This window comes from Streptomyces sp. NPDC058307 (genome assembly GCF_042880295.1).
GTDB lineage: Bacteria > Actinomycetota > Actinomycetes > Streptomycetales > Streptomycetaceae > Streptomyces.
In genome coordinates this window covers 226,425-278,315 of the sequence record NZ_JBHVYZ010000002.1, presented here as the reverse complement: position 1 = coordinate 278,315, position 51,891 = coordinate 226,425, and the positions used below count along the sequence as shown (strand labels likewise).

The window sequence follows — 51,891 nt, the reverse complement described above, 5'->3', positions numbered from 1 at the left end:
CGCCGGCGCCCTGGGCTGACCGGTCAGAACCGCCGGACGTACCGCCGCTGCCAGGGTGTCTCCACGGCTCGGCGGTCGTAGTGCTCGCGCACGTACGCGACGGCCTCCCGCGGGGGCACGCCGTCCAGAACCGCCAGACAGGCCAGGGCCGTTCCCGTGCGGCCCCGGCCGCCCCCGCAGGCGATCTCGACCCGCTCGGCGGCCGACCGTTCCCAGGCGTCGATGAGGACCCGTCGGGCCTCCCCGTGGTCCGCCGGCAGACGGAAGTCCGGCCAGCGGACCCAGCGGGAGGCCCAGGGGACCTCCGGCGGAGTGCCGCCGAGCAGATACACGCCGTACGACGGTGTCGGCGCGGCCGGATCCAGCGGGTACCTCAGGCCGCGGCCCCGCACCAGACGCCCGGACGGCAGCCGCAGGACGCCCGGGTCGTGTTCGTCCCACGCCTGGTCCAACTTCTTGTCCCACCCCTTCATGCCCCCATTCGAACCCGTCATCGAGGCCCGGGCAACCGAATCCGCCTCCTTCGTGGTCTGGTGGGCGAGGGAGGGTGTCAGAAGATGCAGGCCGAACAAGAGGACCGGTTCCAGGAATTCGTCAGAGCCAGGTGGTCGCACCTCGTGCGGACCGCCTATCTGCTCACCGGCGACGCCCATCACGCCGAGGACCTGACGCAGACGGCGCTGGCGAAGGCGTACCGCTCCTGGCGGCGCGTGGCCGGCAGCGACAACCCGGAGGCGTACGTCCGTCGGATGCTCGTCACCTGCAACAGTGACCGCTTCCGCAAGCGGCGCGTGAAGGAGTCGCTGACCGACGAGCCACCGGAGCTGGCGGGCCGCGACGAGGCCGTGGCCCGGGTCGACGAACGCGGGGTACTGATGGCCGCCCTGGCCCAACTGCCGCCCAGGCAGCGGGCCGTGGTCGTGATGCGCTACTGGGAGGACCTGTCGGAGGCGGAGGCCGCCGAGGTGCTCGGCTGCTCACAGGGCACCGTCAAGAGCCAGGCGTCCAAGGGACTGGCGAAGTTGCGTACGTATCCGGGGCTCGCGCAGGTCATGGACCGCGCACCGCAGGGAGGCAGCAAATGAGCGAAGAGGAGCGGGACTTCGAGGAGCGGGACTTCGAGGAGCGACTGCGGGAGCTGCTCTCCGAGGACGCGTACACCATCCGGCCCTCGCCGGTGCCGTATCCGCGGATCCGCCGCCAGGGCGTGGTCGAGCGACGGCGCGGGGTGGCGGTGACCGGGGCGGCCCTGATGGCCCTGGCCGCGGTACCGGTGGGGGCGTTCGCGGTGGGCGGTGGAGGGCCGGGGACGGCCGACACGGCGACGGCACCCACGGTGTCGGCGAGCGCCACACCGACACCGACCCCCTCCCCCACGCCCAGTGGGCCGGCGGGACCGGCCACCGCCGGGCAGCTCCGGGACGGGATCACGCTGGAGCGGGCAGCGTCGGGGCTCGACAAGTGCCTCGTCTATGGCCGGGACCGCGTGGCCGACGGTGGCTTCGCCTCCTCGGACCTGGGCAAGGCCGACGAGTACCGGATCATCCTGGCGCTGAACAGCACCGGTGACTCCAACTCCCCCGGTGGCGGCATGTTCGTGGTCGCGGTGAAGGAGAAGCCGAAGGAGACCCGGCTGATCTGCAACATCAAGGACGGCGAGGTCTCGAGCCTCGGCACCAGTGTCGGCGGCGACCGGCAGCCGGACTCCCCGCCCGTGCTGGCCGACATCAACGGCGGCAAGCTCTACCAGCAGTCGTTCCTGAACAAGGGGAACTGGAAGCTGCCGTTCGGCTGGGGCTTCATCGGCACGGTCGAACCGTCGGTGGCCAGGGTGACCGTCTCCTATGGAGGCGCCAGTAGCGAAGCCGTCCTCGACCACGGCTGGTTCGTCGCCTCCGGCACCCTGACCGAACAGGTCACCCGGAACCCGCGCATCAAGGGCTACGACAAGGGCGGCAAGCTGATCTACGACTCGGACGAGGACACGACGTACCAGCACGTGCAGTAGCGGATCGTGGGCGCCGTACAGGGGTCGGCGCCCCCTCCGTCCGTGGGTCTACATGGCCCCCGGAGTCACCACGCCCGACTCGTACGCCACGATGACCAGTTGGGCCCGGTCCCGCGCCCCCAGCTTCCCCATGATCCGGCTGACGTGGGTCTTGGCGGTGAGGGGGCTGAGGCCCAGTGCGCCCGCGATCTCGGTGTTGTTCAGGCCCCGCGCGACCAGGGCCAGCACCTCGCGCTCCCGGTCGGAGAGGCACTCGGGCCCACCGCCCGGTACCGGCATCGGCAGCGACGGGCTACGCAGGAAACGCTCGATCAGCCGGGCCGTCGGCCCCGGGGACAGCAGCGCCTCGCCTGCCGCCACCGTGCGGATGGCGTCGAGGAGTTCGGCGGGCCGGGTGTCCTTCACCAGGAAGCCGGAGGCCCCCGCGCGCAGTGCCTCGACGATGTTCTCGTCGGTGTCGTAGGTGGTCAGGACGAGCACCCGCACGCCGGCCAGCTCCTCGTCGGCCGCGATGAGCCGGGTCGCCTCGATGCCGTCGAGGTCGGGCATGCGGATGTCCATGACCACCAGGTCGGGCCGTACCGCGCGGGCCGCCCGCACCGCCTCCCGTCCGCTGCCCGCCTCTCCTACGACCTCCATGTCCCGCGCCGACTCGACGAGCATGGCGAACGCGGCCCGCACCAGGGTCTGGTCGTCGGCGAGCAGCACGCGGATGGTCATACGGTTCCCTCCCCCACGGTGAGCGGCAGCGCCGCCGTCACCTCGAACCCGCCGTCACGGCGTGGTCCGGCGTCGAGTGTGCCACCGACGCTGCGGGCCCGCTCCCGCATGCCGACCAGTCCGAAACCGGGGCTGCCGCCGGGGACGGGCCCGGTGCCGTCGTCGGTCACCGACACCCGCAGGGCGCCCGGTTCGTCGTACATCCTCAGGCGTACGGCGGGGGTGGGGCCCGCGTGCCGGACCGCGTTGGTGAGCGCCTCCTGGACGATCCGGTAGGCGGCGGCGCCGACGGCGGGCGGTGGGTCCGTGCGGATGCGCAGGTCCTGTTCGACGCGGGCGCCCGCGAGCCGTGCCGCCGCGACGAGGTCGGGCAGGCCGTCGAGGCCGGGCAGCGGGCCGCGGGTGTCCTGGGGGCCGTGGTCGCGCAGCACCTCCAGGGTCGTACGGAATTCGCCGCGCGCGGTACGGCAGGTCTCGGAGATGTCGTCGAGGGCCCCCGCGACCGCCTCCCGGTCCAGGCGCTCGGGGTCGGCGGCCAGGACGTGCGCGGCGACGGAGGTCTGGACGCCGATCAGGGTGATGGTGTGGGCGAGCAGGTCGTGCAGGTCGCGGGCGATGCGCAGCCGTTCCTCGGCGACCCGGCGGCGGGCCTCCTCCTCGCGGGTGCGTTCGGCGCGGACGGCGCGCTCGACGATGGAGGCGACGTACTGGCGGTAGTAGCGCACGTCGATGCCGCAGAAGAGGACGGCGATGATCCATCCGGAGACCCGCAGCAGTTCGAGGGCCTGGTGGGCGCTGACAGTGAGCATGACGGTCAGGGAGATACCGAGGACCGTGGCGCCCGTCAGGACCGTCCGCAGGGGGCGACCGGTGACGGCGACCGTGTAGAGGGCGACGTAGGCGACCGGGGTGGGCGCGAGGTGGTTGTACTCGAGGGCGTGGTACGGCACGACCAGCGCCACCAGCGCGGCCAGCACGAGCAACGGGCGCCGCCGCCGCCACACGATCGGCACATGGACGGCCAGCAGCAGCGTCCACCCGAGGGCGTCCGGGCGGCCGGCCTCGTCGGTGAACAGCGCGGCGCACACGGCCGCCACCGCCAGCACGACGGCGAGCAGCGCGTCGTTGCGGGTGCCGTGCGGGGCGGTCCGCGGGTCGCGGTTGACCGCCGCCATGATCCGGTCCCCCGGGCGGGGTCTCGTGGTTTCCTGCACGGTGTCATCCTCGGGGCGGAGGGCGCCCTTCCGGGAGGGAGGGGCGCCCAGGAGTGACCTCGTCACACGGGTTCCGGCTGGCGCTCGGTCCGTACCGGCGGCTCGGGCGCCCGGGACAGGGACCCCGGCCACCACACTGTCCGCCGCAGCGCGACGGCCGCACTGGTGACCAGGTAGGTGCGGACGAGGAAGGTGTCGAGGAGGACGCCCACCGCGATCACGAAGCCCAGCTCGACGAGTTGGACCAGCGGCATGTTGGTGAGCACCGCGAAGGTGGCCGCGAGGACGAGTCCGGCGGAGGCGATGACCCCGCCCGTGGTCCGCAGCGCGGTGAGGGCGGCGGTGACCGGTTCGGCGCCGGCCAGGGACTCCTCGCGCATGCGGTGCATCAGGAAGATGCCGTAGTCGACGCCGAGGGCGACCAGGAACACGAAGGACAGCAGCCCGAGTCCCGGATCGGTGCCCTCGAACCCGAACACCGGCCCGAAGACCAGCCCGCCGATGCCGAGGGCCGCGGCCCACACGGCGACCACGGCGGCCACGAGGATCAGCGGCGCGACGAGGGAGCGCAGCAGGACCATGAGGATGAGCAGCACGGAGACGAGGACGATCGGCACGACGATCGTCCGGTCCCGGCTGTTGGTGTCCTTCAGGTCGAGCTGCTGGGCGCTGGGGCCGCCGACGTAGGAGCCGTCGAGTCCGTCCCGCAGGGCCTTGATGGTCGCGGTCTCCCCGGCGGACTGGGGAGCGTTCCTGGCGGTGACGGAGATCTCGGTCCAGCCGTCTCCGGTACGGCCCTTGCGCGCGCTGTCGACGCCCCCGGTGCCGCGGACCGCCGCGAGGGTCGCGTCGGCGCGGTCGGCCGGGGTGATGACGGTGATGGGCTGGGTGCCCCGCTCCGGGTAGGCCTCGGCGAGCGTCTCCATGGCGGCGACCGCGTCGGGCCTGCTGGTGAAGGAGTCCTCCTGCTTGAGGTTGCCGGGCAGGTTCAGCACGCCCAGGGCGAGCGCCCCGAGCAGCACGGCCCCGCCGGCCAGCACGGTGAGCGGACGCCGCCCGGCCGAGCTGCCCATCGCGGCGAACAGCGACCGGCGGGCCTTGGTGGTGCTGCCGTGGCGCGGCACGAGCGGCCAGAAGACGCGCCGCCCCAGCAGGACGAGGACCGCGGGCAGCAGCGTCGTCATCGCGGCGAGCGCGACCAGTACCCCGACCGTCCCGAGCGGGCCCATTCCGCGGCTGCTGTTGAGGTCGGCGGCGAGCAGGCACAGCAGGCCCGCGGCCACGGTCCCGGAGGAGGCGAGCACGGCGGGCCCGCAGCCCTTCAGCGCGGCCGCCATCGCGTCGTACGGCCGCTCGGTCCGCCGTAGCTCCTCCCGGTACCGGGAGACGAGCAGCAGCGCGTAGTCCGTGCCGGCGCCGAACACGAGGATCGTCATGATGCCGCCGCTCTGACCGGTGACGGCGGTCCCGAACCCCTGGTTCAGCCCGTAGGCGACGGCCCGCGCCAGGAACTCCGCCATACCCGCGACGCCGAGCGGCACCAGCCACAGCAGCGGGCTGCGGTAGATGACGATCAGCAGCAGGGCGACCACCGCGGCGGTGGTGTAGAGCAGCGGCCCCCCGAGGGAGTTGTAGACCTCGGCGGCGTCGGTGGCGAGGGCCCCCTCCCCGCCGACCTCGACGCCGAGCCCGTCCCCGCCCTTCGCGATGTCCCGCACGTCGTCGACGAGGCGGTCGCGGGCCTTCTCGTCGGTGCCCGGCTCGGTGCTGGCGAGGGGGTACATGAGGGTGGTCCCGTCCGCGGACGGGATGCCCCGCGGCTCCGCGGTGAGCCGGTGCGCGTCCGCGATCCGCCCGATCTGCCCGGCGGCGGTCGCCCTGTCGGCCGCGGTCAGCCCGCCGTCCCGGTGGTAGACGACGACCATCTGGGTGGCCTCGCCCCCGGGCAGCCGGTCCTGGATCTTCGCGACCTGCGTCGAGTCGGCGCTCGCCGGCAGATAGTCCACGGCCCGGTCCCGCTGCACGTCCGCGAGCTTCGACGCGAACGGCGACACGGCCGCCAGCACGACGATCCACAGCCCCAGCACGAGCCAGGGCACGGCACGTCGTCGCCGTGCGCTCATCTTTGCGGCCCCCATGACGGGCCTCCCTCCGGTCGGACGTCTGGGTCGCTTCCAGACTCCCGGCGCAAGGGCCGCGGTTCGTCGGGCGGGAGGGCGAGTCGGGGGGTACTGCCAGGGGTGACCCGGGGCGCGGACTACTCCCCGGGGAGTATCAGGACGGCGTCCGCGCCGCTGCCAGCAGCCTCGCCACGTCGTCCGCGCAGATCGTCAGGGCCGCGCCCACCGTCGTGAGGACGTCCCGCTCCGCCGGGGTGTAGGGGCCGTCCGCGAGGGCGATGCGGGCCGCCTGGAGGAGGATCGACTCGCGGCCCGTCGGGGCGAGGTGGGGGGCGAGCGGGTCGAGGGCCTCGTGGAGCTCTATGGCCAGGCCGGCCCCGCAGGGGCGGTCGTAGACCCGGCCGGTGTCCTCGGCGAGGGCCTCGACCAGGGCCTCCAGCTGGCCCTCGGTGCAGTCGTCGAAGCCCGCCGCGCGGACCGCGGCGGCCGCGGTCTCCAGGGAGGTGCGCGAGCAGGTGCCGCCCGCCGCCAGGACCGCGAGCGCGACCGTGTGGACGGCGTCGCGGAGCATCGCCGAGAAGCGGGTCGTGGTCGGGTGGCCGAGGACGTCGGTGCCGAAGTGGCGCTGACAGGCCGCGCATTCCACCACCGGGCCGGTGTCCCCGCGTGGCAGGACCGGGACGCCCAGCAGGACGAGGCGCCGACGGCCCGTCAGGCGCTGGAAGTTGCGGTCACCCCCGCAGCCCGGGCAGAAGAACTCGCCGTCGCCGACGGTCGTCCACGCGGTACGGGTCCCCAGGAGGCGCGCAGGCCTGGCGGCACGGCCGTTTCGTCCCCGTTCTGGCAGCACGTCGCACCTCCGCGTAACCCCGCGGCAACATCGCCGCGCTTGCGTGATGTTAGCCACATGAGTGAGGCGGAGTCAGCACCCCCGACGAGACCTGCTCGTGACCTCCACGCGCCGGTGGCCGATAAACGACGGGGCCTTGATCGCCGTATACAGCGACCAAGGCCCCGAAACCGCCGGTCAGAGTGATTATCGAGCGGCTCGGTTGACGGCCGAGACGACCGCCTTCAGCGACGCACGCGTCGTGTTCGCGTCGATGCCGATTCCCCACAGAACCTTGCCGTCGATCGCGCATTCGATGTAGGAGGCGGCCTGCGCGGAGGCGCCCTCGCTCATCGTGTGCTCCTGGTAGTCCAGCAGCCGGGCGTCGATGCCGACCTTGGCCAGCGCGTCGAAGAAGGCCGAGATCGGACCGTTGCCGCTACCGGTGAGGACGGTGTCCTCGCCGTCGACCGTCGCCTCGACCCGCAGCGTGTCCACGCCGTCGGTGTCCGTCGTCGACTGGCCGTTCCTGACCTGGATACGGCCCCACGGGTTCTCGGGGTTCGGCAGGTACTCGTCCTGGAAGACCGCCCAGATGTCGGAGCCCTTGACCTCGCCGCCCTCGGCGTCCGTCTTGGCCTGGATGAGCTTGGAGAACTCGATCTGCATCCGGCGCGGCAGGTCCAGCTTGTGGTCGTTCTTCAGGACGTAGGCGATACCGCCCTTGCCGGACTGCGAGTTGACGCGGATGACCGCCTCGTACGAGCGGCCGACGTCCTTGGGGTCGATCGGCAGGTAGGGGACCGCCCACTCCAGGTCGTCGACGGTGACGCCCTTCGCGGCCGCGTCGGCCTCCATGGCGTCGAAGCCCTTCTTGATGGCGTCCTGGTGGGAGCCGGAGAAGGACGTGTAGACCAGGTCGCCCACGTACGGGTGGCGCGGGTGGACCTCCATCTGGTTGCAGTACTCCCACGTGCGACGGATCTCGTCGATGTCGGAGAAGTCGATCTGCGGGTCGACGCCCTGCGAGAACAGGTTCATACCCAGGGTGACCAGGTCGACGTTGCCGGTGCGCTCGCCCTGTCCGAACAGACAGCCCTCGACGCGGTCGGCGCCGGCCATCAGCGCCAGCTCGGCGGCGGCGACGGCGGTGCCGCGGTCGTTGTGCGGGTGGATCGAGATGCACACGTACTCGCGGCGGGAGAGGTTGCGGTGCATCCACTCGAAGCGGTCCGCGTGCGTGGAGGGGGTCGAACGCTCCACCGTGGCGGGCAGGTTGAGGATGATCTCGCGGCCCGGACCCGGCTGGTACACGTCCATCACCGCCTCGCAGACCTCCAGGGCGAAGTCCAGCTCGGTGTCGGTGAAGATCTCGGGGCTGTACTGGTAGCCGAACTCCGTCTCCGGGCCCAGCAGCTTCTCCGCGTACTCCATCACCAGGCGGGTGCCGTCGACGGCGATCTGCTTGATGTCGTCCCTGGAGCCGCGGAAGACCACGCGGCGGAAGACGGGCGCGGTGGCGTTGTACAGGTGGACGGTGGCGCGCTTGGCGCCCTTCAGCGACTCGACGGTCCGCTCGATCAGGTCCTCGCGGGCCTGGGTCAGTACGGAGATCGTGACGTCGTCCGGGATCGCGCCGGGCTCCTCGACGATGGAGCGTACGAAATCGAAGTCCGTCTGCCCAGAGGCCGGGAAGCCGACCTCGATCTCCTTGTAGCCCATCTTGACCAGCTGGTCGAACATCCGGCGCTTGCGCTCGGGCGACATCGGGTCGATCAGGGCCTGGTTGCCGTCACGCAGGTCGGTGGAGAGCCAGCGGGGAGCGGCGGTGATCCGCTTGTTCGGCCAGGTGCGGTCCGGGATGTCGACCTGCTCGTACTGGCCGTACTTGTGGATCGGCATGGTGGTGGGCTGCTGGCGGTTCGCCATGATTGCGGGGCTCCTCAGGATGTCCGGAAAGGACGGCCGACACGCAACGCGAAGCTCCGCGGGGAGGGAGTCGACCTGGACTACAGGCCCTCGCCGCGGCAGCTAAGAAGAAGCAGCCCGAAACGCATGATGCGCAGAATGCTAGCGGAGCCGCTCTTGGTGCGGGGCGCCGTATCAGTATGCGGGACCAGGGAATCGAAAAGGAGAGATGGGGACAAAAAGTGCGCCATACCACTTCGTCACGGAGCGTGCGCTTCCCTGTCCGCATATTTCACCAATCATGGTTGCGGCTAGTGACACCGTCATGACTCAGTGCAAGGGTGCCGGGCATGACGACTCACGGGGGCTTCGAGCCCGTCTTCTGCACCGTCGTTCCGCCACACGTCCTCGACAAGCTGGCCAGGAACGACGACCCCGCACTCTCCGGTCCCGCCCGGCGCACCCTGATGCGCGACAGCGAGCTGCGCGGCCGCCGCCGCGTGACGGCCGAGTTCGGCCTCGCGGCCGCGCCGACGGCGAAGGCACCGTCGGACCAGCCGCTGCGGACCGTCTACGACGCCGGCCACAAGACCGGCCTGCCGGGCCGGAAGGTCCGCGCCGAGGGCTCCGACACCGGCCAGGACGCCACCGTCAACCGGGCCTACGCCGGTCTCGGCGCCACCTTCGACCTCTACCTGAAGGCCTACGCCCGCCACTCCATCGACGGCGACGGCCTCCCGCTCGACGCCACCGTCCACTTCGACGAGAACTACAACAACGCCTTCTGGAACGGCGAGCAGATGGTGTTCGGCGACGGCGACGGCGAGATCTTCCTCGACTTCACCATCCCGATCGACGTCATCGGCCACGAACTCACCCACGGCGTCACGCAGCACACCGCGAACCTCACCTACTACGGCCAGCCGGGCGCCCTCAACGAGTCGATGTCCGATGTCTTCGGCTCGCTCATCAAGCAGTACACGCTCGGCCAGACCGCCGCCGAGGCCGACTGGCTGATCGGCGCGGGCCTGCTCGCGCCCAGCGTCTCCGGCAAGGCCCTGCGCTCGATGAAGGCACCCGGCACGGCGTACGACGACGACGTGCTCGGCAAGGACCCGCAGCCCGCGACGATGGACGACTACGTCCGCACCGGCCGCGACAACGGCGGCGTGCACATCAACTCCGGTATCCCCAACCACGCGTTCTACCTGGTCGCCAACGCCCTCGGCGGGCACGCCTGGGAGAAGGCGGGGCAGATCTGGTACGACGTCCTGACCGGCGGCGAACTCTCCGAGCGGGCCCTGTTCACCGACTTCGCGAAGCTCACGCTCGCGGCGGCGAAGGCCCGCTTCAACGAGGGCGACGAACTCCAGGCCGTGTCGAAGGCCTGGGAGCAGGTCGGGGTGCGAATCCTGTGAGTCCGTACTAGACAGGGACCCATGCGTATTCAGGTACGGCGCACGGGCGGGTTCGCGGGCATCGAGCGGCACAAGGAGGTCGACACCTCCGGGCGGCCCGATGCCCACGAATGGCAGGCCCTGGCCGAGAAGGCTCTCGCCGCCGGCCGGGACATCCCGCCGACCGGGGTTCCGGACGGCTTCAGCTACGAGATCACCGTGGACGGGAAGACGGTGTACGCGGCCGATCCCCGGCTGACGGAGGAGCAGCGGGAGCTGATCTCGAAGGTACTCAAAGAGGGCGCCTAACTGGTTGTTCCCTCTTGCCCGTTGACTTCCTTACCCGCCGGTAAGGATGATCCGGCGCATGGCGACTCAAGAGCATCCCCTCCCCCAGTTCCCCGCCGGCTTCCTGTGGGGCGTCTCGACCTCGGCCCATCAGATCGAGGGCGCGACGGACGAGCGCGAGCGGTCCGTGTGGGACACCTTCACGGCCGAACCGGGACGGGTGAAGGACGGCTCGACGGCGGCGGTGGCCTGCGACCACTACCACCGCTACCGCGAGGACGTCTCCCTCCTGGCCGACCTGGGCGTGGACGCGTACCGCTTCTCCGTCTCCTGGCCGCGGGTGCGCTCCGAGGGCGGTCTCGACTTCTACGACCGTCTCGTGGACGAACTGGTCGCGGCGGGCGTCCGTCCGGTCCCGACGCTCTTCCACTGGGACCTGCCGATGGCCTTGCAGGAGGAGGGCGGCTGGCTGGAGCGGGACACGGCGTCCCGGTTCGCCGAGTACGTGTCCCTCGTCGCCGACCGTCTCGGCGACCGCGTCAACAAGTGGATCACTCTCAACGAGCCCGCCGAACACACCCTGTTCGGCCACGCGCTCGGCGCCCACGCCCCGGGCAAGCAGCTGATGTTCGACGCGCTGCCCGTCGCCCACCACCAGCTCCTGGGCCACGGTCTGGCCGTACAGGCGCTGCGCGCGGCCGGTGCCACGGACATCGGGATCGCCAACTCGCACGGCCCGACCTGGCCCGCCTCCCGGGAGCAACCGGACCTGGAGGCGGCGGACTTCTACGACCTGCTGCTGAACCGGCTGTTCGCGGACCCGGTCCTCCTGGGCGAATACCCCTCCGGGCTGGGCGACCTGATGCCGGGCGACGTGGCCGCCGACCTCAAGGTCATCAGCGAGCCGCTGGACTTCTACGGGGTCAACTACTACGCGCCGACCCGTGTGGGCGCCCCGCAGGGCGAGGACATCGAGTTCGGCGGGCTGACGATCCCCGCCGAACTCCCCTTCTCCGTACAGGAGATCGAGGGCGTCCCGGTGACGGACTTCGGCTGGCCGGTGGTCCCGGAGGGGCTCACCGAACTCCTCACCGCCTTCCACGAGCGCTACGGCGACCGGCTCCCGCCCGTCGTCATCACCGAGAACGGCTGCTCCTACGAGGGCGTCGACGACCAGCGCCGGATCGCCTACCTGGACGGCCACGTCCGCGCCCTGCACAAGGCGGTCGAGGCGGGTGTGGACGTGCGCGGGTACTTCGTGTGGTCGCTGATGGACAACTTCGAGTGGGCGGAGGGGTACGCGCGCAGGTTCGGGCTGGTGCACGTCGACTTCGAGACGCTGGCCAGGACCCCGAAGGCGTCGTACGCGTGGTACCGGGAGCTGCTCCGGGCGCAGAGGTGACAACGGCTCTCTCGGAGCCCGTCGAGCGCGTCGGCAGGGGCTGGACCGCGTCCTTGTCCCTCGCCAACGTGGCGATCTGGGTGGGCTGGTACGGCCCGCTGCAGATCCTGCTGGCCCGGCAGGCGGAGGACTTCGCGCCCGGCACCGGCATGTCGAAGGAGACCCTGCTGGCCTGGGTGACCGGGGTGGGCGCGGTGGTGTCCCTGGCGGCGAACCCGTTCTTCGGCGCGCTGTCGGACCGCACCACGGCCCGCTGGGGCCGCCGCAGCCCGTGGATCGTGGCCGGTGCGGCGGGCGGCGCGCTGTCGCTGCTGGTGGTCGCCGGGGCGGGCGGGCTGTGGGTCATGACGCTCGGCTGGTGTCTGGTCCAGCTGACCCTGAACGCGGCCTTCGCGGCGGTCACGGCGGCCGTCCCGGACCGGGTGCCGCGGTTCCAGCGGGGCGCGGTGGGCGGCTGGATCGGGGCGGCGCAGATCCTGGGCGCGGTCGTCGGCACGGGGCTTGCGACGGCGGCGGGCGGGATCGCGGCGGGCTATGCGGCGTGCGCGGTGTTCACGCTGGCGGGCGTCCTGCCGTACGTGCTGCGCCACCGGGATCTCAGGCTGGGTCCCGCGGACCGTCCCGCCTGGTCGTGGCGGTCGTTCGCACGTGGCTTCTGGCTCAGTCCGCGCCGCCACCCCGACTTCGCCTGGGCCTGGCTGACCCGCTTCCTGATCAACCTCAGCAACGCGCTGGTGCTTCTGTACTTGCTGTACTACCTGCGGGACCGCCTGCACTACGACAACCCCGAGCGGGGCGTGCTGATCCTGACCGCGGTGGACAGCGTGGCGCTGCTGGCCACGGTCGTGGTGGGCGGCGTCTGGTCGGACCGGGTGGGACGCCGCAAGCCGTTCGTGCGCTGGTCCGGGGTCCTGATGGCGGTGGCCACGGGAGTGCTCGCGGTGTGGCAGACCTGGCCGAGCGCGATCGTCGTGGCGGCGCTGCTGGGGGTGGGCCTCGGGGTGTTCATGTCGGTCGACTTCGCGCTGATGACGGATGTCCTGCCGACGGCTGTCGACCGGGGGAAGGACCTGGGCATCATCAACGTGGCCAACTCCCTGCCCCAGGTGGCGGCCCCCGCCCTGGCGGCACCGATCGTCACGCACCTCGGGGGGTACCGGGCGCTGTACGGGGTGGCGGCGGCGGTGGGTCTGGCGGGAGCGGTGCTGGTCGGCCGCATACGAAACGTCGACTGAAGCCTGCCTCAGAGGGCGGCCCGGCAACGCGTCCACACCGGGGAGGGGCCCTGATCCGGCCGGCGGACCACGGCAAGCTCGCGTAGGTCAGCCACCATCGGCGGCTGCTACGGCTTCCACCGCCGCCCGCCGCAGCGCACGGCTGGTGACCCAGCGGTTTTTCCCGCCGACCAGGTGTGCCACGGCCTGGCCGACCCATTCCGGGTCGCCCAGCAGATGCGGTTTCCCCTCGTCGATGAGGTGCCGCAGCAGATACTCCAGCCGGAGGGCGTCCACGGCACGATAGGGACGCGCGTGCTGGTCGAAGCACAGCTGATGGTCCTCGTACGGATGGCGCAGCGTCATGTGCAGCCAGCCGCCGCGCCCGGCTACCATGCCCTTCAACGTGTACCTGCCCCTGCTGTCCGGGCTCCAGGAGTGCGTGCCCCAGGTGATCCAGATGCCGGTCATGATCCTGGACCACGGGATCAGCCGTCCCTCGGAGTCCGGCTCGCGCTGGTAGAGCCCGTCCGGGCGCAACTCCACCCATCGAGTGCCCGATCGGGTGGCGTCCCCGACTCCCCAGTGTCCGTCGTGCAGTTCCAGCGGACCGAGGAATGCACCGTCCTTGACCATGCGGTCATTGAATCACTCGCGCCCGAACTGCTGCGCTATTCATGCCCGTCCGCAGTCGGGTCGGAGGTCCAGGCTGCATCGACATGCGGCTACCACCGCCCGGCCGGCGTGCCCAGCAGCGCCTCGAACAGCCCACGACCCTCGACGCCGACCCTCCAGCAAGGCACCCGCGCCCCCATCCGCCCCGGTCAGAACCCCAGCTTCCGCAACTGCCGAGGATCCCGCTGCCAGTCCTTCGCCACCTTCACGTGCAGGTCCAGGAAGACCGGTGTGCCCAGGAGCGCCTCGATCTGCTTGCGGCTCTTGATGCCGACCTCCTTCAGGCGCTTGCCCTTGGGGCCGATGATGATGCCCTTCTGGCTGGGGCGCTCGATGTAGACGAAGGCGTGGATGTCCAGGAGGGGCTTGTCGGCGGGGCGGTCCTCGCGGGGGAGCATCTCCTCGACGACCACCGCGATGGAGTGCGGGAGCTCGTCGCGGACGCCCTCCAGCGCGGCCTCGCGGATCAGTTCCGCGATCATGACCTGCTCGGGCTCGTCGGTGAGGTCGCCCTCGGGGTAGAGCGCCGGCCCCTCGGGAAGCATCGGGATGAGCAGGTCCGCCAGCAGGTCGACCTGCTTGTTCGCGGTCGCCGAGACCGGGACGATCTCCGCCCACTCGATGCCCAGCTCCTTGCCGAGCAAGTCGACGGCGATCAGCTGCTCGGCCAGCGTCTTGGAGTCGACGAGGTCCGTCTTCGTGATGATCGCGACCTTCGGCGACTTCTTGATCCCCGCGAGTTCCTTCGCGATGAAACGGTCACCGGGCCCGAGCTTCTCGTTCGCCGGCAGGCAGAACCCGATCACGTCGACCTCGGCCCATGTGGTGCGTACGACGTCGTTCAGCCGCTCACCCAGCAGCGTGCGCGGCTTGTGCAGCCCGGGGGTGTCCACCAGGATCAGCTGGGCCTCGGGCCGGTGCACGATCCCACGGACCGTGTGCCGCGTGGTCTGCGGCTGGTTCGCGGTGATCGCCACCTTCTGCCCGACCAGAGCGTTCGTGAGGGTGGACTTGCCCGCGTTGGGGCGGCCCACGAAGCAGGCGAAGCCGGCGCGATGGGGTGCCTGCGACGAGGCCGACGGCTCGGATGACTCACTGCGAACGCTCATGCGCCCCATTCTCCCTGATCCACAGAGCCCCGCCGTACAAGCGCCCGAGCGACCGCATTCCGGTGAGCTTCCAGAAACCTCCACGCAATGAAACATCATGGAAACACCGACGTGCTCAACCGGAAACGCACGCCGGTGACCCTCTGACGAGCCCCCACCTCGTTGGAGACCTCCATGTCCCTCGCCGCCGCACAGGCAGCAGCGCGCATCGACACCGGCGACACCGCCTGGCTGCTCGCCGCCACCGCCCTCGTCCTGCTGATGACCCCGGGGCTCGCCCTGTTCTACGGCGGCATGGTCCGCACGAAGAGCGTCCTCAACATGCTGATGATGAGCTTCGTGTCGATCGCCCTGGTCACGGTGGTGTGGCTGGCCGCCGGCTACTCCCTGGCCTTCGGCGACGACACGTTCGGCGGCCTGATCGGCAACCTGAAGCACGCCGGCATGAGCGGCCTCGGCCCCGACAGCGTCCACGGCACCGTCCCCACCCTCCTCTTCGCCACCTTCCAGCTCACCTTCGCGATCATCACGGCGGCGCTGATCAGCGGCGCGATCGCGGACCGCGCGAAGTTCGGGGCGTGGCTGGTGTTCGTCCCGGTCTGGGCCCTGCTGGTATACGTTCCGGTCGCCCACTGGGTGTGGGGCCCGGGCGGCTGGGTCCTGGACAAGCTCGGCGCGCTCGATTTCGCGGGCGGTCTGCCCGTCGAGATCACCTCCGGCGCCTCCGGTCTCGCCCTCGCGCTGGTCCTCGGCCCGCGTCTGGGCTTCAAGAAGGACGCCATGCGCCCGCACAACCTCCCCATGGTCGTCATGGGCGCGGGGCTCCTCTGGTTCGGCTGGTTCGGCTTCAACGCGGGCTCGGCCCTCGGTGCCAACGGCCTCGCCGCCGCCGCCTTCCTCAACACCCTCGCCGCCGGCTGCACCGGCCTGCTCGGCTGGCTCTTCGTCGAGCAGAAGCGCGACGGCCACCCGACCACGCTCGGCGCCGCGTCCGGCGCGGTCGCGGGCCTGGTCGCGATCACCCCGTCCTGCGGCTCGGTCTCCCTCCTCGGCGCGCTCGTCGTCGGCCTCGCCGCCGGTGTCGTCTGCTCCTACGCGGTGGGCTGGAAGTTCAAGCTGAACTACGACGACTCACTCGACGTGGTCGGCGTCCACCTGGTCGGCGGAGTCATCGGCACGCTCCTGATCGGCGTGTTCGCCGTGAAGGAGATGACCGGCGGCACGGAGGGACTGCTGTACGGCGGCGGGCTCGCCCAGCTCGGCAAGCAGCTGGTGGCCGTGGTCGCCGTAGGGGCGTACGCCTTCCTGGTGACGTACGGCATCGGGAAGCTGATCGACAGGGTGCTGGGCTTCCGGGCCGAAGAGGAGCACGAGCAGACCGGTCTGGACCTTACGGTGCACGCCGAGACGGCATACGATCACGGCGTCCTGGGCCACGGTGCCCCGGTCGGCGCGTCCTCCGTCCCCCACGCCCAGAAGGTCAAGACCCAGGCATGAAGCTCATCACCGCGATCGTCAAGCCGCACCGCCTCGACGAGGTCAAGACCGCGCTCCAGGAGATCGGCGTCCACGGCCTGACCGTGACCGAGGCCAGCGGCTACGGCCGTCAGCGCGGCCACACCGAGGTGTACCGCGGCGCCGAGTACCAGGTCGACCTGGTCCCCAAGGTCCGCATCGAGGTCGTCGTGGACGACGCCGACTCGGACGCCGTCATCGACGCGATCGTCAAGGCCGCCCACACGGGCAAGATCGGCGACGGCAAGGTGTGGGCACTGCCGGTGGAGACGGTCGTACGGGTGCGGACGGGCGAGCGCGGGCCGGACGCCCTTTAGGGCGAGGGGCGCGGGAGGGCTTTCAGGCGCGCGGGAGGGCTTTCAGGGGCGCGGGGCTGCATCGATGTGCGGCACCGCCGCGGGGCGCGACCAGCCCCCACCGGCCCGCACCCGCGAACGAACCCACAACCCCCCGCCCACCATCACCGCCACCAACAGGGCAACGGCAACCAACCACGGCAGGGCGAAGAAACTCGCACTCGCCGACTCCCGTGTGTCCTTCGCGCTCGCCGTCAACTTCACGTCGCCCCAGTCGAGTTGGGGTGCGCCCCGCCACGGCTCGCTCAGCCGCACCCGCTGGCCGGGCAGCAGCTCGCCCGGGATCCTGGCGAGTTCCCGGGCGAGCAAGGTCCGCCCGAACAACCCCGTCGCCCGCAGCTCCACCTTCGGGCTCAGGGTGACGTTGCCGGTGTTGCGCAGGGTGTACGAGATCGTCGCACCGCTGTCCCCCAACCCCGGTACCAGCGGCTGGTGGTGGCTGACGTGGACGTCCTCGACGGCGACCGCCGGGACGGTGGGCCCGCCGACGCGGAGGTAGATCCGGGCCGCGACGGCCCGCTGCACGCCGAGCGCCACCGCGCCGCCGCCCTTGTCGATCCGTTCGTCCAGCGCCACCAGCGCGCCGGGATGGTCGCCCGGTTCGGCGCCCTCGGGCACCGACAGCGTGAACGGCACGGTGACCTCGCCGTGCGCGGGGACGGTCACCCGGGACTTCGCGGGCCTCGCCCAGGCCCCCACCCCGCGCTGCCTCTCCGCGACCGTCCGCACGGCGAAACCGCCGTCGCGGGCGGTGTTGTAGGCGTCGGCGGCGTAGAGGCGGAAGGTCAGCGGCCTACCCGTCTTGTTGCTGACGACCACCTTGTCGTCGATGCTCTGCCCGGGGTCGGCGGAGAGATAGAAGTAGGGCCGCGCGGCGATCTGCGAGGCGGCGGGATACACGGACCAGCTGCCGTTGTCGGCGGCGTACGCGGGCGCGGCGGCCGTGACCAGGAACAGGCTCAGGACAAGGCTCGGGAGAAGGCTCGGGAGAAGGACGTACAGCTTGCGCATGGGTGCGGACTCCCACGGATGCGAGAAGGACGGACGGGCGGGTGCGGGCGCCCGTCCGGTCAGCTGAGCGTGAGGGTGAGAACGCCGGAGTACGTGCCCACGGGCGTGAACGCCGGTACGTTCAGGGAGAGTCCGGCGCCCGCGGTGAACTCGCCGCCGGTGAGCGCGGCGTTGGGCGTGGACGCGAGAGTCGCTCCCGAGGATCCGACCGGGCCTGCGGAACCGGCCTGGCAGGTGCTCGGGCTGCCCGCCTTGGTGGCGCAGGTCGGGCTCCAGCTCAGCGCACCGGCGTCGATCTTGGCGCCGGGTCCGGTGAAGTCGGTGACCTTGCCGGTGAGGGACCAGCCGGCGGGGCCGCCGCGGAAGTCCTTGACGGTCACCTTGTTCAGGTCACCGGTCGAGGGTCCGCCCTTGCCGTAGTCCACCGCCGAGAGGCTGACGGCGTCCCCGGCCTGGGACATGGACAGCGTGCCCGCCTTCACCGTGGTGGTGACCTTCTGGCTGCCGGCGGGAACGGGCGTGTCGTCGACGACGACGTACGCCTTGGGCCCCGCCCCCTTGGCGTCGCTCCACGCGCTGCCCTCGTACGCCACGACACCGGTCGTCGTCCTGTCCTTGACGACGAGCGATCCGCTGAAGGCGCCCGAGGAGTTGGCGGTGGCGGTGGCGGTGTCCGCGGTCTGGGCGGCGCCGGCCCGCCCGGCCAGGGTGACCGTCGCACCCGGGGTGAACTTGCTGCCGGTGACCGTGACGCTGTCACCGGGCTTCCCGGAGGCCGAACCCAGCGCGATGTCCCGCTCGTTGGCGGGGTTCGCGTCCGTCGCGGTGACCGTTTCGGAGACCGGGGCGGGCGGGGTGATCACCGTGCAGGGGGTGTCCAGTTCGAGGATGTAGCTGGTGTGGATGTTGTAGTCGCCGGGCGACAGGGTGATCGCGCCGGGTGAGGTGACCTTGAAGGTGCCGGTCATCGAGAACGACGGGAAGGCGCCGTTGCCCGGCACCGGGTCGTTCTTCTTCGGTCCGGCGACCGTCACGGCACCGGTCTGGGCCCCGCCGAGGGTGACCTTGCCGGTCGGCGTCATGATGTCGGCCGGCAGTGCGATGGCGGTGGGGTTGCTGGCGGCGGGTTTGACCACCGTGTAGGTCACGGTGACGGTGTCGCCCACCTTGGGGCTGGTGTTGTCCACGGCGATGGCGGCCGTCGTGGTGCCGTCGATCGGTGGGATGCCCGCGACCGCGGGCGGGATGCAGTGCGTGGCGAAGTCCACGTTGGTGGCGGCACCGGCCGGACAGGCCAGTGCGCCGCCCGCGGTGACCGCGAGCGCGGTCGCCCCGACAAAGGACGCCAGACGGCGTCTTCGAGTCGTCGAACCCATGGAATGTTGCCCCCTCCGGAAGCTCCTGAAGTCCTGCGCCGACAGGGGGCATTGATGTGTGGATCGCGTGAGAAGTCAATGGAGTTGCCGCAGAAACCTGACGGTATGTCAGTTCCTGCGGCAACCGGGGGACTTGCTACGAGATGCCGATCCGATGGATCAGTCGAACACGAACGGACCCGGGGCCTGCGGACCGGTCGCCGTGCAGGTGACGGTGATCCCGAAGACGACGATCTGGAGCGAACCGCCGTACGCCTCCAGGTTGTCGCCGGAGGCCACCGTGCCGTTGAGGGGACCGACCGTGACCGGATCGCCGGCCGCGATGGCCGGGTTCTCCGTGCCGGAGAAGGTGGTGGTGCCGCCGTTCGCGTTCACGAAGGTGAGGGTCGAGGAGATCGAGTCCTCGTCGAGTGCGAGCGGGGCGTTGATCGCCGAGGTGACGGTGACGGTGGCCGCGGTGCCGTCCTGGGTGGCGGTGAGGGTGGCCTGGCCGCTGCCGAAGACGCCGCAGTCCGCGTCGATGGTCGCGGTGTCCGGGGTGACGGCCAGGGCGGCGGGTGCGAACGCGAGACCGACGGCCGCGAGCATGCCGACGACCAGTGCCGCACCAGCGCCTGTGCGCTTGCCTTTCATGGAATCCGGTTCCCTTCCCGTGGTGGGGAGTGCCATGTGGGGATGGACGGGGGGTGTATTCCGACGGACGGTCGGACTTCACGGGGCGTGGTGCGGGACGCCGGGTGAACTGGAATCTGACGGTCCGTCGGAATATCCGGTTCCATTGATGCGCGTGGGACCAGGAACGGCAAGCCGGAATTCCGGCCAACCGCCACGGGAGTGTCAGCCGGCGGTCACGGTACTGCGCACGGTGCCGTCGACCCCCGCCACCAGCACCGGAGTCCGCGGCCCGCCCAGATCCCGGACGGCGGCCCGGTCCTGCTCGGAGGCCGATTCGGCGTCCGTCACCACGGCCGCCGCCTCCAGCGACTTCGCCCCGGACGCCACCGCCATGGCCACCGCCGTCTGCAGCGCGCTCAGCTTCAGGGACGCCAGCTCGACGGTCCCGGCCACATACGTCCGCCCGGTGTCGTCCCGTACGGCCGCCCCCTCGGCCACCCCGTTACGGGCCCGCGCCGAACGGGCCAGGGTGACGATCTTGCGGTCCTCGGGGTCAAGCGCACTGTTGTCGGTCATGACAGGAGCATACGAAGCACACCCGTCACCGAGTGCGTCACCCCGCCACCGGATACATCGCCCCCCGGCGTCCCTCCGGTGAGGCCAGCCACTCCAGCTTGGCCGCTGTGTTCGCCTCGTCCAGCGGGGTGTGCAGGACGACCGTCAGGTCGGAGCGGGCCGGTACCTTCATCGCCGTGGACTCCACGCACAGCAGCCCGACCAGCGGATGGTCGAGCTCCTTGCGGATCACTCCGGCGTCCTCGATGTCCCGCCGCTCCCACAGCTCGGTGAACTCGGCGCTCGCCGACCGCACCCGGGCCAGCACCTCCTGGAACCCCTCGTCGTCCGGCCGCGCCGAGGCGGCCGCCCGGAACTGGGCGACGACCGTGCGCGCGTTCTGTTCCCAGCTGTGCGATCGCGACCGGTACAGCGGGTCGGTGAAGAAGTCGACGAGACAGTTCTGGGTGTTCTCAGGACGCATGCCGAGCACCCAGCCCGCCGCGTCGTTGTACAGCACGCAGTTGTAGTACGCGTCCATGATGTGCGCCGGATACGGCATCCACGCGTCGATCAGCCGCAGCAACCCCTCGCAGCCATGCTCGGCGGCCGGTTCCGGCGCGGGCGGGTTCAGCCCGGCGAGGACGTACAGATGCCGCCGCTCCGCGTTGCTGAGCCGCAGCACCCGCCCGACGGAGTCGAGGACCTGCGGGGACACGGAGATGTCCCGCCCCTGCTCCAGCCACTGGTACCAGGAGGCACCCACCCCGGCGAGCACCGCGACCTCCTCGCGCCGCAGCCCGGGTGTCCGCCGCCGCGCCCCGCCGTCCGGCAGCCCGGCCTCGGCGGGCGAGACCCGGGCCCGCCGGCTCATCAGGAACTCGCGCAGCTCACGGTGCCGCTCGCTCTTGGGTACGACCTCGGGCACGAACGCTTCCCCCTCGCCTCTGCCTGGTGGTGCCACCACCAGCACAACTTGCGGCTCCCCACGGCTATTCCGGCGCCCGCAGGCTCTTGCCCATGGCGATCGACACCACAAACCCCGTCCCCGACGCCCTCGACACCCCCCGGCTGTCGACGCGCGACAAGCTCGTCCTGTTCGTCCTGTGCGCCGCCCAGTTCATGGTCGCGCTGGACTTCTCCGTCCTGAACGTCGCCCTGCCCGTCCTCGGCGCCGACCTCGGCATGAGCCCCTCCGCCCTTCAGTGGGCGGTCACGGCGTTCGCGCTGCCGTCCGGTGGTTTCCTGCTCCTGTTCGGCCGCATCGGCGACCTCTACGGCCGCAGGAAGCTCTTCCTGTCCGGCCTCGCCCTGTTCGGCGTGGCCTCCCTGCTCGCGACCCTCGCCTGGGACCCGGCGTCCTTCCTCGCCGGACGCGCCCTCCAGGGCCTCGGCGCGGCGGCCATCGTGCCGACCGGGATGTCCCTGCTCACCACGACCTTCCCCGAGGGACCCGCCCGCGACCGCGCCCTGGGCATCTCCGGCACCCTGCTCTCGCTCGGCTTCACCGTCGGCATGGTGGCCGGCGGCACCCTCACCGACACCTTCGGCTGGCGCTCCACGATGGGCCTGCTCTCCCTGTTCGCCCTGATCGTGCTCCCGCTGGCCCCCGCCCTGCTCCCGGAGTCCCGCACCCCTGACCGCCCCCGCCTGGACATCCCCGGCGCGATCACCGTCACCGGCGGCCTGCTCTCCCTGATCTACGCCCTGTCGACCGCCGCCGACCACGGCTTCGGCCGTGCCGACGTCCTCGTCACCCTGGCTTCGGGCCTGCTGCTCCTCGCCGCGTTCGTCAGGATCGAGTCCCGTTCCGCACAGCCCCTGGTGTCCCTGCCCATGCTGCGCCGCCGCACAGTGGCGTGGGGCAACATCGGCGGTCTGGTCACCTTCTCGATGATGTCGACGGTCGTCTTCGTGCTGACCCTCTACCTCCAGGAGGTCCTGCACCTGTCGGCCTTCGAGACCGGCCTGGTCTTCGGCGTGCAGGGCGTCCTGTCGGCGGTCGCCGGCACCTACGCCGCGAGGGTCATCGGCCGCTTCGGCCCGCGCCGCACGCTGGTCGGCTCGCTCGTCGGCCAGGGCACCCTGATCGCCGCCCTGCTGGGCCTGGGCACCGGGAACTGGTCCGTCTGGCTCGCCACGGCCGCCGTCTCCCTGGCCAGCATGTGCCACCTCGGCGCGATCATCTCGTACGGCGTCACCGTGACCTCCGGAGTCCCGGACGAGGAGCAGGGCCTGGCCACCGGCCTGGTCACCTCCACCCAGCAGGTCGGCCTCACCGTCGGCATCCCGCTGCTGGGCGTCCTCGCCACCACCTCCGACGATCTGCTGTCCGGCGTCCACACGGTCCTCGCCCTGGACACGGTCATCGTGCTGGCGGCGGCGGCACTGGTCGCGGTGGGGCTGCGGGTGCGCTCAGGGGCGGTCGAGGCGGAGCCGCTCGGCGCGCGGTAGACCGGCCACCACCAGGTCGTACGAGTCCTCGACGAGCTCCCGGATCACACGGTCCGGGAGTTCGCCGTCCACGGTGACGGTGTTCCAGTGGCGCTTGTTCATGTGGTAGCCGGGGATGATCAGCCCGGGATGGTCCGCACGCAGCCGGATCGCGTCCTCCGGGTCGCACTTGAGGTTGACCGTCAGGGGCCGCGCGTCCAGGTTGGTCAGGGCGAAGAGCTTGCCCAGCACCTTGAAGACCGAGGTCTCGGGGTTGAACGGGAAGTCCTCCACCACCGCGTTGAAGGACAGACACAGGGCGCGCAGCTCCTGGGGGCTCACTCGGCCACCTTCTCCTCTTCGGCGGGTTCGAGGGCGCCCACCGGCTCCACCAGCACTGTCACGATCTTGTTCCGGCGCCCCGCGGCGGCCTCCGCGGTCAGGCGCAGTTCGCGCCCGTCCGGAAGCTCGACGACCGCGGACGCCCCGGCGATCGGAACGCGGCCCAGCGCCTTCGCCAGCAGCCCTCCGACGGTCTCCACGTCCTCGTCGTCGTACTCGTCGAGCCCGTACAGCTCGCCGAGGTCGGTGATGTCGAGGCGGGCCGTGACCCGGTGGCGGTCGTCGCCGAGGTCCTCCACCGGCGGCAGTTCACGGTCGTACTCGTCGGTGATCTCGCCGACGATCTCCTCGAGGATGTCCTCGATGGTGACGATGCCGGCCGTGCCGCCGTACTCGTCGATCACGACGGCGACGTGGTTGCGGTCCTGCTGCATCTCGCGCAGCAGGTCGCCCGCGTTCTTGGTGTCGGGCACGAAGGCGGCGGGCCGCATGGCCGTGGACACCAGCTCGCTCTCCGCGTCCCGGCTGATGTGCGTCTTGCGGACCAGGTCCTTCAGATACACGATCCCCACGATGTCGTCCTCGCTCTCCCCGGACACGGGGATGCGCGAGAAGCCCGAGCGCAGCGCGAGGGTCAGCGCCTGGCGGATGGTCTTGAAGCGCTCGATGACGACGAGGTCGGTGCGCGGCACCATGACCTCCCGCACCAGCGTGTCACCCAGCTCGAAGACCGAGTGCACCATCCGGCGCTCGTCGTCCTCGATCAGGGACTCCTTCTCGGCGAGGTCGACCAGCGCGCGCAGCTCCGCCTCGGAGGCGAACGGGCCCCGGCGGAAGCCCTTGCCGGGGGTGAGCGCGTTGCCGATGAGAATCAGCAACGACGGGATCGGGCCCATGATCCGGGCCAGCGGGAGCAGGACGTACGCGGCCGCAGTGGCCGTGTTGAGCGGGTGCTGACGTCCGATGGTGCGCGGGGAGACACCCACCGCCACGTACGACACGAGCACCATGACCCCGATCGCGACCAGCAGGGCGCGAGTGGTGCCCGGGAACTCCTGGAGACAGGCGTAGGTGACCAGGGCGGCCGCCGCCATCTCGCAGGCGACGCGCACCAGCAGCGCCACGTTGAGATAGCGGGTCGGGTCGGCGGCGATCTGCGCGAGCTTGGCGCTGCCCCGCCGGCCGTTGCGTACGGCTTCCTCGGCACGGAAGCTGGAGACGCGCGCGAGGCCCGCCTCCGCGCAGGCGGCGAGCCAGGCGACGACGACCAGGGCGATCGCGCCGGAGACGAGGGGCAGGCTCATGAGACGGTCGGCGCGGGGGACGGACCGGTGAGCCCCTTCTCCTGCCGCCAGCCGTCCACGATGGCCGCCTGCAGGCCGAACATCTCGGCCTTCTCGTCCGGCTCCTCGTGGTCGTACCCGAGCAGATGCAGCACCCCGTGGACGGTGAGGAGCTGCAGCTCCTCGTCCATGGAGTGCTGCGTCTCGGCCTCCTCGCCCTGCCGCTTTGCGACCTCGGGACACAGCACGATGTCGCCGAGGAGGCCCTGCGGGGGCTCGTCGTCGTCCTTGCTGGGCGGCCTGAGCTCGTCCATCGGGAACGACATGACGTCGGTGGGCCCCGGCAGGTCCATCCACTGGATGTGCAGCTGCTCCATGGCGTCGGCGTCCACGACGATCACCGAGAGCTCGGAGAGCGGGTGGATGCGCATCCGCGCGAGCGCGTAGCGGGCGATGTCGAGGATCGCCTGCTCGTCGACCTCGGTTCCGGACTCGTTGTTGACGTCGATCGACATGGTGCTGGCTTGTCTACTTCCGCTTGTTCCGGCCGCCCTTGTGGGTGCCGTTCTCCGTACCGTTCTCGCTGTCGTACTTCTCGTACGCGTCGACGATACGGCCGACCAGCTTGTGCCGTACGACGTCCTGGGAGGACAGGCGGGAGAAGTGCACGTCGTCGAGCCCCTCAAGGATGTCCTGCACCTGCCGCAGACCCGACTTGGTGCCGTTCGGCAGGTCGACCTGCGTCACGTCACCGGTGATGACGATCTTCGAGTCGAAGCCGAGCCGGGTGAGGAACATCTTCATCTGCTCGGGGCTCGTGTTCTGGGCCTCGTCCAGGATGATAAAAGCATCATTAAGGGTCCTACCTCGCATATACGCGAGGGGAGCGACCTCGATCGTCCCGGCCGCCATCAGCCGTGGGATCGAGTCCGGGTCCAGCATGTCGTGCAGGGCGTCGTACAGCGGGCGCAGGTACGGGTCGATCTTCTCGTAGAGGGTGCCGGGCAGGAAGCCCAGCCGCTCTCCCGCCTCGACCGCCGGGCGGGTCAGGATGATGCGGTTGACCTGCTTGGACTGCAGGGCCTGCACCGCCTTGGCCATGGCGAGGTAGGTCTTGCCGGTACCGGCGGGGCCGATGCCGAAGACGATCGTGTGCTTGTCGATCGCGTCGACGTACCGCTTCTGGTTGAGGGTCTTGGGGCGGATGGTGCGGCCGCGCGAGGACAGGATGTTCTGTGTGAGCACTTCGGCCGGGGTCTCCTGGCCGTCACTCGTCCCGTTCTCGCTCGCCCGCAGCATGGCGATCGAGCGTTCCACTGCGTCCTCCGTCATCGGCTGTCCGGTGCGGAGCACCAGCATCATCTCGTCGAACAGGCGCTGGACGAGGGCGACGTCCGCCGCCTCGCCGGTCGCGCTGATCTCGTTGCCCCGGACATGGATGTCGGCCGCCGGGAAGGCCTTCTCGATCACGCGCAGGAGGGAGTCGCCGGATCCCAGGACCGTGACCATGGGGTGCTGGGCGGGGACCGTGAACTGTGCTCTCGCCTGCCCCTGCGCGGGGCTGTGACCTGTGGGTGTCTGAGTCATGGGCCGGCGATCAACGCCTGCGGTTCCTCCTCGTCATGGCCGCGCAGCGGAAGGCGGCCTCGCGGTGTCAAGGGTACGACGGTGCACTGACAACGCCGTAGGGCTTTTCGAGGGTCGGGGCGCCCTGTATGCAGCGGTGAGCCCTGCATGCTCCCCCGGGGGCCCGGAAAGAATGCGCTCACTGCCATGCGTGTACGACGTTCTCGACCGTTCAAGACACCGATCTGTTCAAGACACCGATCTGTTCAAGACATCGACTGTTCGAAGAAGGAAGACCGTGCTGTTGCGTCTGCCCACGTCCCTGGCCGAGGCACAGGAGTGTCTGACCGACGGGGCGGTACCCGTCGGCGGTGCCACGCTGGTGTGGGCCGCCTGGCAACGCGACGGCTTCCCCGAGCAGGCCGTGTCGCTGCGCGAGGTGCCGGAGGCGAACGTTCTCGGGGCCGGGGAGGTGGGGGCGGCGGTCCTGCTGCACCGGATCGACGAACGGGTTCCGGAGGTGCTGCACCGGGCCGCGGCCGGCATCGGCACCGGGGCGGTGCGCCGGGCCGCCACGGTCGGCGGGAACCTCGTCGGCAGCACCCTGCGCTGTCTGCTGCCCGCGGCGCTCGTCCTGGACGCCCGCGCGCAGGTGCTGGCGGCGGAGGGGCCCTTCGAGGCGGACCTCGCCGAAGTGCTCGCCAAGAAGCCGCTGCTGCTGAGTCTGCGCTGGAGCGATCCGCTGGTCAGCGGCTACCGCAAGGTGGCCGAGGCCCCGGGCGGCCCGCCGCCCCTGGTCGTCGCCACGGCCGTCCACGCGGGCGACCGCCCCGTCCTGCGCATCGCGGTCCGCGACGGCTACGACTTCCTGGGCGAGAGCGTGCCCTGCGACGCGGGCGCGGACAGCGTGCTCGACGCATTGAGCGGTACGCCGGTCGGTGCGCTGCCCGCCGCGGCCCGCGAGGTGGTCCGGGAGCAGGTGGTGTCGGTGCTGGAGCGCACGGCCGGGCACTGACGTACCGACCCGCCCGACACACCACGGAGGCGGACCGCCCAGCGGCGATACGCCCCGGCCCCGAGCCTCGAGTTCCGACGGCCCTGCCGAGCGGCCCTCGCGACCATCCAGGGTTCGGCGGACCGGAAGTCCTGCGGCTGACTCAGGTGGACGAGCCCCAGGAACAGGCAGACCGGTGGCGATACGACCCGACCTCGACCTCGGCCGCCACTGAGACCTCGGCCACCGAGACCTCGGCCACCACTGACGAGCCGACCTGTCGACGAGCCACGGAGACAGGTCCTCCAGTGCAGGTGTCACCGGATCCGACCGACCTCCCGCAGCGCTGACGAGCCGCCCCCTCGACGAGCCGCAGCCACAGATCACTCCACCCTCCCCCACCCCGACAGGCCGCAGAGACGGGCCCGCCCCGCAGCACTGGGATCCGCTCGCCCCCCACCCTCACGCCGACCGGCCGAAGCCGATCGTCGGTACCGCCCGCCGCAGCGGCCAGCCCGGGAACTCCTCCTCGGGGACCAGGTCCGCCAGGAACGCGTACCGTCGTAGCGCGGCCGGGTCCTGGGAGTCGACGGACTGGACCCTGCGCCACCAGGCGCCGATCTCGGACCAGCCCGGCGCGGAGAGGGAGCCGCCGAACTCCTGGACGGAGAGCGCGGCGGTCAGGCCGGCGAAGGCCAGGCGGTCCGCCAGCGGCCAGCCCGCGAGCGTGCCGGTGACGAAGCCGGCCACGAAGACGTCCCCGGCGCCGGTCGGGTCGAGCGCCTCGACCTCGATCGCCGGGACCTCGGCGGTCTCCCCGGTCCGCCGGTCCACGGCGTACGCGCCCTCCGCGCCGAGGGTGACCACGGCGAGCGGCACATGCTCGGTGAGCGCGTGCGCGGCCTCCCGGGGGCAGGCGGCGCCGGTGTAGCGCATCGCCTCCTGCGCGTTCGGCAGGAAGGCCTCGCAGTGTTCGAGGTCGGCGAGGCCCGCCAGGTCCCACGCCCCGGTCTCGTCCCAGCCGACGTCGGCGAAGATGCGGGTGCCCTCGTGGGCGGCCTGGGCGATCCAGGGGGCCCGCTTCCCCGGCTCCAGGGACGCCACCGCCGCACGCGCGCGTGGGGGGCGGTCCGGCGCGCCCTCTTGGATGAGCACGGCCTCCGGGGGCGGTTCGTGGCCGTGGGAGACCATGGTGCGCTCGCCCTCGTACGCCATCGACACGGTGACCGGGGAGTGCCAGCCGGGGACCGTGCGGGACGGGGTGAGGTCGATGCCCTCGCCCTGCTCGAGGGCGTCCCAGCAGTACTCGCCGTAGTGGTCGTCGCCGAAGGCCGCGGCCAGCGAGGTGCGCAGTCCGAGCCGGGCCAGGGCCGTGGCCATGTTCGCCACACCGCCGGGGCTCGACCCCATCCCGCGGGCCCAGGACTCGGTCCCGCGCACCGGGGCGGAGTCGAGCCCGGTGAAGACGATGTCGAGGAAGACGGTGCCCGTGAGGTACACGTCCCAGGGCGGGTCGTCCGGTGTGCGCAGGGCGGCCAGCGGGTCGACCCGGGGCCGGTCGCGGTGGTGCTTTCCGACGGACGAGGCGGAGGCAGAGGCGATCACGGTGCGCTCCCTGACGTGGTGCGGTTCAGGCCAGTCTGCACCACGGCACCGACAACCCGCCGCTGTCACACGGGACAAGGCTCCTGACAGGCTCTTGACACTAATTCCGTGGAGGGCCAGCATTCAGAAACTTCCCCGCGTTCGGCCTCGCCAGCCCCACGTCAGGACGATGTTTACGTAAACATCGGGAAGTGAAAACATCGAGCAATCGAACAATGGAGTTCGTGTGAATCGCCTCCGCTCCCGCACCCGTCTGCGCGCCCTCCTGGTCGCAGCACTCCTCGCGCCACTGCTGACCGTCTCCCATGGCGCATCCGCCGCAACGAACGACTTCCGCGGAGTCAACTGGGCGGACAGCCGCGACAATTACGTGGACGGCTGGGTGATCCCGACCGGCCTCACGGCCGGGGACAGCTACGACAGCGTCCGCTCCAAGGCCGACGGCATCATCAGCGGCTTCCAGCAGCAGCTCGGCGCGAACACCGTGCGGCTGCCGATCAACCCGCAGAGCGTCAACTCGGACTGGTGGGCGCGGTACAAGGGCGCAGCCGACTCCGCCCTGTCCCACGGCATGAAGGTCATCTTCGGCTACTGGGAAGCGAACAAGGACGGCAAAGTCGATGACATCAACGCGTGGAACACCATGTGGGACAAGGTCATCAGCGACTACGGCAGCAACGGAAACGTCTACTTCGAGCCGATGAACGAGCCGTTCGGCTACAGCCTGAACGACTGGGTGTCGCTCTGCTCGTCGTGGCTGTCCCGGCATTCGAGCACCCCCCGCGGGCGGGTCCTCATCAGCGGCACCGGTTACAACGACAACGTGACGGGCGTCGGAGCGGCCAGTGCACTGAACGGCACGCTGCTGTCGCTGCACTTCTACGGATACTGGGCCTCGGACACGACCCGCTCGGCCTGGACCACCAACCTGAGCAACCGGCTCGGCTCGTACTCGTCCCGCACCATCATCGACGAGGCCGGTGCCCCGATGACGACCGGGCTGAACTACTACGGCGGGAACCAGGACGGCAACACCTTCACCGCGTACTTCGCCGCCACCACGGACCTGACGAGGTCCCGTCAGATGGGCGTCGTCTACTGGCCCGGCCTGCGCTCGGGCGACACCTATTCGATCACCCGGCAGAGCGGCAGCGGACTCGCCGTGAACAACTCCTCGGGCGTGGCACAACTGCGCTGGGGCTGGGGCCTGTAACCGGATATAGGCGGCCGAGGGTGCTTTCCGCCCCGCCTTGACGTTCATCGTCCTGACGTTCATCGTCCTGACGTTCTTCGTCACGACCGTACGCCCCGACGGATGCCCGCACTCGGCAACCGTCGGGGCCGCACCCTGCTGGTACTACCAGCGAGGCACGGCGGGCGTCTCCCATCCCGGCTCGGCGACCCGCATCGCCGCCGCGTCGTCCCGCTCCCGCAGGGAGCCGTCGTCCTCCAGCCACCTCCGGTGCAGGAACTCCACCTTCTCCCGGTCGAGTTCGACGCCGAGTCCGGGCGCGTCGGAGACCCGTACGGCCCCGTCGTCGAAGACCAGCCGCTCGGTCAGCACATCCTCCGACTGCCACGGGTAGTGCGAGTCGCAGGCGTGGTGAAGGTTGGGCACGGTGGACGCGACATGTGTCATCGCGGCCAACGAGATCCCCAGATGCGTGTTGGAGTGCATGGACACTCCCACCCCGAACGTCCGGCAGATCGCGGCGAGTTGCTGGGTGTTCCGCAGCCCGCCCCAGTAGTGGTGGTCGGAGAGGACCACCTGGACGGCGTCCCGGGCGAACGCCTCCTTGATCTCCGCGAACGTCGTCACACACATGTTGGTGGCCAGCGGCACGTCGGTCCCGGCGGACACCTCGGCCATGGCCGCCGTCCCCAGCGCGGGATCCTCCAGATACTCCAGGACGTCCCCGAGCTCCCGGGCCACCCGCAGCGAAGTCGCCACGCTCCACGCCCCGTTGGGGTCGAGCCGCAGGGGGAGTCCGGGGAACGCCTCGGCGAGAGCCCGGACCGCCGCGATCTCCTCGTCCGGCGGGAAGACGCCGCCCTTGAGCTTGAAGGAGGTGAAGCCGTACCGCTCGGTGAAAAGCCGGGCCTGCTCCACCACCCCCGCGGGGTCGAGAGCCGTCCCCCAGTCGTCCTTCTCGCAGGCGACGCCCTCGGGATGAGCGGCCCACTTGTAGAACAGGTACGCGCTGTAGTCGACCGCGTCCCGCACCTTGCCCCCGAGCAGCGCGTGCACGGGCAGCCCGAGCGCCTTGCCCAGGGCGTCGAGACAGGCCACCTCGAAGCCGGAGACGACGGACAGGCGCAGCTTGTCGGCGGTCTGCACGCCCCGCAGCCCGCCGACGTCGACCTGCCCGGAGACACGGGAGGAATCGACGGCCACCTGATCGGCGACCGTGAACAGACCGTTCAGATCACTGACCTCACGCCCGAGCAGCTTCCCGGCGAACGGCCGGGCCAGCTCCAGGTACTTGGTGTCGCCGTACGTCTCCCCGACCCCCACGACCCCGTCCGCGGTCTCGACCTCGACGATCAGCCGGGGCGTGTAGGGCTGGTGCACGCCCTGGGTGTTGAGCAGCGGCGGGTCGGCGACCAGGATCGGCGTCAACCGGACATCGGTGATCGCGAGATTCACAGCGCGGCTCCTACGAGGGCGAGACCGGTGATCAGCAGCCCGCGGAGGTCCGCCAGGTCGGCGTCGGACGGATCGGTGAGCGGCGCGCGTACGGGTCCGACCGGACGTCCCCGCAGCCGTGCCGCCGCCTTCACCAGGGACACGGCGTACCCGGGCACCCGGTCCCGGAGCTCGACGAGCGGGACGTAGAAGTCGCGCAGCAGCTTCTCGACCGTGCCGTCGCCCTTGTCGCCCTCGTGCAGGGCGTTGAAGAAGGCGTCGGCGATCTCGGGAGCGAAGGCGTGGACGGCCGAGGAGTAGGCGGGCACGCCGACGGTGGCGTAGGCGCGCGCCTGGATCTCGGCGGTGGAGGCACCGTTGAAGAACAGGAAGCCCTCGGGGGCGGCGAGGGTGAGGCGCTGGAGCCGGTCGAGGTCGCTGTGTCCGTCCTTGAGCCCGATGACCCCGGGGATCTCGGTGATCCGCTTGAACGCGCCGACTCCGAACGCGACTTGGCCGCGCTGGTAGGCGATGAGCGGCAGCCGGGTCCGTGCCGCGATCTGCTCCAGCTGGGCGACCAGGCCGTCCTGCGGGGCGGCGACCAGATAGTGCGGGAGGACCAGCAGGGCGTCCGCGCCCGCCTCCTCGGCGATCCGGGCGAAGCGGACGGCCTGCGCCCAGCCGTAGCCGGTCCCGGCGACGACGGGCACCCGCCCGCCGGCCTCCTCGACCGTGATGGTGACGACCTGCCGGTACTCGTCCTCGTCCAGGGAGAAGAACTCGCCGGTGCCGCAGGCGGGGAAGACCGCGCCGGGGGCGGTGGCGATCTGGGCGGCCACATGGGCGCGGAAGCCGTCCGGGTCGAGGGTGCCGTCGTCGTGGAAGCTCGTGAGCGGGAACGACAGCACACCGCGTGCCATGCCGTCCCGCAGTCGTCGGGCCGTGTCCGGGTCGGGGGTCACCCTCATCTCCCTATGTAGACGAAATCTACGTATGAAGACAGAGATTAGGTAGGCGAATCCCGTCCGTCAATGGGTCGGCGTCAGGTTTGAGGGGCCGATTACGATCGGTGCATGTCAGAGACAGGGGCCGAGCGCCCGGAGACCGGCGGTGTCCGCGAGGTGAAGTCGGCGGCCCGCACGGTCGAGCTCCTCGAACTGCTGGCCGCGCGCGGCGACCGCCCGGCACGGCTCCAGGAGCTCGCCGACGAACTGGGTGTGCCGCGCAGTTCGATGTACGCGCTGCTCCAGACCCTGATCTCGCGCGGCTGGGTCCGCACCGACATCACCGGCTCGCTCTACGGCATCGGCATCCACGCCCTGCTCACCGGCACGAGCTATCTGGACTCCGACCCGCGCGTCCGGGTCGTCCGGCCGTATCTCGACGAGGCCTCCCAGGCGCTGGGCGAGACGATCCACATGGGGCGGCTGGACGGCCGGGACGTGGCCTATCTGGCGACGCGCGAGTCGCACGAATACCTGCGGACCATCAGCAGGGTCGGCCGGCGGCTGCCCGCGCACGCCGGCGCGCTGGGCAAGGCGCTGCTGGCCGAGTGGCCCGACGAAAGGCTCCCCGAGGGGCCCTACGAGGCACTCACCCCGAACTCCCACACCACCCGCGAGTCCCTGCTGGCCGACCTCGCCGAGGTGCGTGCCCGCGGCTACTCGGTCGACCGGGAGGAGGGCGTCCTCGGCATCGTCGGCTTCGGCTTCGCCCTGCGCTACGACTCCCCCGCCCAGGACGCCGTCAGCTGCTCGGTGCCGGTCGCCCGGCTGACGCCGGAACACGAACAGCAGATCATCGCGGTGATGCGCGAGATCAGGAGCAAGATCGAGGCGACGGCACCGGGTGCGGGGGGCGCCCCCAGTTGGCGTTAGGGGCGACGGCTCCTACCCGACTCCCCTCACCCCAAACGGAACGTGATCCACATCACGCAACCCGCTCTTCTTCCGCAACCGCGTGCTTGATACAAATTCTTCGCGCGTTCCTGTCCGTCGACGGCCTGCGCCAATCCCCCTTTTCGAGCCGCTTCTTGCGCATGCCCTGGGAACGCCCGTGTCCGCCCGTCGCTCCACCCTGCCCTGGCCCCTCATTGCCCTTTTCGCGGCCGGGTACCTCGCCCCCTACCTCCTGCCGACCACCGTCGGCAGACTCGACTCCGGGCTTCCGCTCACCGCCACCGAGGCGGGTGCCGTCGGCAGCGCGCTGCTGCTGAGTTCGGCGGCGGCGGGCTTCCTGCTCGCCTCCCGCGCCGACCGCGTCGGCCCCCGCACGCTCGCCCGCATCGGCCTCACCCTCGCCGTCCTCGGCTACGCGGGCGCCGCCCTCGCCCACGCCGTCCCGGCCGTCGTCGTGGGGGCCCTGATCGGCGGCTTCGGATCCGGTACGGCGACGGCGGTGGCCGCCACCGGCATCGCCGCCCAGCCGGACCCGCACCGCGCCACCACGGTCGGCCTGCTCGGCGTCTCCGCACTCGCCGGTGCCGTCTACCTGACCGTCCCCCACCTGGGCCCCGGCCACGGCCAGCCCCTCGCCGCGATCGCCCTCACGGCCCTCGCGGTCTGGCCCCTGACGAGCCGTCTGCCCCGGCGCACGGCCCCCGCCCGGAGCCGGGAGACCCGTGTCCCGCTCCCCCACCGCCGCGCCGGCCTCCTCCTCGCCGCGACCCTGCCCTGCTGGTCCCTCACCCAGAACGCCCTCTGGGGCGTCAGCGGCCGCATCGGCCTCACCCAGGCCCACCTCTCCGAGACGACGGTCGGCGTGGTCTTCGCGCTCGCCCTCGGCGCGGGCCTGCTGGGCGTCGTCGGCGCGGGCGCCCTCGGCCCACGCCTCGGCCACGCGCTCCCCATCGGCGGCGGCACGGTCCTCATCGCCGCCTGCATCACCCTCAGCGCCACCGCGAGCGACCTGACGTCCTTCGCGACCGGCGAGATCGCCTGGAACACGCTCTACCCGATCGTCCTGTCGTACGTCATCGGCCTGGCCGCCTCCCTGGACCCCCGCGGCCGCTGGGCGGTCCTGGTCGGCTCGGCGTCGTCATTGGGCACGGCGGCGGGTCCCCTGACGGGAAGCCTGCTCGCATCCGAAGCCGGCTTTCCCGTGATGGGCACGGTCCTGGCGGCGGGCCTGCTGCTGATAGCCGTACCGATGACGGCGGTGGCGACGGGCGCGGGCAGGCGCACGCTGCCGGTGGTGGAGATCCAGGTGGAGACCCAGGTGTACGACAAAGCAACCGCTGCTTAGGGTCTTTAGGGGGCGCGGGGAACTGCGCGACCAGCCCCCACCGGCCCGCACCCGACAAAGCACCTCAGAACTCGTACGCCTCGACCTCCGCGAGATACCGGGCCCGCAACTCCTCATCGTGCTCCAGGAAGGACGCGAGGAAGGAGTTGCGGGCCAGCTCCCGCAACCGCTCCTCGCCCAGCCCCAGAGCCTGCTGAACGGCCTCGAAGTTGTCCCCCGCATACCCCCCGAAATAAGCCGGGTCGTCGGAGTTGACCGTGCACATCAACCCCGCCTCCAACATCGCGGGCAACGGATGATCGCCCAGCACGTCGACCGTACGAAGCCGCACATTGGACAGCGGACACAAGGTCAGCGGAATCCGGTCCCGCACCAGGCGGGCCACCAGCTCCGGCGACTCCACGCATCGCAGCCCGTGGTCGATCCGCTCCACCCCGAGCACGTCCAGCGCCTCGACGATGTACTCCGGCGGCCCCTCCTCCCCGGCGTGGGCCACCCGCCGCAGCCCCAGCGCCGCGGCGGCCTCGTACACCTCACGGAACTTCACCGGCGGATGCCCCACCTCGGCGGAGTCCAGCCCGACCCCGACGATCCGGTCGAGATACGGCTTCGCGGCCTCAAGGGTCGCAAGCGCCGACTCCGCGGACTCGTCCCGCAGGAAGCACATGATCAGCTGCGTCGAGACGCCATGCACCGACTCGCTGCGCCCCAGCGCCCGCCACAGCCCCTCCACCACGGTCCCCATCTCCACGCCCCGCGCGCTGTGCGCCTGCGGGTCGAAGAAGATCTCCGCGTGCCGCACCCCCTGCGCGGCGGCCCGGGCGAGATAGGCGTTCGCCAGGTCCTCGAAGTCCCGCTCGGTGCGCAGGACGGCCATGAGCTCGTAGTACAGGTTCAGAAAGGACTGGAGATCCTCGAACCGGTACGCCTCGCGGAGCTCGTCCGTGGAGGCGTACGGCAGCTCGACGCCGTTGCGTGCGGCCAGCTCGAAAGCCAGCTCCGGCTCCAGGGTGCCTTCGATGTGCAGGTGCAGTTCAGCTTTGGGGAGGGACATCAAAGCATCGTACGGCCGCTTTACCGCCGTTTCGGAACTGGCACCCTCAGGAGGTCGTGGGCCACGGTCAGCTCGCCCTCGTACCCGGCCGCCCGCGCCTGCCGTTCGAACTCCGCCGGCTCGGAGTAGCGCTGGCTGAAGTGGGTGAGCACGAGATGCCGTACGCCGGCGTCCCGGGCGGCCGTCGCGGCCTGACCGGCGGTCAGGTGGCCGTGCTCCACTGCCAGTCGCTCGTCCTCGTCGAGGAAGGTCGACTCGATGACGAGCAGGTCGCAGCCGTCCGCGAGGGCGTGGACGCCGTCGCACAGGCGGGTGTCCATGACGAACGCGAAGCGCTGGCCCCGGCGGACCTCGCTGACGTCGTCGAGGGAGACGCCGTTGAGGGAGCCCTCCCGCTGGAGCCGTCCGACGTCGGGTCCCTTGATGCCGTGCGCGGCGAGGCGGTCGGGGAGCATGCGGCGGCCGTCGGGTTCCGTGAGGCGGTAGCCGTAGGACTCGACGGGGTGGGAGAGCCGGCGGGCCTCAAGCGTGTAGCCGGCGGTCCGCGCGAGGACCCCGTCGGCCGCGACCGGCGCCTCGGTGAGCTGGACCGTCTCCCGGTACGCCGTCGCGTAGCGCAGGCGGTCGAAGAAGCGCTGGCCCGACTTCGGGTAGTGGGCGGTGACCTGGTGCGGGACCCGGTCGAGGTTGATGCGCTGGATCACGCCCGCGAGGCCGAGGGAGTGGTCGCCGTGGAAGTGGGTGACACAGATCCGGTGGAGGTCGTGGGCGGCGACCCCGGCGCGCAGCATCTGGCGCTGGGTGCCCTCGCCGGGGTCGAAGAGGAGGCCCTCGCCGTCCCAGCGCAGCAGGTAGCCGTTGTGGTTGCGGTGCCTCGTGGGGACCTGGCTGGCGGTGCCGAGGACGACCAATTCACGTACGGACACGAGGAGTTATCCGGGGGGCCAGTGGAGGCCGCGGCCGCCGATCACATGGGCGTGGGCGTGCCAGACCGTCTGTCCGGCGCCGGCGCCCGTGTTGAAGACGGTGCGGTAGCTCTCCAGCTTTTCCTGCTCCGCGACGGCCTGGGTCTCCCGCAGGACGTCCGCGGCCAGTTCCGGGGCGGCGGTGGCGAGGACGGCGGCGTTCTCGTGGTGGGCCTTGGGGATGACGAGGACGTGGGTGGGGGCCTGGGGGTTGATGTCCCTGAAGGCGACGGTGGTGTCTGTCTCCCGGACGATCGTGGCCGGGATCTGGCCTTCGACGATCTTGCAGAACAGGCAGTCGCCCTGGGGTTCCCCTGGCATGGTGTTCCTTTCGCCTCGGATCTTGTGGGCATCTTAGTCAGGCAGCGTCGGCGGAATCTTGGCAGGACTGTCCGCCAATGCCTCGAGAGCGATCCGCACCGCCTCGTCCAGCTGGGCGTCCCTGCCCGCCGCGTAGTCCTGCGGCCGCTGCACGACCTCCACGTCCGGGTCGACCCCGTGGTTCTCGACGCCCCACTCGTAGCCCTCCAGCCAGAACGCGTACTTCGGCTGGGTGATCAGCGTGCCGTCGACCAGGCGGTAGCGGCTGTCGATCCCGATGACCCCGCCCCACGTGCGGGTGCCGACGACCGGGCCGATGCCCAGCGCCTTGATCGCCGCGTTGACGATGTCGCCGTCGGAACCGGAGAACTCGTTGGCCACGGCGACGACCGGGCCCCTCGGCGCGTCCCGCGGGTAGCTGTACGGAGTCATCCCGCGCGGTACCGCCCAGCCGACGATCCGGCGGGCCAGCTTCTCGACGACGAGCTGGGAGGTGTGGCCGCCGCGGTTCTCGCGCACGTCGACCACCAGACCCTCGCGGGCCACCTCGACGCGCAGATCGCGGTGGATCTGCGCCCAGCCCGGAGCCTGCATGTCCGGCACGTGCAGATACCCGAGCCGTCCGCCGGACTTCTCGTGGACGTAGGCACGGCGGTCGGCGACCCACGCGTGGTAGCGCAGGGGCTCCTCGTCGGAGACGGGTACGACCACGGCATGGCGCAGGTCGCCGCCGCCGGACGGGGAGATGGTGAGCTCGATCGGCCGGCCGGCCGTGCCGACCAGGAGCGGGCCGGGGCCGGTGACCGGGTCGACCGGCCGGCCGCCGACCGCGACGATCGCGTCCCCGGCGCGGACCGCGACACCGGGTGCGGCGAGCGGGGAGCGGGCGTCGGGGTCGGAGGTCTCGGTCGGCAGGATGCGGTCGATGCGCCACTGGGCCGATCCCTGGGGGCCGTCGTCGTGGCGGGAGATGTCCGCGCCGAGCAGGCCCTGCCGGGGGCCGTGGCCGTGGCCGCCGCGGGGGGTGACGTAGGCGTGGGAGGTGCCGAGTTCGCCGTGCACCTCCCACAGCAGGTCGACGAGGTCGTCGTGGGTGGCCAGGCGGTCCAGGACCGGGCGGTAGCGGTCCAGGACGCCGTTCCAGTCGACACCGCTCATGTCGGGCCGCCAGAAGTGGTCCCGCATGATGCGGCCGGTCTCCTCGTACATCTGCCGCCACTCGGCCGACGGGTCGACGGTCTGCCGGACGCGGCCGAGGTCGACGGAGATGTTCGTGTCGCTGTCGTCGTCGCTCGATGCGCGGCGGTCGCTCGGTACGACCTTCAGGCGGCCGTCGGTCCACAGCAGGACCCGCTTGCCGTCGCCGCTGACGGCGAAGTGGTCGGCGTCGGCGGCGAGGTGTTCGAGGCGCTGCTGGGCGAGGTCGTAGCGCTGGAGGTCGGTCTTGGGGTCGGGGTCGTCGGGGGTGGCCCGGGAGGAGCCGAGGACGCCCTGGACGGGGTGCCGGAGCCACAGGACGCCGTCCTTGGCCGCGCGGAGGTTGGAGTAGCGGCCGGCCTCCACCGGGAAGGGCACGATCCGGTCGGCGAGGCCCTCGAGGTCGATACGGGTGGCCGGGGTGCCCTCGCTGTCGGGGGTCTCGTCCTTGTCCGGGGCCTCGAAGGGGCGGCCGTGCCGCTGCGGGCCGAACGGGGACGGGGTGGTCGCGGCCAGGGTGATCAGGTGCGGGCGGTCGCCGACCACGAAGGCCAGGTCGAAGACGTGCTCGTCGTAGACCGGGTCGAAGGAGCGGTTGGAGAGGAACGCCAGGTGCTTGCCGTCGAGGGTGAAGGCGGGGGCGTAGTCCTGGAAGCGCAGCGGGGTCGCCTCGGTGACCGACAGGTCGGTGGTGTTGGCGAGGCGGAGCTGGCAGAGCGGGGCGGGCCCTGGGTGCGACCAGGCGAGCCAGGCCGAGTCGGGCGAGAAGGTCAGTCCCCGTACGTCGCCGTCCTCGCTGCGGTCGACCTCGCGGACCTCGCCGGTCTCCCGTTCGACGAGCAGCACGCGGCCGTCGTGCGCGGCGACCGCGGCCCGGCTGCCGTCGGGGGCCATGGCCAGGCCCAGGACCCGGCCGAGCTGTCCGGCGGCGAGGCGGCGCGGGGTGGCGCCGGGGGCGAGGCCGGTGGCGGGCGCGAACTCCAGGGCGTCGTCGCCCTCCGCGTCCGTCACCCACACCACCCACTCCTCGCCCTCGGTGCGGAAGGTGCGCGGCAGCCGGGCCCGGACGCCGGATTCGGCTGCCAGCACACGGGCCGGGCCCAAGCGGTGGGTGACCCAGTGGACGGCGCCGCGCACCGCGACCGCGCTGCCGCGTGCGGTGTGGTCGGGGGCGGCGGAGCCGAACCAGCGGGAGGCGTCCACGGGGAACGGCTGCCGGTCGGCGCGCTGTCCGCCGAGCCGGACCTCCAGGCGGCGCGGTTCGGCGCCGTCGAGGTCGTCGAGGATCCACAGCTCGCCGGCCGAGGTGTAGACGACGCGGGTGCCGTCGCCCGCCGCGTGCCGGGCGTAGTAGCCGTCGAGGGGGGTGTGCCGGCGCAGGTCGGAGCCGTCGGCGAGGGAGGAGTAGACGGCACCGGTGCCCTCGTGGTCGGAGAGGAAGGCGATCCGGTCGCCCGCCCACACGGGGTACTCGAGGTTTCCGTCCAACTCCTCGTGCAGCCGTACGAACTCGCCGTCGCCGTCCCGGTCGATCCACAACTTCCCCGCCGTACCGCCCCGGTACCGCTTCCACCAGGCGGCCTCGCGGCCCATGGGCGCGGAGAGGATCACGGTCGCCGGTCCGTGGGCGACATGGCCGACGGGACCGAACGGCAGGGTGGTGCCGGGTCCGCCGTCGAGCGGGACGGTGCGGGCCCAGCTGCGGCGCAGGCTCGCCTGGCCGTGAGTGGTGATCGCGAGGACCTCGCCGTCCGGGGTCCAGCCGCGCACCTGGGTGCGCGCGCTGCCCCAGTGGGTCAGCCTCCTGGCCGGTCCGCCGTCGACCGGGGCGATGTGCACCTCGGGGGCGCCGTCGCGGGCGGACGTCCAGGCGACGGTGGTGCCGTCGGGCGAGATACGGGGGTGGGTGACCGGCACGTTGTCCGCGCTGACCCGCCAGGCGCGCCCGCCGTCGAGCGGCGCGAGCCACACCTCGTCCTCGGCGGTGAAGGCCACCAACTCGCCCCGCAGGTGCGGAAACCGGAGATATGCAGACGTCGCAGGCTGTGTCACCCGATCACCCTATGCACGGGCGGTGCCCGTGCACAGAGGTTTCGATCACTTGCCGTCGGGCCAGCACTGCGGGTCGTTCTGGCACCAGATGGTCTTCGTGACGGTCACGGTGACGGTCGGGCCGGGCTGCCGCGGGTTGTTGACCGGCGGGGTGGGCGTGGCGTTGCAGTCGCCGAGCCCGTCGACGTGGAACCACTGCCTGCCGCCGACGGTGGCGGTGAGGTTCCCGCGCACACACGCGCCGCTGACGGTCCGGGTCACCTTGCCCTTGACGGTGATGTCCTTGCCGTCCCGCGTCTTGCCGTCGCAGTCGACGGTGGCGACGGTGTTCGCGCTGGCACTCGGCGTCCGGTCGCCGTTGTCGTACGAGGCCGTGCAGGTCAGCCAACTCACGTCGGCCTTCTGCCGGTTCAGCTCCTTGGTGGCCAGCTGGTCGGTGGTGTACGACACGGTCGCGGAGCTGACCACGCCGGTCGGATCGCAGGCGGCGACCCCGCCCACGGCCAGCACCACACCCCCGGCCACACCCGCCGCTCGCACCCCGCGCGGCCGACGCCCGTTCCGTCTCAACGCCACCATGAAGGGCAGCCTGCCACCGTCCCGCCCCGGACGGTAGGGCGCATACGGCCACCTGTGCGCCGGTCGGGTTCGCGGTACTCAGGTGCGCAGCAGCAGCCACTCCTGGAGTTCCACCAGGTTCCCCTCCGGGTCCTTGAGGTGGGCGACGCGCATGCGTTCCGTCATCGGGGACGGGCCGTGCAGCAGGGTGGCGCCGCGGGCGGCGATCTGCTCGCAGTAGGTGTCCAGGTCGTCGACGCGCAGCACGACCAGGGAGCGGTGGCCGGTGGCCGTGTCGCCCAGTTCGCCGAGGACCGCCGCCATCATCGACCGGTCCTGCAGCGCGATGCCAGCCGAGCCGGTGGCGGGGCTGAACTTCTCGTACGGCCCTTCCGTCGCCCCCGACTGGGGCTTGAGGCCGAGTACCTCGGCGTAGAAGCGGTAGCAGGCGGCGAAGTCGGTGACGAGCAGGCGTACTTGCGCGAGTTCCACAGCCGTCCTTCCAGGGGTCAGGACCAGCGGCCGGTGCGGCCGAGGAGCAGAGCGGTCGCCGCGGTTCCGGCGGTCGAGGTGCGCAGCACGGTGGGCCCGAGGACATAGGCCCGTGCACCGGCCTCCTCGAAGAGCGCCAACTCGTCCTTGGCGACGCCTCCTTCGGGGCCGACGACCAGCACGATCTCGCCCTCGTCGGGGAGTTGGGCGGTGGCCAGTGGCTCGCTGCCGCGTTCGAAGTCGGAGTGGAGTACGGCGGCGAAGTCGGCTTTGGCGAGAAGTGCGGCAACCTGCTTGGTGCTTGCCGCGTCCGCGACCTCGGGGAAGCGGACCCGGCGGGACTGCTTGCCGGCCTCACGGGCGGTGGCCCGCCACTTGCCGAGCGCCTTCAGGCCCCGCTCGCCCTTCCACTGGGTGATGCAGCGGGCCGCCTGCCAGGGCACGATGGCGTCGACGCCGACCTCGGTCATGGTCTCGACGGCGAGTTCCCCGCGGTCGCCCTTGGGCAGGGCCTGGACGACGGTGATGCGGGGCTGCGGCGGGGGTTCCTCGCTGACCGAGTCCAGCTGGACGATCAGCCGGTCCTTGCCCTCGGCGACGAGCACCACGCAGTCGGCCCGGCGTCCGGCGCCGTCGGTGAGGATGACGTCCTCGCCGGCCTTGAGCCGCTTCACGGAGACGGCGTGGCGGCCTTCGGGGCCGTCGAGGACGTACCGTCCGCCGACGCCCGCGTCGAAGTTCTCGACCACGAACACGGGTGCGGTCATCGCAGGTCCCCCTTGCCCGACAACGCTGTCCTCGCTGCGTCGAGTTCGGCCGCGAGTATCTCCACGAGCTGCCCCGCGGGCAGGTCTCGTGCCATCCGGTGGCCCTGGCCCGCCCACAGCGCCATGCCCTGGGCGTCCTTGGCCTTGGCGGCGGCCTTGCGGAGCGGGGCGGTGAGGTGGTGGACCTCGGGGTAGGCGGCGGGCGCGTACGGGCCGTGCTCGCGCAGGAAGCGGTTGACCAGGCCACGGGCCGGTCTGCCGGAGAAGGCGCGGGTCAGCTCGGTGCGGACGTAGAGGGGGTTGGTCAGCGCCTGCTTGTGCACGTCGTGGGCGCCGGACTCGTGGCTGGCGAGGAACGCCGTGCCGAGCTGGGCCGCGCACGCGCCCGCGGCGAGGACGGCGGCGATCTGGCTTCCGCGCATGATGCCGCCCGCGGCGACGATCGGGAGGGTGACCGTCTCCCGGACCTGGGCGACCAGGGAGAGGAGTCCGAGGCCGGAGCCGTCCTGCTCGGGGAGGTCGCGGTGGGTGCCCTGGTGACCGCCCGCCTCCACGCCCTGCGCGATCACCGCGTCGGCGCCCGCGTACTGCACGGCGAGGGCCTCTTCGGGCGTGGTCGCGGTGACGAGGGTGAAGGTGCCGGCGCGGCGCAGCGACTCCAGTGCCTCGCTGCTCGGAATGCCGAAGTGGAAGGAGGCCACCGGCACGGGGTTGTCCAGGAGTACGGCGAGCTTGGCGTCGTACCCGTCGTCCCGGCCGCTGTCGCGGTCGCCGAGCTCGGTGTCGTACCAGGTGGCCTCGCCGGCCAGCTGGTGGGCGTAGACCTCGACGGCGGCGGGGTCGGCGTACTCCGGCTGCGGCAGGAAGAGGTTGACGCCGAAGGGGCGTCCGGTCAGCCCGCGCAGCTGCTTGATCTCCTGGTACAACCCGTCGGCCGTCTTGTACCCGGCGGCGAGGAATCCGAGCCCGCCCGCATCGGACACGGCGGCGGCGAGCCGCGGCACGGAGACGCCGCCCGCCATGGGGGCCTGCACGATCGGATGAGGGAAGAGATCGGTCAGTGCGGAGGACATGACGGCATGTTGTCACGTCCTCCGAACAAGTCCGAATCGGCCCTTGGACAGCTCACGTACGGCTGTCGAGGGCATCCCTCGACAGCTCACGCACGCCCGTTGAACGCGTCCTTCAACCGACTGAACAGCCCCTGCTGCCCCGGCTGGAACTGCCCCGTGGGCCGTTCCTCGCCGCGGAGCTTGGCCAGCTCGCGGAGCAGGCGTTCCTGCTCGGGGTCCAGCTTGGTCGGGGTCTGGACCTCGACGTGGACGATGAGGTCGCCCCGGCCGCCGCCGCGCAGGTGGGTGACGCCCCGGCTGTGCAGGGGGATCGACTGGCCGGACTGGGTGCCGGGCCGGATGTCGACCTCCTCCAGGCCGTCGAGGGTCTCCAGCGGGACCTTCGTGCCGAGGGAGGCCGCCGTCATCGGGAGCGTGACCGTGCAGTGCAGGTCGTCCCCCCGGCGCTGGAACTGCGAGTGCGGGAGTTCGTGGATCTCGACGTAGAGGTCACCGGCGGGGCCGCCGCCGGGACCGACCTCGCCCTCGCCCGCGAGCTGGATCCGCGTGCCGTTGTCGACACCGGCCGGGATCTTCACGGTGAGCGTGCGGCGCGAGCGGACCCGGCCGTCGCCGGCGCACTCCGGGCACGGGGTCGGGACCACGGTGCCGAAGCCCTGGCACTGCGGGCACGGGCGGGACGTCATGACCTGGCCCAGGAAGGACCGGGTGACCTGCGACACCTCGCCGCGACCGCGGCACATGTCACACGTCTGCGCGGAGGTGCCGGGCGCCGCGCCCTCACCGCTGCAGGTGGTGCAGACGATCGCCGTGTCGACCTGGATGTCCTTCGTGGTGCCGAAGGCCGCCTCGTCGAGCTCGATCTCCAGCCGGATCATCGCGTCCTGGCCGCGCCGGGTGCGCGAGCGCGGACCGCGCTGCGACGCCGTACCGAAGAACGCGTCCATGATGTCCGAGAAGTTCCCGAACCCACCGGCGCCGAAGCCGCCCGCGCCACCGCCGGCCTGCGAGAGCGGGTCGCCGCCGAGGTCGTAGACCTGCTTCTTCTGCGGGTCCGACAACACCTCGTAGGCGGCGTTGATCTCCTTGAACCGCTCCTGGGTCTTGGGATCCGGGTTGACGTCCGGGTGCAGCTCGCGCGCGAGCCGACGGAACGCCTTCTTGATCTCATCCTGCGACGCGTCGCGGCGCACGCCGAGAACGGCGTAGTAGTCCGTGGCCACTTACGACTCCGCCAGGATCTGTCCGACGTACCGTGCCACTGCGCGTACCGCTCCCATCGTTCCCGGGTAATCCATGCGGGTCGGTCCGACCACGCCGAGCTTGGCGACTGCCTCGTTGCCCGAACCGTAGCCGACCGACACCACTGAAGTTGAGTTGAGTCCCTCGTAGGCGTTCTCGTGACCGATGCGTACGGTCATGCCCGAATCCCCGGCCTCGCCAAGGAGCTTGAGGAGCACGACCTGCTCCTCCAGCGCCTCAAGGACGGGCCGGATAGTGAGGGGAAAGTCATGTCCGAAGCGGGTGAGATTCGCGGTGCCGCCGATCATCAGCCGCTCCTCGTTCTCCTCGACGAGCGTCTCCAGGAGAGTGGAGAGCACTGTCGAGACCGTACCCCGGTCCTCGACGTCGAAGCCTTCGGGCAGGTCCTCGACCAGTTGCGGCACATCCGCGAACCGCCGCCCGGCGATCCGGCTGTTGAGCCGCGCCCTCAGATCGGCGAGCGAGGCCTCGCCGAAGGGGGCCGGGCAGTCGACCATGCGCTGCTCGACCCTGCCGGTGTCCGTGATCAGCACGAGCATCACGCGCGCGGGGGCGAGCGAGAGCAGTTCCACGTGCCGCACGGTCGAGCGGGTGAGGGACGGGTACTGCACGACGGCGACCTGCCGCGTGAGCTGCGCGAGCAGCCGCACGGTGCGTGCCACGACGTCGTCGAGGTCCACGGCGCCGTCGAGGAAGTTCTGGATCGCGCGCCGCTCGGGCGCGGTCATGGGCTTGACGCCCGCCAGTTTGTCGACGAACAGCCGGTAGCCCTTGTCGGTGGGGATCCGCCCGGCGCTGGTGTGCGGCTGGGCGATGAACCCCTCGTCCTCCAGGACCGCCATGTCGTTGCGGACGGTCGCCGGGGAGACTCCGAGGTTGTGCCGCTCGGTCAGGGCCTTGGACCCGACCGGCTCCTCGGTGCCGACATAGTCCTGGACGATGGCGCGCAACACCTGAAGCCTGCGTTCACTCAGCATCGCGCACACCTCCAGAAGTCGTTCCCTTGGCGCCTTGCCTGGCACTCTGTCCGTCCGAGTGCCAGCGTCCCCCGGCCAGTGTACGGCGGTGGGGTAGTCCTCGGGCAAGGCTGGTCCTGGCGGGACCGGTTGTACGGCTAGCGTCGCGGTATGACGGTGACTTGGGAAGAGCTCGGGTGGGAGCGGGTCGCGGCCGGGGTGGGACGGTGCCGGCTGCCCGGCTGGGACTGTACGGCGGGCCTGGTGATCGGCGTGGGCACGGCCCTGTTGGTGGACGCGGGCTCGGGCCTCGCGGAGGGCGCCCGGCTGCGTGCGCAGGCCGAGGAACTGGCCGGCCACCGTGTGACCCATCTCGCGCTCACCCACCCCCACTTCGACCATGTCCTCGGGGCGGCGGCGTTCGCGGGGGCGGAGGTGTTCGGCGCGGTGGGCGTGGAGACGGTGCTTGCGGGGCGGCGCGGCCGCGCGGAACTGCGGGCGGACGCGGTGCGCAACGGACTGGACCCGGCGGTGGCCGACGAGGCGGTGGACGCCCTCGTCTCGCCCCGGCATCACGTCTCGGGCGAGTGGACGCTCGACCTCGGCGACGGCCGCCAGGTCCTGCTGGCGAACGTCGGCCCCGGCCACACGGCCCACGACCTCGCCGTCCTCGTCCCCGGCGCCCCGGAGGTCGTCTTCTGCGGCGATCTGGTCGAGGAGTCGGGCGAACCGCAGGCGGGCCCGGACGCCGTACCGGCGCACTGGCCCGCCGCGCTTGACCGGCTGCTGGAGCTGGGCGGCGAGGACGCGCTGTACGTGCCCGGTCACGGAGCGGTGGTGGACGCGGCGTTCGTACGGGCGCAGCGGGACGCGCTGGCGGCGCGTTTCGGCGTGTCGTAGTGATCCCCGGGCCGGTTCTCCTATCGTCATCCGAATGCGCCAGTACTCCGCCGACCTGACCCCTCCGTGGAAGAAGCCCAAGCCGGTGCCGGAGGTGCCCGCCGAGCCCGGTCTGGTGGTCGAGGAGCCGGGCACCGGCTTCTGCGGCGCGGTGATCGGCTGCGAGGCGGGCACGGTCACTCTGGAGGACCGCTTCGGCAAGCACCGGGTGTTCCCGCTGGAGCCTCGCGGTTTCCTCCTGGAGGGCCGGGTGGTGACGCTGGTGAAGCCGCCTGCGAGCGGTCCCGTACGGCCCTCCCGTACCGCGTCCGGGTCGGTGGCCGTCCCCGGCGCACGCGCACGCGTGGCCCGCGCCGGCCGTATCTACGTCGAGGGCCGCCACGACGCGGAACTGGTGGAGAAGGTCTGGGGCGACGACCTGCGCATCGAGGGCGTGGTCGTGGAGTACCTGGAAGGTGTGGACGATCTGCCGGCGATCGTGGCCGAATTCGCGCCGGGCCCGGACGCCCGGCTCGGCGTCCTGGTGGACCACCTGGTGCCGGGCAGCAAGGAGTCCCGTATCGCCGCGTCGGTGACCAGCGAACACGCCCTGGTCGTCGGCCACCCGTACATCGACATCTGGGAGGCGGTGAAGCCGTCGGCCCTGGGCATCGAGGCGTGGCCACGGGTACCGCGCGGCCAGGACTGGAAGACGGGCGTGTGCAGGGCCCTGGGCTGGCCCTCGGAGAACACGGGCGCGGTGTGGCAGGCGATCCTGAAGCGGGTGGGCTCCTACCGGGACCTGGAGCCGGAGCTGCTGGGGCGGGTGGAGGAACTGATCGACTTCGTCACGGGTAGCGGTGGGGCCTGACACCGGGAAACGTTCCGAACTCACTGGTGTCCATATCGATCCCCAGCTCCTCCAACGGCAGCGGCGCCCCGAACTTGGTGAGCTGCTGGCGTTGGTAGTCGGCGTTCTCTCCCTTTCCAGAGGGCCTCGTCAGCAGGACGCACTGCGCCATGATCGGGTCGACGATGAGGTAGGCAGGCACCATGCCGGCGGCGTAGATCGAGCGCTTGATTTCATAGTCTCGCTGGACGCTGGTCTTGGAGACCACCTCGACGACCATCGTGATCAGACTGCACGGCAACAGCCGTCCCGACCCGGGCATGACTTCCCGCTCAAGGACTACCAGGTCCGGTACTGGCTCACTGGCTTCATCAAGAATGTCGACGTCCTGGGTCTGCAGGCGCGACCATCGCTTACGTGGAATCTGGTCCAGCACATCTTCGATGATCATGTTGTGCACAAGATCAGGGCTGGCCATCATCACGATTTCCCCCCGGAGAAGCTCGACCTTGACGCCCTCGGGAGGCTCAAGCTCCTCGAAATACTTGGTCATCCCACGCTCGTCCACAGCGGTCATCTCCGTGGCCCTCCACATCCGCCGCGTACTTTTGGCGGCAGCCTACGAACCAGATTAGGGACCGAACCGGCGTTCCGCACCGATTCACCCCGCCGAGTGATCAGTCCACCAGGTCCCTGACCACCGCATCCGCCAGCAGCCGACCCGGAAGCGTCAGTACGGCCCGCCCCTCCTCGTAAGGAACACCCTCAAGCAGCCCCTCCCCCAGCGCCCGCCGAGAAGCGGCCAGACCCTCCTCCCGCAGCAGCGACAACGGCGCCCCCTCCCGCAGCCGCAGCTCCAGCAGGATCCGCTCGACCCGCCGGTCCTCCTCCGAGAGCAGCTCACGGCCCGCCCCCGGCGGCTTCCCGGAGGCCAGCGCCGCCGCGTACGCGCCCGGATGCTTCACGTTCCACCACCGCACCCCGCCCACGTGCGAGTGCGCCCCGGGTCCGGCGCCCCACCAGTCGGCGCCCCGCCAGTACAGCTCGTTGTGCAGGCAGCGGCCCGCCTCGGAGGTGGCCCAGTTCGAGACCTCGTACCAGTCGAACCCGGCCTCCGCCAGGACCGAGTCCGCGATCAGGTAGCGGTCCGCGTGCACGTCGTCGTCCGTCATCGGCACCTCGCCCCGGCGGATACGACGGGCCAGTTGCGTGCCCTCCTCGACGATCAGCGCGTACGCCGACACATGGTCGGGGCCCGCGCCGATCGCCGCCTCCAGGGACGCCCGCCAGTCGTCGTCGGACTCGCCGGGAGTGCCGTAGATCAGGTCGAGGTTCACGTGCGAGAAGCCCGCCGCGCGGGCCTCCGCCACGCACGCCTCGGGCCGCCCCGGCGTATGCGTGCGGTCCAGCACCTTCAGTACGTGCTGCTTCGCGCTCTGCATCCCGAAGGACACCCGGTTGAAGCCGCCCTCGCGCAGCGCCGCCAGATACGCCGGGTCCACCGACTCCGGGTTCGCCTCGGTGGTCACCTCGGCGTCCGGGGCCAGCCCGAACTCGTCACGGATCGCCCCCAGCATCCGTACGAGATCCCCGGCGGCCAGCAGGGTCGGCGTACCGCCCCCGACGAACACCGTACGGACCGGGCGCGGGTCGTCGCCCAGCACCTTGCGGGCCAGGCGGATCTCGTCGACCAGTGTGTCCGCGTAGTTGTCGCGGGAGGCCAGCACGCCGCCCGAACCGCGCAGCTCGGTCGCGGTGTAGGTGTTGAAGTCGCAGTAGCCGCAGCGGGTCGCGCAGTACGGAACGTGCAGGTAGAAGCCGAGAGGGCGGTCGGCGGACCCGGTGAGCGCGGACGCGGGCAGTGAGCCGTCGTCGGGGACGGGTTCGCCGTCGGGGAGTGCGGAAGGCATGTCCTCCATTGTCCAGCACCCCGCGGACACCTACTCCGCCTGCAGCACCAGCAGCGCCAGATCGTCCTCCGGCGGCCGTGCCCCGAACTCGTGCACCAGCCGTTTGATCCGCTCCGCGATCAGCTCGGCGTCCAGCCCCGCGCACCCGGCGAGCGCCTCCGCGAGCCCGTCCTCGTCGTCGAACTGCCGGGGGCCGCTGCGCCGCTCGGTCACCCCGTCGGTGACGCACAGCAGGCTGTCGCCGGGCCGCAGCTCGAAGGTCTCACTGGTGTACGTCTCGTCCTCGACGACCCCGAGCAGGGTCTGCGGCCGCGCGACCGTACGGACCTCACCGTCCGACCCGAGCAGCAGCGGCAGCGGATGTCCGGCGGAGGCGAGGGTGCAGCGCACGCCGCCGTCGAAGGGTGCGAGTTCGCCGTACAGGAGGGAGAGGAAGCGGTTCTGCGGGCCGTCACCGGGGTGCACGGGTCGTCCGCCCGCGGCCGCCAGGGCTCGTGCGGCGGCGTCCGCGACCTCTGTGGCGTCGTCGAGGAGCAGCTGGTTGAGGCGGTCCAGGACGTCGGCTACGCGGTAGCCCTCACGGGCCAGCAGCCGGAGCCAGGGCCGGGCGAGACCGATCACCACGGCGGCCTCGGGGCCCTTGCCCTGGACGTCGCCGACGGCGAAGCACCAGCGGCCGTCGCCGGCCGGGAAGAGGTCGTAGAAGTCGCCGCTGGGGCCGCCCTTGTCATACGGCTCGTACACCAGGGCGCTGCGCATCCCGGGGATCTCGGCGACCGCGCCGGGCAGCAGACCGCGCTGGAGGACCGCGCTGATGGTGGCCTGGCGCGCGTACTGGCGGGCCGCGCCGATGGCGAGGGCGATCCGGCGGCTGAGGTCCTCGACGAGCCCGGTGATCTCGTCGGGGAAGGAGATCAGCCCGGCCCTGCCGATGACCAGGGTGCCCAGCGGGCGGGCACCGGCGGTGAGGCGGTAGGCGAGCGCGGAGCCGTGGGTGCCGTGCGGGCCCAGGGCCCCGCCGGGCCAGGGGAACGGCACGGGCCCGGAGTGGTCCGGCCCCGACGGGCCCGGTGGCTCCTTGTCCAGCGCGTGCCGCAGGTCCTCGATCCTGGTCTCGGAGCAGTGCCACACGCGGGCCAGCCGGGGCCCGGACACGGCGCCCTCACCCCGGCCCGTCCCGTTCCCGCCCGGGCGGGGTGCGCCCCAGCGGCCGGCGACCTCGTCCTCCAGCCACACCGCGCACCAGTCGGCCAGCCGCGGCACGATCAGCTGGCCGGCGAGCGCGGCGACCAGGTTCTCGTCGAGCTGCCCGGCGAGCAGGTCGGAGGCCTCGGCGAGGAAGGAGAGGGCACCGCGATCGAGCCAGTCCCGGTCCGGCTCACCGTGGGAGGCGGGCGGCACCGGGGCCGGGGCCTGGTTCGGGGGTGGTTCCGGGGTGAGTATCCCGGCGACCCGCAGCCCCCGCTCGCGCGCCTTCTCCCCGGCGTACGCCTGGAGCCCGTCGAGGGCGTCCTTCCCTCCCGGCGGCAGCTGCGCCCACACGGTCTTGGCGCCGGTGCGGTAGGTGATGCCCCAGGTCTCGGCGAGGGCGGCGACCAGGCGCAGTCCGCGCCCGTACTCCGCCGTTCCGTACGAGGGTTCGGGGTCGCCGTCGCGAGGGGCGCGAGAGGGGTGGTGGTCGAGGACCTCCACGACGAGGGCGCCGGTGTGCGCCTCCAGGCGGCAGTCCACCTCGATGTCGGTGCCCGCGTGCACGACGGCGTTGGTGACGAGCTCGCTGACCACGACCACGGCGTCGTCGCCCAGTCGCTCGCTGAGGAACTCGGTCCCGGGCAGGGCGAGTTCGGCCCATTCGGCGACCGCCGCCCGTAACAGGGCCCGCGCCGAGCCCGGGGCGAGCGGGCCGCCGGGGAAGGCGGCGTGGACGTGCGGGAGCGCGCCTTCGCCGCCCCGCGCGGGCGGATCGGACGCATGGGCAACGGACTCCCGTTGCGCAGGAATGGCCCCCATGTCCGTCTCCCGGAGCAGTTCGGACGAATACACCTCGGTCAATGCGGACAGAGTGACAGACTGGCCGCGCCCATAAGCGCCGAGTTACCGAAGTGGGCCGCCATGAGTGAGAACAGTGGTACGCCTGTGCTCGAAGAAGGACCGTACGCCGACCGGATCCGAGCATCGGATCTGCGTCCCCTGCTCGCCGCGATGACCGCTGCCCGCGACGGGGTCTTCCGCCGGATGCCGGAGTCCGGGGACGGGATCGTGGCCGAACTGACGGCTGTCTTCAACCAGTTGGTGGACCGCAACGTCCACTTCACCGGTGAGGTCAACCGCGTGAAGCGGGAGCTGGTGCGGCACGGCCGGCTCGACGAACGGCTCTCCCCCAGCCCGGGGCAGGGCACGTGGACCTCCCGGGTCAACGACGTGAACCAGCTGCTGGACGCCCTGGTGGTCCCGGCGGCCAACGCGACCCGGGTGCTGGACGCGGTGGCCGGCGGCGATCTGACCCAGCGGGTCGACCTCCACGACGGCAACCGGCAGCTGCGCGGTGATCTGCGACGTCTTGGCCGGGCCGTGAACAAGATGGTGGACCAGCTCTCCCTGTTCACCGGCGAGGTGACCCGGGTGGCCCGTGAGGTGGGCACCGAGGGCCGGCTCGGCGGGCGGGCCAAGGTGACGGGGCTTTCGGGCAGTTGGCGCGATGTGACCGAGGCGGTCAACACCATGGCCTCCCGGCTGACCGCCCAGGTCCGGGACATCGCCCTGGTGACCACGGCGGTGGCCCGCGGCGACCTGACCCGTACGGTCACGGTCGAGGCGACGGGCGAGCTGCTCGAACTGAAGCTGACCGTGAACACGATGGTCGACCAGCTCTCCGCCTTCGCCGACGAGGTGACCCGGGTGGCCCGCGAGGTCGGCACCGAGGGGCAGTTGGGCGGCCGGGCCCAGGTGCGCGGGGTGTCCGGGGTCTGGAAGGACCTCACCGACAACGTCAACTTCATGGCGTCGAACCTGACGTCCCAGGTGCGGAACATCGCCCAGGTGACGACGGCCGTGGCCAACGGCGACCTGAGTCAGAAGATCACGGTCGACGCGCAGGGCGAGATCCTGGAGCTGAAGTCGACCATCAACACCATGGTCGACCAGCTCTCC

Annotated in this window: 49 protein-coding genes; 16 read left to right on the top strand and 33 right to left on the bottom strand. The window is 71.3% G+C overall.

The annotated features are described in order from the left end of the window. Positions 1–23: 23 nt before the first annotated feature. Positions 24–473: a protein phosphatase gene (locus tag ACFVYN_RS03085; protein ID WP_389991614.1), complete on the bottom strand. Its 450-nt coding sequence runs from the start codon at positions 471–473 to the stop codon at positions 24–26. Positions 474–557: 84 nt separating this feature from the next. Here ACFVYN_RS03085 and ACFVYN_RS03080 point away from each other — a divergent pair, with 84 nt between their 5' ends. Both ACFVYN_RS03080 and ACFVYN_RS03075 read left to right on the top strand, forming a co-directional pair. Next, a complete protein-coding gene (locus ACFVYN_RS03080) occupies positions 558–1,085 on the top strand; it encodes a SigE family RNA polymerase sigma factor (protein ID WP_389991611.1) in 528 nt (175 codons plus the stop codon). Beyond that, complete coding sequence (locus tag ACFVYN_RS03075) at positions 1,082–2,008, top strand: hypothetical protein (RefSeq protein ID WP_389991608.1); 927 nt, start codon at positions 1,082–1,084, stop codon at positions 2,006–2,008. Before ACFVYN_RS03080 ends, ACFVYN_RS03075 begins: the two co-directional genes overlap by 4 nt. Positions 2,009–2,056: 48 nt before the next feature. Here the strand turns inward: ACFVYN_RS03075 and ACFVYN_RS03070 are convergent, their stop codons facing one another. The 5 genes from ACFVYN_RS03070 to leuA all read right to left on the bottom strand — a co-directional run bounded on the left by ACFVYN_RS03070 (position 2,057) and on the right by leuA (position 8,820). Next, complete coding sequence (locus tag ACFVYN_RS03070) at positions 2,057–2,728, bottom strand: response regulator (protein ID WP_389991605.1); 672 nt, start codon at positions 2,726–2,728, stop codon at positions 2,057–2,059. Beyond that, positions 2,725–4,008 (bottom strand): sensor histidine kinase, encoded by a 1,284-nt coding sequence (locus ACFVYN_RS03065; RefSeq protein WP_389991602.1) that lies wholly within the window; start codon positions 4,006–4,008, stop codon positions 2,725–2,727. The genes ACFVYN_RS03070 and ACFVYN_RS03065 overlap by 4 nt, the downstream gene beginning before the upstream one ends. Continuing rightward, positions 4,005–6,080 (bottom strand): MMPL family transporter, encoded by a 2,076-nt coding sequence (locus tag ACFVYN_RS03060; RefSeq protein ID WP_389991599.1) that lies wholly within the window; start codon positions 6,078–6,080, stop codon positions 4,005–4,007. The genes ACFVYN_RS03065 and ACFVYN_RS03060 overlap by 4 nt, the downstream gene beginning before the upstream one ends. 136 nt (positions 6,081–6,216) lie before the next feature. Beyond that, positions 6,217–6,912, bottom strand: a complete 696-nt coding sequence (locus tag ACFVYN_RS03055; protein WP_389991597.1) for a TerB family tellurite resistance protein — start codon at positions 6,910–6,912, stop codon at positions 6,217–6,219. 186 nt (positions 6,913–7,098) lie between these two features. Next, positions 7,099–8,820 carry a 2-isopropylmalate synthase gene (gene leuA, locus ACFVYN_RS03050; RefSeq protein WP_389991594.1) on the bottom strand — a complete coding sequence of 574 codons (1,722 nt, stop codon included), beginning with the start codon at positions 8,818–8,820 and terminating at the stop codon, positions 7,099–7,101. A gap of 329 nt (positions 8,821–9,149) precedes the next feature. Between leuA and ACFVYN_RS03045 the strand changes: the two genes are divergently transcribed. From ACFVYN_RS03045 to ACFVYN_RS03030, 4 genes are read left to right on the top strand one after another with little or no spacing between them, the layout of a single operon-like run. After that, complete coding sequence (locus ACFVYN_RS03045; protein ID WP_389991592.1) at positions 9,150–10,217, top strand: M4 family metallopeptidase; 1,068 nt, start codon at positions 9,150–9,152, stop codon at positions 10,215–10,217. Positions 10,218–10,238: 21 nt separating this feature from the next. After that, the gene (locus ACFVYN_RS03040; protein ID WP_389991589.1) at positions 10,239–10,505 is read left to right on the top strand and encodes a protealysin inhibitor emfourin; all 267 of its coding nucleotides are present in this window, start codon (positions 10,239–10,241) and stop codon (positions 10,503–10,505) included. Positions 10,506–10,563: 58 nt separating this feature from the next. Further along, positions 10,564–11,886 carry a GH1 family beta-glucosidase gene (locus ACFVYN_RS03035; protein ID WP_389991586.1) on the top strand — a complete coding sequence of 441 codons (1,323 nt, stop codon included), beginning with the start codon at positions 10,564–10,566 and terminating at the stop codon, positions 11,884–11,886. Continuing rightward, complete coding sequence (locus tag ACFVYN_RS03030; protein ID WP_389991583.1) at positions 11,883–13,121, top strand: MFS transporter; 1,239 nt, start codon at positions 11,883–11,885, stop codon at positions 13,119–13,121. The genes ACFVYN_RS03035 and ACFVYN_RS03030 overlap by 4 nt, the downstream gene beginning before the upstream one ends. An 87-nt stretch (positions 13,122–13,208) precedes the next feature. Here the strand turns inward: ACFVYN_RS03030 and ACFVYN_RS03025 are convergent, their stop codons facing one another. Together ACFVYN_RS03025 and era are read right to left on the bottom strand one after the other, a co-directional pair. After that, positions 13,209–13,736 carry a hypothetical protein gene (locus tag ACFVYN_RS03025; protein WP_389991580.1) on the bottom strand — a complete coding sequence of 176 codons (528 nt, stop codon included), beginning with the start codon at positions 13,734–13,736 and terminating at the stop codon, positions 13,209–13,211. Positions 13,737–13,924: 188 nt separating this feature from the next. After that, positions 13,925–14,893: a GTPase Era gene (gene era, locus ACFVYN_RS03020; protein ID WP_389991577.1), complete on the bottom strand. Its 969-nt coding sequence runs from the start codon at positions 14,891–14,893 to the stop codon at positions 13,925–13,927. A gap of 165 nt (positions 14,894–15,058) precedes the next feature. Between era and ACFVYN_RS03015 the strand changes: the two genes are divergently transcribed. Both ACFVYN_RS03015 and ACFVYN_RS03010 read left to right on the top strand, forming a co-directional pair. Beyond that, on the top strand, positions 15,059–16,381 hold the full coding sequence (locus ACFVYN_RS03015; RefSeq protein ID WP_389991574.1) for an ammonium transporter: 1,323 nt from the start codon (positions 15,059–15,061) through the stop codon (positions 16,379–16,381). After that, positions 16,378–16,716 carry a P-II family nitrogen regulator gene (locus ACFVYN_RS03010; protein WP_389991572.1) on the top strand — a complete coding sequence of 113 codons (339 nt, stop codon included), beginning with the start codon at positions 16,378–16,380 and terminating at the stop codon, positions 16,714–16,716. The genes ACFVYN_RS03015 and ACFVYN_RS03010 overlap by 4 nt, the downstream gene beginning before the upstream one ends. Before the next feature lie 42 nt (positions 16,717–16,758). Here the strand turns inward: ACFVYN_RS03010 and ACFVYN_RS03005 are convergent, their stop codons facing one another. The 5 genes from ACFVYN_RS03005 to ACFVYN_RS02985 form a co-directional block, all read right to left on the bottom strand. Then, positions 16,759–17,766, bottom strand: coding sequence for a WxL protein peptidoglycan domain-containing protein (locus ACFVYN_RS03005; protein WP_389991569.1), 1,008 nt, complete (start codon positions 17,764–17,766; stop codon positions 16,759–16,761). 59 nt (positions 17,767–17,825) lie between these two features. Beyond that, positions 17,826–19,142, bottom strand: a complete 1,317-nt coding sequence (locus ACFVYN_RS03000; RefSeq protein WP_389991566.1) for a beta-xylosidase — start codon at positions 19,140–19,142, stop codon at positions 17,826–17,828. 159 nt (positions 19,143–19,301) lie between these two features. After that, a complete protein-coding gene (locus ACFVYN_RS02995) occupies positions 19,302–19,775 on the bottom strand; it encodes a hypothetical protein (RefSeq protein ID WP_389991564.1) in 474 nt (157 codons plus the stop codon). Between the two features lie 204 nt (positions 19,776–19,979). After that, positions 19,980–20,333: a cytidine deaminase gene (locus ACFVYN_RS02990; RefSeq protein WP_389991562.1), complete on the bottom strand. Its 354-nt coding sequence runs from the start codon at positions 20,331–20,333 to the stop codon at positions 19,980–19,982. A gap of 37 nt (positions 20,334–20,370) precedes the next feature. Continuing rightward, positions 20,371–21,186 (bottom strand): helix-turn-helix transcriptional regulator, encoded by an 816-nt coding sequence (locus tag ACFVYN_RS02985; RefSeq protein ID WP_389991653.1) that lies wholly within the window; start codon positions 21,184–21,186, stop codon positions 20,371–20,373. Positions 21,187–21,332: 146 nt separating this feature from the next. Here ACFVYN_RS02985 and ACFVYN_RS02980 point away from each other — a divergent pair, with 146 nt between their 5' ends. Next, positions 21,333–22,766 (top strand): MFS transporter, encoded by a 1,434-nt coding sequence (locus ACFVYN_RS02980; protein ID WP_389991560.1) that lies wholly within the window; start codon positions 21,333–21,335, stop codon positions 22,764–22,766. Here the strand turns inward: ACFVYN_RS02980 and ACFVYN_RS02975 are convergent. Genes ACFVYN_RS02975 through ACFVYN_RS02960 form a run of 4 tightly spaced genes read right to left on the bottom strand, consistent with a single transcriptional unit; the run spans position 22,728 to position 25,957 of the window. After that, positions 22,728–23,087 (bottom strand): MmcQ/YjbR family DNA-binding protein, encoded by a 360-nt coding sequence (locus ACFVYN_RS02975; RefSeq protein ID WP_389991557.1) that lies wholly within the window; start codon positions 23,085–23,087, stop codon positions 22,728–22,730. The genes ACFVYN_RS02980 and ACFVYN_RS02975 overlap by 39 nt on opposite strands. After that, a complete protein-coding gene (locus ACFVYN_RS02970) occupies positions 23,084–24,391 on the bottom strand; it encodes a hemolysin family protein (RefSeq protein WP_389991554.1) in 1,308 nt (435 codons plus the stop codon). Before ACFVYN_RS02970 ends, ACFVYN_RS02975 begins: the two co-directional genes overlap by 4 nt. Beyond that, the gene (gene ybeY, locus ACFVYN_RS02965; protein ID WP_352383805.1) at positions 24,388–24,885 is read right to left on the bottom strand and encodes an rRNA maturation RNase YbeY; all 498 of its coding nucleotides are present in this window, start codon (positions 24,883–24,885) and stop codon (positions 24,388–24,390) included. The genes ACFVYN_RS02970 and ybeY overlap by 4 nt, the downstream gene beginning before the upstream one ends. Before the next feature lie 13 nt (positions 24,886–24,898). Continuing rightward, positions 24,899–25,957, bottom strand: coding sequence for a PhoH family protein (locus ACFVYN_RS02960; protein WP_389991552.1), 1,059 nt, complete (start codon positions 25,955–25,957; stop codon positions 24,899–24,901). Between the two features lie 277 nt (positions 25,958–26,234). Between ACFVYN_RS02960 and ACFVYN_RS02955 the strand changes: the two genes are divergently transcribed. After that, entirely contained in the window at positions 26,235–26,951 is a 717-nt protein-coding gene (locus ACFVYN_RS02955; RefSeq protein ID WP_389991549.1) for an FAD binding domain-containing protein, read from the top strand. A 441-nt stretch (positions 26,952–27,392) separates the two neighbouring features. Here ACFVYN_RS02955 and ACFVYN_RS02950 read toward each other — a convergent pair whose 3' ends face one another. Continuing rightward, a complete protein-coding gene (locus tag ACFVYN_RS02950; protein ID WP_389991546.1) occupies positions 27,393–28,535 on the bottom strand; it encodes a carbohydrate kinase family protein in 1,143 nt (380 codons plus the stop codon). 226 nt (positions 28,536–28,761) lie between these two features. On the opposite strand from ACFVYN_RS02950, the gene ACFVYN_RS02945 reads away from it, so the two are divergent. Then, complete coding sequence (locus ACFVYN_RS02945; protein ID WP_389991543.1) at positions 28,762–29,748, top strand: cellulase family glycosylhydrolase; 987 nt, start codon at positions 28,762–28,764, stop codon at positions 29,746–29,748. 144 nt (positions 29,749–29,892) lie between these two features. On the opposite strand, the gene ACFVYN_RS02940 is transcribed toward ACFVYN_RS02945, so the two are convergent. Both ACFVYN_RS02940 and ACFVYN_RS02935 read right to left on the bottom strand, forming a co-directional pair. Next, on the bottom strand, positions 29,893–31,182 hold the full coding sequence (locus tag ACFVYN_RS02940) for a glucarate dehydratase family protein (protein WP_389991540.1): 1,290 nt from the start codon (positions 31,180–31,182) through the stop codon (positions 29,893–29,895). Then, complete coding sequence (locus tag ACFVYN_RS02935; RefSeq protein ID WP_389991537.1) at positions 31,179–32,129, bottom strand: 5-dehydro-4-deoxyglucarate dehydratase; 951 nt, start codon at positions 32,127–32,129, stop codon at positions 31,179–31,181. The genes ACFVYN_RS02940 and ACFVYN_RS02935 overlap by 4 nt, the downstream gene beginning before the upstream one ends. 105 nt (positions 32,130–32,234) lie before the next feature. On the opposite strand from ACFVYN_RS02935, the gene ACFVYN_RS02930 reads away from it, so the two are divergent. Further along, positions 32,235–33,038 (top strand): IclR family transcriptional regulator, encoded by an 804-nt coding sequence (locus tag ACFVYN_RS02930; RefSeq protein ID WP_389991535.1) that lies wholly within the window; start codon positions 32,235–32,237, stop codon positions 33,036–33,038. A 178-nt stretch (positions 33,039–33,216) separates the two neighbouring features. Continuing rightward, entirely contained in the window at positions 33,217–34,404 is a 1,188-nt protein-coding gene (locus ACFVYN_RS02925; protein WP_389991532.1) for an MFS transporter, read from the top strand. 64 nt (positions 34,405–34,468) lie between these two features. Here the strand turns inward: ACFVYN_RS02925 and ACFVYN_RS02920 are convergent, their stop codons facing one another. From ACFVYN_RS02920 to hrcA, 10 genes are all read right to left on the bottom strand, one after another. Further along, positions 34,469–35,458, bottom strand: a complete 990-nt coding sequence (locus tag ACFVYN_RS02920; protein WP_389991529.1) for an adenosine deaminase — start codon at positions 35,456–35,458, stop codon at positions 34,469–34,471. Positions 35,459–35,478: 20 nt separating this feature from the next. Then, a complete protein-coding gene (locus ACFVYN_RS02915; protein WP_389991526.1) occupies positions 35,479–36,384 on the bottom strand; it encodes a ribonuclease Z in 906 nt (301 codons plus the stop codon). Between the two features lie 6 nt (positions 36,385–36,390). Then, on the bottom strand, positions 36,391–36,744 hold the full coding sequence (locus tag ACFVYN_RS02910) for a histidine triad nucleotide-binding protein (protein WP_389991523.1): 354 nt from the start codon (positions 36,742–36,744) through the stop codon (positions 36,391–36,393). A 33-nt stretch (positions 36,745–36,777) separates the two neighbouring features. Next, positions 36,778–39,993 (bottom strand): S41 family peptidase, encoded by a 3,216-nt coding sequence (locus tag ACFVYN_RS02905; RefSeq protein ID WP_389991521.1) that lies wholly within the window; start codon positions 39,991–39,993, stop codon positions 36,778–36,780. 45 nt (positions 39,994–40,038) lie between these two features. After that, a complete protein-coding gene (locus ACFVYN_RS02900; RefSeq protein ID WP_389991518.1) occupies positions 40,039–40,572 on the bottom strand; it encodes a hypothetical protein in 534 nt (177 codons plus the stop codon). 78 nt (positions 40,573–40,650) lie between these two features. Then, positions 40,651–41,043 carry a VOC family protein gene (locus tag ACFVYN_RS02895; protein ID WP_389991515.1) on the bottom strand — a complete coding sequence of 131 codons (393 nt, stop codon included), beginning with the start codon at positions 41,041–41,043 and terminating at the stop codon, positions 40,651–40,653. 17 nt (positions 41,044–41,060) lie between these two features. Continuing rightward, on the bottom strand, positions 41,061–41,810 hold the full coding sequence (locus ACFVYN_RS02890; RefSeq protein ID WP_389991512.1) for a 16S rRNA (uracil(1498)-N(3))-methyltransferase: 750 nt from the start codon (positions 41,808–41,810) through the stop codon (positions 41,061–41,063). Beyond that, the gene (locus ACFVYN_RS02885; RefSeq protein WP_389991510.1) at positions 41,807–42,883 is read right to left on the bottom strand and encodes a nitronate monooxygenase; all 1,077 of its coding nucleotides are present in this window, start codon (positions 42,881–42,883) and stop codon (positions 41,807–41,809) included. Before ACFVYN_RS02885 ends, ACFVYN_RS02890 begins: the two co-directional genes overlap by 4 nt. A gap of 86 nt (positions 42,884–42,969) precedes the next feature. Continuing rightward, complete coding sequence (dnaJ, locus tag ACFVYN_RS02880; RefSeq protein WP_389991507.1) at positions 42,970–44,106, bottom strand: molecular chaperone DnaJ; 1,137 nt, start codon at positions 44,104–44,106, stop codon at positions 42,970–42,972. Continuing rightward, positions 44,107–45,123 (bottom strand): heat-inducible transcriptional repressor HrcA, encoded by a 1,017-nt coding sequence (hrcA, locus tag ACFVYN_RS02875; RefSeq protein WP_352383839.1) that lies wholly within the window; start codon positions 45,121–45,123, stop codon positions 44,107–44,109. Between the two features lie 150 nt (positions 45,124–45,273). Here hrcA and ACFVYN_RS02870 point away from each other — a divergent pair, with 150 nt between their 5' ends. Together ACFVYN_RS02870 and ACFVYN_RS02865 are read left to right on the top strand one after the other, a co-directional pair. Next, positions 45,274–46,002, top strand: coding sequence for an MBL fold metallo-hydrolase (locus ACFVYN_RS02870; RefSeq protein ID WP_389991504.1), 729 nt, complete (start codon positions 45,274–45,276; stop codon positions 46,000–46,002). Positions 46,003–46,036: 34 nt separating this feature from the next. Beyond that, a complete protein-coding gene (locus ACFVYN_RS02865; RefSeq protein WP_389991501.1) occupies positions 46,037–46,852 on the top strand; it encodes a DUF3097 domain-containing protein in 816 nt (271 codons plus the stop codon). Here ACFVYN_RS02865 and ACFVYN_RS02860 read toward each other — a convergent pair. From ACFVYN_RS02860 to ACFVYN_RS02850, 3 genes are all read right to left on the bottom strand, one after another. Next, positions 46,830–47,408 carry a Uma2 family endonuclease gene (locus ACFVYN_RS02860; protein WP_389991498.1) on the bottom strand — a complete coding sequence of 193 codons (579 nt, stop codon included), beginning with the start codon at positions 47,406–47,408 and terminating at the stop codon, positions 46,830–46,832. The two genes, ACFVYN_RS02865 and ACFVYN_RS02860, sit on opposite strands and share 23 nt — an antisense overlap. A gap of 100 nt (positions 47,409–47,508) precedes the next feature. Beyond that, positions 47,509–48,741, bottom strand: a complete 1,233-nt coding sequence (gene hemW, locus ACFVYN_RS02855) for a radical SAM family heme chaperone HemW (RefSeq protein ID WP_389991495.1) — start codon at positions 48,739–48,741, stop codon at positions 47,509–47,511. A 30-nt stretch (positions 48,742–48,771) separates the two neighbouring features. Further along, positions 48,772–50,751: a SpoIIE family protein phosphatase gene (locus ACFVYN_RS02850; RefSeq protein WP_389991493.1), complete on the bottom strand. Its 1,980-nt coding sequence runs from the start codon at positions 50,749–50,751 to the stop codon at positions 48,772–48,774. Between the two features lie 102 nt (positions 50,752–50,853). Here ACFVYN_RS02850 and ACFVYN_RS02845 point away from each other — a divergent pair. After that, positions 50,854–51,891: HAMP domain-containing protein (locus tag ACFVYN_RS02845; RefSeq protein ID WP_389991490.1), on the top strand; the 1,038-nt coding region annotated here is incomplete at its 3' end.

What these genes read in the sequence shown, in the direction of transcription:
- ACFVYN_RS03085 (WP_389991614.1), bottom strand. Translation starts at nt 473, where the DNA reads ATGAAGGGGTGGGACAAGAAGTTGGACCAGGCGTGGGACGAACACGAC.
- ACFVYN_RS03080 (WP_389991611.1), top strand. Translation starts at nt 558, where the DNA reads ATGCAGGCCGAACAAGAGGACCGGTTCCAGGAATTCGTCAGAGCCAGG.
- ACFVYN_RS03075 (WP_389991608.1), top strand. Translation starts at nt 1,082, where the DNA reads ATGAGCGAAGAGGAGCGGGACTTCGAGGAGCGGGACTTCGAGGAGCGA.
- ACFVYN_RS03070 (WP_389991605.1), bottom strand. Translation starts at nt 2,728, where the DNA reads ATGACCATCCGCGTGCTGCTCGCCGACGACCAGACCCTGGTGCGGGCC.
- ACFVYN_RS03060 (WP_389991599.1), bottom strand. Translation starts at nt 6,080, where the DNA reads ATGGGGGCCGCAAAGATGAGCGCACGGCGACGACGTGCCGTGCCCTGG.
- leuA (WP_389991594.1), bottom strand. Translation starts at nt 8,820, where the DNA reads ATGGCGAACCGCCAGCAGCCCACCACCATGCCGATCCACAAGTACGGC.
- ACFVYN_RS03045 (WP_389991592.1), top strand. Translation starts at nt 9,150, where the DNA reads ATGACGACTCACGGGGGCTTCGAGCCCGTCTTCTGCACCGTCGTTCCG.
- ACFVYN_RS03040 (WP_389991589.1), top strand. Translation starts at nt 10,239, where the DNA reads ATGCGTATTCAGGTACGGCGCACGGGCGGGTTCGCGGGCATCGAGCGG.
- ACFVYN_RS03035 (WP_389991586.1), top strand. Translation starts at nt 10,564, where the DNA reads ATGGCGACTCAAGAGCATCCCCTCCCCCAGTTCCCCGCCGGCTTCCTG.
- ACFVYN_RS03025 (WP_389991580.1), bottom strand. Translation starts at nt 13,736, where the DNA reads ATGGTCAAGGACGGTGCATTCCTCGGTCCGCTGGAACTGCACGACGGA.
- era (WP_389991577.1), bottom strand. Translation starts at nt 14,893, where the DNA reads ATGGGGCGCATGAGCGTTCGCAGTGAGTCATCCGAGCCGTCGGCCTCG.
- ACFVYN_RS03015 (WP_389991574.1), top strand. Translation starts at nt 15,059, where the DNA reads ATGTCCCTCGCCGCCGCACAGGCAGCAGCGCGCATCGACACCGGCGAC.
- ACFVYN_RS03010 (WP_389991572.1), top strand. Translation starts at nt 16,378, where the DNA reads ATGAAGCTCATCACCGCGATCGTCAAGCCGCACCGCCTCGACGAGGTC.
- ACFVYN_RS03005 (WP_389991569.1), bottom strand. Translation starts at nt 17,766, where the DNA reads ATGCGCAAGCTGTACGTCCTTCTCCCGAGCCTTCTCCCGAGCCTTGTC.
- ACFVYN_RS03000 (WP_389991566.1), bottom strand. Translation starts at nt 19,142, where the DNA reads ATGGGTTCGACGACTCGAAGACGCCGTCTGGCGTCCTTTGTCGGGGCG.
- ACFVYN_RS02995 (WP_389991564.1), bottom strand. Translation starts at nt 19,775, where the DNA reads ATGAAAGGCAAGCGCACAGGCGCTGGTGCGGCACTGGTCGTCGGCATG.
- ACFVYN_RS02990 (WP_389991562.1), bottom strand. Translation starts at nt 20,333, where the DNA reads ATGACCGACAACAGTGCGCTTGACCCCGAGGACCGCAAGATCGTCACC.
- ACFVYN_RS02985 (WP_389991653.1), bottom strand. Translation starts at nt 21,186, where the DNA reads ATGAGCCGGCGGGCCCGGGTCTCGCCCGCCGAGGCCGGGCTGCCGGAC.
- ACFVYN_RS02980 (WP_389991560.1), top strand. Translation starts at nt 21,333, where the DNA reads ATGGCGATCGACACCACAAACCCCGTCCCCGACGCCCTCGACACCCCC.
- ACFVYN_RS02970 (WP_389991554.1), bottom strand. Translation starts at nt 24,391, where the DNA reads ATGAGCCTGCCCCTCGTCTCCGGCGCGATCGCCCTGGTCGTCGTCGCC.
- ybeY (WP_352383805.1), bottom strand. Translation starts at nt 24,885, where the DNA reads ATGTCGATCGACGTCAACAACGAGTCCGGAACCGAGGTCGACGAGCAG.
- ACFVYN_RS02960 (WP_389991552.1), bottom strand. Translation starts at nt 25,957, where the DNA reads ATGACTCAGACACCCACAGGTCACAGCCCCGCGCAGGGGCAGGCGAGA.
- ACFVYN_RS02935 (WP_389991537.1), bottom strand. Translation starts at nt 32,129, where the DNA reads ATGAGGGTGACCCCCGACCCGGACACGGCCCGACGACTGCGGGACGGC.
- ACFVYN_RS02930 (WP_389991535.1), top strand. Translation starts at nt 32,235, where the DNA reads ATGTCAGAGACAGGGGCCGAGCGCCCGGAGACCGGCGGTGTCCGCGAG.
- ACFVYN_RS02920 (WP_389991529.1), bottom strand. Translation starts at nt 35,458, where the DNA reads ATGTCCCTCCCCAAAGCTGAACTGCACCTGCACATCGAAGGCACCCTG.
- ACFVYN_RS02910 (WP_389991523.1), bottom strand. Translation starts at nt 36,744, where the DNA reads ATGCCAGGGGAACCCCAGGGCGACTGCCTGTTCTGCAAGATCGTCGAA.
- ACFVYN_RS02900 (WP_389991518.1), bottom strand. Translation starts at nt 40,572, where the DNA reads ATGGTGGCGTTGAGACGGAACGGGCGTCGGCCGCGCGGGGTGCGAGCG.
- ACFVYN_RS02890 (WP_389991512.1), bottom strand. Translation starts at nt 41,810, where the DNA reads ATGACCGCACCCGTGTTCGTGGTCGAGAACTTCGACGCGGGCGTCGGC.
- ACFVYN_RS02885 (WP_389991510.1), bottom strand. Translation starts at nt 42,883, where the DNA reads ATGTCCTCCGCACTGACCGATCTCTTCCCTCATCCGATCGTGCAGGCC.
- hrcA (WP_352383839.1), bottom strand. Translation starts at nt 45,123, where the DNA reads ATGCTGAGTGAACGCAGGCTTCAGGTGTTGCGCGCCATCGTCCAGGAC.
- ACFVYN_RS02870 (WP_389991504.1), top strand. Translation starts at nt 45,274, where the DNA reads ATGACGGTGACTTGGGAAGAGCTCGGGTGGGAGCGGGTCGCGGCCGGG.
- ACFVYN_RS02865 (WP_389991501.1), top strand. Translation starts at nt 46,037, where the DNA reads ATGCGCCAGTACTCCGCCGACCTGACCCCTCCGTGGAAGAAGCCCAAG.
- ACFVYN_RS02860 (WP_389991498.1), bottom strand. Translation starts at nt 47,408, where the DNA reads ATGACCGCTGTGGACGAGCGTGGGATGACCAAGTATTTCGAGGAGCTT.
- hemW (WP_389991495.1), bottom strand. Translation starts at nt 48,741, where the DNA reads ATGCCTTCCGCACTCCCCGACGGCGAACCCGTCCCCGACGACGGCTCA.
- ACFVYN_RS02850 (WP_389991493.1), bottom strand. Translation starts at nt 50,751, where the DNA reads ATGGGGGCCATTCCTGCGCAACGGGAGTCCGTTGCCCATGCGTCCGAT.